At 31.2% G+C, this 57,671-nt stretch carries 57 protein-coding genes and 4 pseudogenes (1 of these 61 only partly in view); 37 read left to right on the top strand and 24 right to left on the bottom strand.

The genetic code is table 11. The features are described from left to right. Window positions 1-605 carry the 5' portion of a DNA polymerase III subunit gamma/tau gene (gene dnaX, locus NST14_RS28535; RefSeq protein ID WP_000074054.1) on the bottom strand. 1,006 nt of this gene lie to the left of the window's left edge, so the window shows 605 of its 1,611 coding nt (coding positions 1-605); the start codon lies at window positions 603-605; its stop codon lies beyond the left edge, outside the window. A gap of 293 nt (window positions 606-898) precedes the next feature. Between dnaX and NST14_RS28530 the strand changes: the two genes are divergently transcribed. From NST14_RS28530 to NST14_RS28480, 11 genes are all read left to right on the top strand, one after another. Then, complete coding sequence (locus NST14_RS28530) at window positions 899-2,182, top strand: DUF2325 domain-containing protein (protein ID WP_062821786.1); 1,284 nt, start codon at window positions 899-901, stop codon at window positions 2,180-2,182. A gap of 184 nt (window positions 2,183-2,366) precedes the next feature. Then, window positions 2,367-4,442, top strand: coding sequence for a UvrD-helicase domain-containing protein (locus tag NST14_RS28525; RefSeq protein ID WP_064774901.1), 2,076 nt, complete (start codon window positions 2,367-2,369; stop codon window positions 4,440-4,442). Between the two features lie 259 nt (window positions 4,443-4,701). Then, on the top strand, window positions 4,702-5,178 hold the full coding sequence (locus NST14_RS28520; RefSeq protein WP_065212511.1) for a hypothetical protein: 477 nt from the start codon (window positions 4,702-4,704) through the stop codon (window positions 5,176-5,178). A 96-nt stretch (window positions 5,179-5,274) separates the two neighbouring features. Next, window positions 5,275-5,628, top strand: a complete 354-nt coding sequence (locus NST14_RS28515; RefSeq protein WP_065212510.1) for a hypothetical protein — start codon at window positions 5,275-5,277, stop codon at window positions 5,626-5,628. A 414-nt stretch (window positions 5,629-6,042) separates the two neighbouring features. After that, a complete protein-coding gene (locus NST14_RS28510) occupies window positions 6,043-6,453 on the top strand; it encodes a hypothetical protein (RefSeq protein ID WP_341119491.1) in 411 nt (136 codons plus the stop codon). A gap of 37 nt (window positions 6,454-6,490) precedes the next feature. Then, window positions 6,491-6,937 carry a hypothetical protein gene (locus NST14_RS28505; RefSeq protein WP_065212508.1) on the top strand — a complete coding sequence of 149 codons (447 nt, stop codon included), beginning with the start codon at window positions 6,491-6,493 and terminating at the stop codon, window positions 6,935-6,937. Between the two features lie 55 nt (window positions 6,938-6,992). Continuing rightward, window positions 6,993-7,172: a hypothetical protein gene (locus tag NST14_RS28500; RefSeq protein WP_000347027.1), complete on the top strand. Its 180-nt coding sequence runs from the start codon at window positions 6,993-6,995 to the stop codon at window positions 7,170-7,172. A gap of 39 nt (window positions 7,173-7,211) precedes the next feature. Next, window positions 7,212-7,424 (top strand): hypothetical protein, encoded by a 213-nt coding sequence (locus NST14_RS28495; protein ID WP_065212507.1) that lies wholly within the window; start codon window positions 7,212-7,214, stop codon window positions 7,422-7,424. Between the two features lie 72 nt (window positions 7,425-7,496). Continuing rightward, on the top strand, window positions 7,497-8,201 hold the full coding sequence (locus NST14_RS28490) for a hypothetical protein (protein ID WP_000473613.1): 705 nt from the start codon (window positions 7,497-7,499) through the stop codon (window positions 8,199-8,201). Window positions 8,202-8,300: 99 nt separating this feature from the next. Then, complete coding sequence (locus tag NST14_RS28485) at window positions 8,301-9,278, top strand: DNA adenine methylase (protein WP_341119459.1); 978 nt, start codon at window positions 8,301-8,303, stop codon at window positions 9,276-9,278. Window positions 9,279-9,309: 31 nt separating this feature from the next. Then, window positions 9,310-9,678, top strand: a complete 369-nt coding sequence (locus NST14_RS28480; protein ID WP_341119458.1) for a hypothetical protein — start codon at window positions 9,310-9,312, stop codon at window positions 9,676-9,678. A gap of 142 nt (window positions 9,679-9,820) precedes the next feature. Here the strand turns inward: NST14_RS28480 and NST14_RS28475 are convergent, their stop codons facing one another. After that, a complete protein-coding gene (locus NST14_RS28475; RefSeq protein ID WP_341119457.1) occupies window positions 9,821-10,015 on the bottom strand; it encodes a hypothetical protein in 195 nt (64 codons plus the stop codon). Window positions 10,016-10,615: 600 nt separating this feature from the next. Here NST14_RS28475 and NST14_RS28470 point away from each other — a divergent pair. The 6 genes from NST14_RS28470 (at window position 10,616) to NST14_RS28445 (ending at window position 18,041) form a co-directional block, all read left to right on the top strand. Beyond that, window positions 10,616-11,626: a hypothetical protein gene (locus NST14_RS28470; RefSeq protein ID WP_000196818.1), complete on the top strand. Its 1,011-nt coding sequence runs from the start codon at window positions 10,616-10,618 to the stop codon at window positions 11,624-11,626. A 12-nt stretch (window positions 11,627-11,638) separates the two neighbouring features. Next, on the top strand, window positions 11,639-11,968 hold the full coding sequence (locus tag NST14_RS28465) for a hypothetical protein (RefSeq protein WP_000264764.1): 330 nt from the start codon (window positions 11,639-11,641) through the stop codon (window positions 11,966-11,968). A 128-nt stretch (window positions 11,969-12,096) separates the two neighbouring features. Continuing rightward, window positions 12,097-13,830, top strand: a complete 1,734-nt coding sequence (locus NST14_RS28460) for a phosphoadenosine phosphosulfate reductase domain-containing protein (RefSeq protein ID WP_341119455.1) — start codon at window positions 12,097-12,099, stop codon at window positions 13,828-13,830. 193 nt (window positions 13,831-14,023) lie between these two features. Next, window positions 14,024-16,306, top strand: a complete 2,283-nt coding sequence (locus NST14_RS28455; RefSeq protein WP_000280353.1) for a type IA DNA topoisomerase — start codon at window positions 14,024-14,026, stop codon at window positions 16,304-16,306. Between the two features lie 44 nt (window positions 16,307-16,350). After that, entirely contained in the window at window positions 16,351-17,709 is a 1,359-nt protein-coding gene (locus NST14_RS28450) for a VWA domain-containing protein (RefSeq protein WP_000520403.1), read from the top strand. Between the two features lie 53 nt (window positions 17,710-17,762). Beyond that, window positions 17,763-18,041: an AbrB/MazE/SpoVT family DNA-binding domain-containing protein gene (locus tag NST14_RS28445; RefSeq protein WP_000648287.1), complete on the top strand. Its 279-nt coding sequence runs from the start codon at window positions 17,763-17,765 to the stop codon at window positions 18,039-18,041. Window positions 18,042-18,248: 207 nt separating this feature from the next. Here the strand turns inward: NST14_RS28445 and NST14_RS28440 are convergent, their stop codons facing one another. Beyond that, window positions 18,249-18,779, bottom strand: a complete 531-nt coding sequence (locus tag NST14_RS28440) for an SMI1/KNR4 family protein (RefSeq protein WP_000609759.1) — start codon at window positions 18,777-18,779, stop codon at window positions 18,249-18,251. A gap of 813 nt (window positions 18,780-19,592) precedes the next feature. Between NST14_RS28440 and NST14_RS28435 the strand changes: the two genes are divergently transcribed. The 5 genes and pseudogenes from NST14_RS28435 to NST14_RS28415 all read left to right on the top strand — a co-directional run bounded on the left by NST14_RS28435 (window position 19,593) and on the right by NST14_RS28415 (window position 24,016). Next, the gene (locus tag NST14_RS28435; protein ID WP_001228679.1) at window positions 19,593-20,411 is read left to right on the top strand and encodes a hypothetical protein; all 819 of its coding nucleotides are present in this window, start codon (window positions 19,593-19,595) and stop codon (window positions 20,409-20,411) included. A 110-nt stretch (window positions 20,412-20,521) separates the two neighbouring features. After that, a pseudogene (locus NST14_RS28430) lies at window positions 20,522-21,310 on the top strand (IS1595-like element ISBsp8 family transposase); the annotation flags it as partial. 70 nt (window positions 21,311-21,380) lie between these two features. Next, window positions 21,381-21,857, top strand: a complete 477-nt coding sequence (locus NST14_RS28425; RefSeq protein ID WP_000062333.1) for a DUF5680 domain-containing protein — start codon at window positions 21,381-21,383, stop codon at window positions 21,855-21,857. 105 nt (window positions 21,858-21,962) lie between these two features. Then, window positions 21,963-23,323 (top strand): IS3-like element ISBce15 family transposase gene (locus NST14_RS28420; protein ID WP_085962607.1). Its coding sequence is split into 2 segments (ribosomal slippage): window positions 21,963-22,419 and window positions 22,419-23,323, totalling 1,362 coding nucleotides; the frame shifts between segments, so codons are not numbered across the junction. Window positions 23,324-23,437: 114 nt separating this feature from the next. Then, the gene (locus NST14_RS28415) at window positions 23,438-24,016 is read left to right on the top strand and encodes a hypothetical protein (protein WP_155005265.1); all 579 of its coding nucleotides are present in this window, start codon (window positions 23,438-23,440) and stop codon (window positions 24,014-24,016) included. A 104-nt stretch (window positions 24,017-24,120) separates the two neighbouring features. Here the strand turns inward: NST14_RS28415 and NST14_RS28410 are convergent, their stop codons facing one another. The 3 genes from NST14_RS28410 to NST14_RS28400 all read right to left on the bottom strand — a co-directional run bounded on the left by NST14_RS28410 (window position 24,121) and on the right by NST14_RS28400 (window position 26,240). Next, window positions 24,121-24,753 (bottom strand): hypothetical protein, encoded by a 633-nt coding sequence (locus NST14_RS28410; protein ID WP_000958314.1) that lies wholly within the window; start codon window positions 24,751-24,753, stop codon window positions 24,121-24,123. A gap of 219 nt (window positions 24,754-24,972) precedes the next feature. After that, a complete protein-coding gene (locus NST14_RS28405) occupies window positions 24,973-25,146 on the bottom strand; it encodes a hypothetical protein (RefSeq protein ID WP_000755959.1) in 174 nt (57 codons plus the stop codon). Beyond that, window positions 25,146-26,240, bottom strand: coding sequence for a Rap family tetratricopeptide repeat protein (locus NST14_RS28400; protein ID WP_033693717.1), 1,095 nt, complete (start codon window positions 26,238-26,240; stop codon window positions 25,146-25,148). Before NST14_RS28400 ends, NST14_RS28405 begins: the two co-directional genes overlap by 1 nt. Before the next feature lie 811 nt (window positions 26,241-27,051). Here NST14_RS28400 and NST14_RS28395 point away from each other — a divergent pair. The 4 genes from NST14_RS28395 (at window position 27,052) to NST14_RS28380 (ending at window position 32,771) form a co-directional block, all read left to right on the top strand. Next, window positions 27,052-27,441, top strand: a complete 390-nt coding sequence (locus NST14_RS28395; RefSeq protein WP_033693719.1) for a hypothetical protein — start codon at window positions 27,052-27,054, stop codon at window positions 27,439-27,441. Window positions 27,442-27,474: 33 nt separating this feature from the next. Continuing rightward, window positions 27,475-27,951 carry a metal-dependent hydrolase gene (locus NST14_RS28390; protein WP_033693721.1) on the top strand — a complete coding sequence of 159 codons (477 nt, stop codon included), beginning with the start codon at window positions 27,475-27,477 and terminating at the stop codon, window positions 27,949-27,951. A 181-nt stretch (window positions 27,952-28,132) separates the two neighbouring features. After that, window positions 28,133-29,068: a DUF7018 domain-containing (lipo)protein gene (locus tag NST14_RS28385; protein ID WP_065212498.1), complete on the top strand. Its 936-nt coding sequence runs from the start codon at window positions 28,133-28,135 to the stop codon at window positions 29,066-29,068. Between the two features lie 421 nt (window positions 29,069-29,489). Next, on the top strand, window positions 29,490-32,771 hold the full coding sequence (locus NST14_RS28380) for a VaFE repeat-containing surface-anchored protein (protein ID WP_341119453.1): 3,282 nt from the start codon (window positions 29,490-29,492) through the stop codon (window positions 32,769-32,771). Window positions 32,772-32,995: 224 nt separating this feature from the next. Here NST14_RS28380 and NST14_RS28375 read toward each other — a convergent pair whose 3' ends face one another. Next, a complete protein-coding gene (locus NST14_RS28375; RefSeq protein WP_341119451.1) occupies window positions 32,996-33,697 on the bottom strand; it encodes a hypothetical protein in 702 nt (233 codons plus the stop codon). A 332-nt stretch (window positions 33,698-34,029) separates the two neighbouring features. After that, entirely contained in the window at window positions 34,030-34,893 is an 864-nt protein-coding gene (locus NST14_RS28370) for a 3'-5' exonuclease (RefSeq protein WP_341119450.1), read from the bottom strand. Window positions 34,894-35,068: 175 nt separating this feature from the next. Here NST14_RS28370 and NST14_RS28365 point away from each other — a divergent pair, with 175 nt between their 5' ends. The 6 genes from NST14_RS28365 to NST14_RS28340 all read left to right on the top strand — a co-directional run bounded on the left by NST14_RS28365 (window position 35,069) and on the right by NST14_RS28340 (window position 39,552). After that, window positions 35,069-35,473 (top strand): PH domain-containing protein, encoded by a 405-nt coding sequence (locus NST14_RS28365; protein WP_341119448.1) that lies wholly within the window; start codon window positions 35,069-35,071, stop codon window positions 35,471-35,473. Between the two features lie 271 nt (window positions 35,474-35,744). Further along, window positions 35,745-36,395 carry a thermonuclease family protein gene (locus tag NST14_RS28360; RefSeq protein WP_341119447.1) on the top strand — a complete coding sequence of 217 codons (651 nt, stop codon included), beginning with the start codon at window positions 35,745-35,747 and terminating at the stop codon, window positions 36,393-36,395. Window positions 36,396-36,397: 2 nt separating this feature from the next. Then, a complete protein-coding gene (locus tag NST14_RS28355; protein WP_341119445.1) occupies window positions 36,398-36,559 on the top strand; it encodes a hypothetical protein in 162 nt (53 codons plus the stop codon). A gap of 598 nt (window positions 36,560-37,157) precedes the next feature. Beyond that, window positions 37,158-38,084 carry a hypothetical protein gene (locus NST14_RS28350; RefSeq protein WP_341119444.1) on the top strand — a complete coding sequence of 309 codons (927 nt, stop codon included), beginning with the start codon at window positions 37,158-37,160 and terminating at the stop codon, window positions 38,082-38,084. Continuing rightward, the gene (locus NST14_RS28345) at window positions 38,084-39,169 is read left to right on the top strand and encodes a hypothetical protein (RefSeq protein ID WP_341119443.1); all 1,086 of its coding nucleotides are present in this window, start codon (window positions 38,084-38,086) and stop codon (window positions 39,167-39,169) included. The genes NST14_RS28350 and NST14_RS28345 overlap by 1 nt, the downstream gene beginning before the upstream one ends. Then, window positions 39,169-39,552, top strand: coding sequence for a hypothetical protein (locus NST14_RS28340; RefSeq protein ID WP_341119442.1), 384 nt, complete (start codon window positions 39,169-39,171; stop codon window positions 39,550-39,552). Before NST14_RS28345 ends, NST14_RS28340 begins: the two co-directional genes overlap by 1 nt. Window positions 39,553-39,986: 434 nt before the next feature. Here the strand turns inward: NST14_RS28340 and NST14_RS28335 are convergent, their stop codons facing one another. Both NST14_RS28335 and NST14_RS28330 read right to left on the bottom strand, forming a co-directional pair. Continuing rightward, window positions 39,987-40,151 carry a hypothetical protein gene (locus NST14_RS28335; protein ID WP_000368107.1) on the bottom strand — a complete coding sequence of 55 codons (165 nt, stop codon included), beginning with the start codon at window positions 40,149-40,151 and terminating at the stop codon, window positions 39,987-39,989. A gap of 520 nt (window positions 40,152-40,671) precedes the next feature. Further along, window positions 40,672-40,857: a hypothetical protein gene (locus NST14_RS28330; protein WP_002198374.1), complete on the bottom strand. Its 186-nt coding sequence runs from the start codon at window positions 40,855-40,857 to the stop codon at window positions 40,672-40,674. 2,465 nt (window positions 40,858-43,322) lie between these two features. Here NST14_RS28330 and NST14_RS28325 point away from each other — a divergent pair. Beyond that, window positions 43,323-43,531: pseudogene (locus NST14_RS28325) on the top strand (hypothetical protein); the annotation flags it as partial. Between the two features lie 68 nt (window positions 43,532-43,599). Here NST14_RS28325 and NST14_RS28320 read toward each other — a convergent pair. Next, window positions 43,600-44,766, bottom strand: a complete 1,167-nt coding sequence (locus NST14_RS28320; RefSeq protein WP_000866095.1) for an FAD-dependent monooxygenase — start codon at window positions 44,764-44,766, stop codon at window positions 43,600-43,602. Between the two features lie 232 nt (window positions 44,767-44,998). Here NST14_RS28320 and NST14_RS28315 point away from each other — a divergent pair, with 232 nt between their 5' ends. Then, window positions 44,999-45,157, top strand: a complete 159-nt coding sequence (locus tag NST14_RS28315) for a DUF1540 domain-containing protein (protein ID WP_000090307.1) — start codon at window positions 44,999-45,001, stop codon at window positions 45,155-45,157. Between the two features lie 312 nt (window positions 45,158-45,469). Here NST14_RS28315 and NST14_RS28310 read toward each other — a convergent pair whose 3' ends face one another. The 9 genes and pseudogenes from NST14_RS28310 to NST14_RS28270 form a co-directional block, all read right to left on the bottom strand. After that, a complete protein-coding gene (locus tag NST14_RS28310) occupies window positions 45,470-46,345 on the bottom strand; it encodes an S-layer homology domain-containing protein (protein ID WP_000937291.1) in 876 nt (291 codons plus the stop codon). Between the two features lie 2 nt (window positions 46,346-46,347). Further along, entirely contained in the window at window positions 46,348-46,827 is a 480-nt protein-coding gene (locus NST14_RS28305) for a leucine-rich repeat domain-containing protein (protein WP_002198378.1), read from the bottom strand. Window positions 46,828-46,924: 97 nt separating this feature from the next. Continuing rightward, window positions 46,925-47,590, bottom strand: coding sequence for a response regulator (locus NST14_RS28300; RefSeq protein ID WP_000136653.1), 666 nt, complete (start codon window positions 47,588-47,590; stop codon window positions 46,925-46,927). Then, window positions 47,587-48,744, bottom strand: a complete 1,158-nt coding sequence (locus NST14_RS28295; RefSeq protein WP_000409395.1) for a sensor histidine kinase — start codon at window positions 48,742-48,744, stop codon at window positions 47,587-47,589. The genes NST14_RS28300 and NST14_RS28295 overlap by 4 nt, the downstream gene beginning before the upstream one ends. A 249-nt stretch (window positions 48,745-48,993) precedes the next feature. Continuing rightward, window positions 48,994-49,500 carry a hypothetical protein gene (locus NST14_RS28290; protein WP_001097209.1) on the bottom strand — a complete coding sequence of 169 codons (507 nt, stop codon included), beginning with the start codon at window positions 49,498-49,500 and terminating at the stop codon, window positions 48,994-48,996. A 350-nt stretch (window positions 49,501-49,850) separates the two neighbouring features. Next, complete coding sequence (locus NST14_RS28285; protein WP_000163293.1) at window positions 49,851-50,207, bottom strand: hypothetical protein; 357 nt, start codon at window positions 50,205-50,207, stop codon at window positions 49,851-49,853. A 321-nt stretch (window positions 50,208-50,528) separates the two neighbouring features. After that, entirely contained in the window at window positions 50,529-50,753 is a 225-nt protein-coding gene (locus NST14_RS28280; protein ID WP_000349979.1) for a DUF2187 family protein, read from the bottom strand. A gap of 551 nt (window positions 50,754-51,304) precedes the next feature. Then, window positions 51,305-51,433 (bottom strand): annotated as a pseudogene (locus NST14_RS28275) (RNA chaperone Hfq); the annotation flags it as partial. A 1,141-nt stretch (window positions 51,434-52,574) separates the two neighbouring features. Continuing rightward, window positions 52,575-52,715, bottom strand: a pseudogene (locus NST14_RS28270) (leukocidin family pore-forming toxin); the annotation flags it as partial. Window positions 52,716-53,245: 530 nt separating this feature from the next. Between NST14_RS28270 and NST14_RS28265 the strand changes: the two are divergent. Then, a complete protein-coding gene (locus NST14_RS28265; protein WP_000097540.1) occupies window positions 53,246-53,542 on the top strand; it encodes an ArsR/SmtB family transcription factor in 297 nt (98 codons plus the stop codon). Between the two features lie 214 nt (window positions 53,543-53,756). On the opposite strand, the gene NST14_RS28260 is transcribed toward NST14_RS28265, so the two are convergent. From NST14_RS28260 to NST14_RS28250, 3 genes are all read right to left on the bottom strand, one after another. Continuing rightward, window positions 53,757-53,945 (bottom strand): hypothetical protein, encoded by a 189-nt coding sequence (locus tag NST14_RS28260; RefSeq protein WP_000626885.1) that lies wholly within the window; start codon window positions 53,943-53,945, stop codon window positions 53,757-53,759. 287 nt (window positions 53,946-54,232) lie between these two features. Continuing rightward, window positions 54,233-54,646: a hypothetical protein gene (locus NST14_RS28255; protein ID WP_001206767.1), complete on the bottom strand. Its 414-nt coding sequence runs from the start codon at window positions 54,644-54,646 to the stop codon at window positions 54,233-54,235. A gap of 399 nt (window positions 54,647-55,045) precedes the next feature. Continuing rightward, window positions 55,046-55,450 carry a DUF3221 domain-containing protein gene (locus tag NST14_RS28250; protein WP_000494395.1) on the bottom strand — a complete coding sequence of 135 codons (405 nt, stop codon included), beginning with the start codon at window positions 55,448-55,450 and terminating at the stop codon, window positions 55,046-55,048. Between the two features lie 327 nt (window positions 55,451-55,777). On the opposite strand from NST14_RS28250, the gene NST14_RS28245 reads away from it, so the two are divergent. Together NST14_RS28245 and NST14_RS28240 are read left to right on the top strand one after the other, a co-directional pair. Next, window positions 55,778-56,305: a hypothetical protein gene (locus NST14_RS28245; RefSeq protein ID WP_001209763.1), complete on the top strand. Its 528-nt coding sequence runs from the start codon at window positions 55,778-55,780 to the stop codon at window positions 56,303-56,305. Window positions 56,306-56,423: 118 nt separating this feature from the next. Next, on the top strand, window positions 56,424-56,582 hold the full coding sequence (locus tag NST14_RS28240; RefSeq protein WP_000394434.1) for a hypothetical protein: 159 nt from the start codon (window positions 56,424-56,426) through the stop codon (window positions 56,580-56,582). A gap of 227 nt (window positions 56,583-56,809) precedes the next feature. Here NST14_RS28240 and NST14_RS28235 read toward each other — a convergent pair whose 3' ends face one another. After that, the gene (locus tag NST14_RS28235) at window positions 56,810-57,376 is read right to left on the bottom strand and encodes a hypothetical protein (RefSeq protein ID WP_161484854.1); all 567 of its coding nucleotides are present in this window, start codon (window positions 57,374-57,376) and stop codon (window positions 56,810-56,812) included. Window positions 57,377-57,671 lie beyond the last annotated feature (295 nt).

The raw sequence follows: 57,671 nt of genomic DNA, 5'->3' as shown, positions 1-57,671 counted from the left end.
TCTGTAATACGAATCCCTTGATCATGGGAGATGAATTTTAACCTGTCAATCATCGCTTGAAGAGGTATATTTCGAAATTCGAATTGTTGGCATCTAGAAATGATAGTTTTAGGAACTTTTTGTGGATCTGTTGTAGCCAGTATGAAAATAACGTGTGCTGGTGGCTCTTCTAATGTCTTTAATAGAGCATTAAATGCCGAATTTGAAAGCATATGCACTTCATCGATAATATACACTTTATATTTCCCTGTAACCGGTGCTAAATGTACCTGATCTCGTATCTGCCGTATTTCTTCTACTCCATTATTGCTTGCAGCATCAAATTCTAGAATGTCCGCGAATTTATTATTATTGATATCACTACAGTTGGCGCACTTTTGACAAGGCTCACCATTACTTAATGGAGCTAAGCAGTTAACACCTTTTCCTATTATTTTGGCAACAGTTGTTTTACCAGTACCTCGTGGTCCAGAGAGTAGGTAGGCATGGGCTACTTTTTCTAGTTTAATCGCATTCATGATGGTCGTTTTAATATGATCTTGCCCCACTAAATCATTAAAGCTATTTGGTCTATACGCACGGTATAGTGCAACATAATTACTCATTAATATTCCTCCCATAAATATCAAATTTTATTAAATGGCAATCCTTTTAAATGCAAAAAAGCAGCCAAATGAGTAGAGTTACTGTTCACATTTTCATGTGTTAACTCAACCCAAAGGGCTGCTTTTAATTTAAAGAAGAAAAAACAAAAAGTAAAAAATTATAAGAATATTATAACTCTTGAACTAACAAAAAGGAAGATTAAAAACTTTATTAATCGATTTGACACTCATAATTCCACATATTACTATTTAGAGGAGTTATCAGAAAATTCTATTGTGAGAGGGGATTAAAAATGGGTGAATTAGTTTCGATTACAAAAAAGGACGGAAAAGAATCAATAGATTTATTTAAACATTATAGTGAGTGTTTTGAGGAAGGAGATTCTATAGGTCAAGATAAGATATCTGATGAATTATTTACAAAAGTGAAAGATGCTGTTACTCAGTATTGGTTAGAATCTATGGACTCATTACCTGATGTTGTTGATTTGTACATTATTATTTCTTTAATAGAAAGTGATTCACCGAAACACAAGAAAATAGTTACTCGTTTTTTCAATGACTGTAAAATTTTCTTAACAGCGAAGGAAAAGAAACAGGGTAAACGAGGGAAAATCGATCGCTTGTTAAAAGAATATAGTAAACCACAGATGAAAGAAAGGCTTCAAAAGAATTTAAAAGTCGCTGGTGAAATTGAGATAGCTCAATTACAAGCAGCGTATGATCAAACAGTTAATCAACAGAAGAAAATTAAAGATGTACAAGAAGTAATTGAGAAGTACGGAATGCATTTCACAATTTTTATCACTGCTTATATAAAAACTCAAGGAACAGATGATATGCATGATTTGTACTTAGAAGCTGCTCCATTCAGATACATTAACATTCTTGCAGAATTAGCAATATTTCATCAGGAGAGATATCCTAGTCAAGAAAAGGCTGAAGAGATTTCATTTAAAGAGGAGTGGAATAAACTTCAAAGTAAGTTAAACGAGTATGAAAAAAAGCTTAATAAACAAGAAAAAATGTTAAATAAATACAAAATGGAAAATGAATATTTGAAAAAACAAAAAATCTCATCAGATGCTAAGGCATCAAGAGTTGTTAAGCAAACAGAGAGGTCAGTAAATGAATTGATGACTGAGTTGGCAACTGAGGAGGAAATCAAGTCCGAACAACATAAAAAAGAAATAGAGTATTTAAATAAAACGATTGAACAAATGGCTCAAGAAATCATTCAATTGCAGAAAGAAGAAGAGCCGGAAGGAGATGTGCATAAGAATGATTTGTCAGGAAAGAAAGTGGCTGTAATTGGTGGGAATAAAGAAAGATACTATAGAGAGTGCGTTGAAAAGTACAATGCAGAAATTATATTTGTAGCAGAAGATCAGCATCGTAAGATAGATAGTGCAGTTAAAAAAGCTGATGTAGTCTTTTATCTAACAGAATTATTGAGTCATATATATCATGAATTAATTATTCCAGCCGCAGCTCGTTATAACACTCCTATTCGCTTTGTAAATAGTAAGGGAATTTCAGCATTTGAAAGTGCGTTAAAAAGATATGCAAATGAGTAAAATGTAAAGTGAACCGTATATTTAAGTATGATATAATACTTGTAATATATTTTTGAATTTTCTTTCGTTTATTAGGAATTATGCCCTTCGGGTAAAAGAACGCTGTACATCGTACATGCAATTCTTTTCCGGAGGGCTATTTTTATTTGTACAAAAGTATGAAAGAGAGGGAAAACTTTTGAAGATGTCAGAAAAACAAAGTGTATTTCTACCAGAAGGCTACTTTGAAATGAAGACAATACCTCAAGCGGAATTAGCTGATATTTGCACTTCAAAGGAATTAATAACAGATAATGAACTTGATTCATTTTATTTTAGAGCGTTAGAAGAAAAGGGCATTTATCTAAACGAGAAACAAATTGAAGCTGTTCGAACAATTGATAGACCTGTATTAGCAATTGCTGCTGCAGGGAGTGGAAAGACAAGAGTTCTAGCAAGTAGAGTAGGCTACTTAATGTGTGTAGCAAATGTAGATGCATCAAGAATATTAGTTTTAACATTCACACGTAAAGCGGCCAATGAAATGAAGGAAAGAATTGCTGGTTTACCGGGCATAAGTAAATCGGTATTAAATACTATTGTTGCTGGTACATTTCATTCTGTATTTTTGAGGATATTAAGAAGCAGAGGTTACGATCAACGTATTTTAAGTAATGAAAAGTTCAAACACATCATTATTAAAAACATATTAAAGAAATATAAATACCAGGAAGCATATGACCCTGAAACTATATTGTCACTTATCTCTTATTACAAAAACACTTTTGTAACTCCAAAGAATCTTCCTGCTAAAACGCCAATTGAAAAGGAAATCAAGACAATATATCAATCTTATGAAGAATGGAAAGCAGATAATAATCAAATGGATTTTGATGATATCTTACTATATACCTATAAACTTCTTTTAGATGACTATCATCTTCTTGAATTACTCCAAAATAAGTTTCTTCATATCCTAGTGGACGAATATCAGGATATTAGCTTGCTGCAACAAATGATAGTTAAGATGTTAGCATACCCGCAAAAATTAATATTCGGTGTGGGGGACGATGGCCAAACAGTCTATTCGTTTAGGGGTTCCGATCCAAAATTGATATTAGATTTTCCGAATGAATTTCCAGGTGCGAAAGTGATAAAGCTTGAGGTCAATTATAGATCAAATCCATACATTGTTGGACTTGGGAATGAAGTAATAAAAAACAATAAGATACAATTTAAAAAAGAACTTAGAGCCTATAAAGTGGACGGACCTAAACCGATTTATAGTTCACCTGAAGATAGTGATGAAGAGGCAATAAATATAGTGCAAAGTATAAAGAGTGTAGTTAAAGGTGAAAAAAGACAATTTAAAGATATCGCAGTTCTATACAGGACTCATGCTGTCAGTAGAGCGATTGTAGAGCAGCTAGTATTAAATGATATCCCTTATGTTCAATATGGTAATAAGGATACTTTCTATGAAAATATGTATGTACGGCCAATTATAGGTTTTTTAAGGCTAGCATTAAATCCAAATGATGAAGAGGCAATAAATGAAATATGTAATGTACTGTATATAAGTAAGGAGAAAGCGATGTCTCATATTAATCGAGCTTCTACATTAGATTATATAGAGGGAAAGGTAAAACCTTTCTTATACTACTTAACATCAATTCCAGAATTAAAAAAGTATCAACTTCAATTTATTATAGGAGTGATTAAAAACTTAAAGGGCTTGGGGAGATTAAACCCAGCACTAGCTATTGAAGAAATTAGAAATGGGTACATTGGATATGAAAAGTATTTACAGAACAATAAACGTGGATCTTTAACTATTCATCAAGAATTAGTGAATGAAGTGCTTGATGAACTAACAGCATCATCCAAGAAATTTAAAGATATAGCTTCATATTTAAAATTTATAGACAAAGTTATCCTTCGAAATAAGCAAATGGAAGAATTGCAGAAGCAGCAAAACCCTGATGCGGTTGCATTGCATACTATACATTCCTCTAAGGGATTAGAATTTCCAACCGTGTTCTTTATTGGTGTGTCTGAAGGTATACTACCTCATAAGTCAGCACTTGAGGTGATGGAAGATAGAATTACAAATAAAAAAGAAAAAATAATGAAGCTACAAGAAAGCTTAGAAGAGGAAAGAAGATTAGCTTATGTAGGAATTACCCGTGCTGAAAGTGAATTGTATATCTCTAGTCCAAAGGTAGTTAGAAATCAACCATGTGAAATATCAAGATTTATTACAGAAGTATATAAAAGGTAAAGCTGCGGCATCAAAATAGAATTTCATATCGTTTATTCATTTTATGGCTAGTAGATAACAGAGGAACTTAAATTCCGAACCTCTGTTATTTTTTATGGAATGATTTTAAATTAGAGAGAATTAGTAATATAATTACAATAAATAGAAAGTTTTTATTATTGTGTTAATAATTAGGTTACTAGCAACTATTTAAATTCTTCATATATCAATGATTATTGTGAAGCAACCAATTTAGAGAATTTTAAGGAGGAAATATTAAATGGAATTCGTTAGAGGTTATAACAATGCATATTTCAACTTCGTAACAAATCAATGTAAAGAACTTGGAGTTCCTGAAGAACTATATCTCAATTGGAGAGAGCAGCAAAAGAATGATTGGGATAACTTTTATATACGTGAAATCCAAGGGAAGGTAATTTTTGAAGAACATGGAGTACATCTTCCCTTTTATCTTCAAAAATATGAATCTGGTTCTTTGGAGACGGGTGTTATAGCCTTTAAGTTATTTCCTGATAAAAAATCACACTTGATACTTTGGGAATACCGTAGGTTTGATTATCCAGAGGGGAATTTACATGCAATAGAAGGGAAACGAAAATTTCTAGAAGTCAATGAGTTACAACGTTATATTGATGAGGGTTACCACTGGACAGAAAGACTTTCACCACCCATTGGAATCAATTTTAGTCTTGCAGAAGAAGGTAAATTTACTTCATCCTATGAGGAATTAAAATAAACAAAGATAACACATATAGGGGAATTATGTAAATTAAGAATTTGTTAAAACTAGTTGGATTAGTGAGAAGTTTTCTGTAGAAAAGAGGTGGTAAAAGTGAATGGAAGATTAAAGTTTGAATTCAAACCCTCGCGGGGGGAAAAAGGATTGAAGTTCTGGTTATTGAGTTATGTAGTGATTTTGTCTACATTAATAATTTTTTTAAATCTTATATACACTCAGGATTCAATATTATCATCAAACTCAATTTCATTTTTAGCCATAGAAAATTATGGTGTGCACATGCCGGTAATTCCGGCTTATTTTAAAATGATTATTGCACCTATATTCTTTATATTAGGCATTGTATTGTTTATTAAAACAATAGGCTTTCTTTTTTATATTGTACTTTCAACAGTTTTATTGTTGTTTCGTATATTTGATTATTCAATAGTGAGACTAAAAAAGTAAGTTATGATAAAAAATTACCACTATAATTTTATTAAACAGGAAGATTGAATTTTAAGAAAGCCGAGGGTTCAGGTGTAAAATGAAAAGTGAATTAATATGTCCGAAATGTAATAGAGAATTATGTATTGAAACGAAAGATCAATTAATATTTCTAAAATGCTCGGATAAAAAGTGTACTTATAAAAGCGTAATAGATATGGATTGTGAATAAGGTGTTATTAGTAAGTTGGATGAGAAGTAATTTAATATTTGGAATCAAAATAACAGGGATTTCCATTTTGGGGTTCTGTTATTTTTTTATGGAATGATTTTTCATTGGTATCAAATAGTAATATAATTATAACGCGTAGAAAATTTTTACTATTGCGTAAATTGGAATCGATTTTGAATGTTGTTAGAAAAGCGGGTGAGAAGATGCATGTTTTTTATAAGATAGACATTGATATGAAAACAAATAGAACATTGGAAAAACCATATGAGATTCACCTTGAAATTCATTATTTTAATAAAGAATTTCAAATGAGAATTCAAAATTTAGTTGAAAAATATAGACCAGCCTTTGAAATTAAATCCAAAAACTTAATTGTAAAAAAATTTACAAAAAATAAGATTAAATTAAAACTTGTTAGTTATAGAAATAAACAATATAAGGCTGTTATGTCAGGAAATGACTCTTGTTTATATAATTTAAACTACTTTAATTTTCAAAGCGGTCATTTTTCATTTTCAGAACGTAATGAGGCTGAAGAGGCAATGTATAAAATAAAAGAGACTATCAAAGAAACTTTAAATAAAGAGGCATTGCTTTTTCAACAGATATTTTAATACAATTTGAATTTTGTACAAAAGTGGGTGCAGACAATTGAAGAAATGCAATTTAATATATTGGAATGTTGAAGAAATAGATAGAAATATAGTTTTAATTACTTTGAAGAAAAATATTACTGTAAATAATAAAATTGTGTTACACCTCTATCAACGATGCTTAACAATAGGTGAGAGCGATATACAAATACCTATCACACCACTAAAAGCAAATTTTTATCTGGATTTTTATTCTTTTTACAAAGAATACACTCGTAAGAGCAGGGTAATTAACTATACGTATTATGAAGAAACAAAGTTTAATTTTAACGATTTTATTATTTTTTTACCTTTCTACGGTGTTATAGATTGTGATTTCACCAAGGGGGTAATGTTTAGTTACCGAAATGAAAAGGATTTAACGAAATTGCTTAATTTGTTAGATAAATCCTATGCAGCTTTTCTTAATGGGAAATTACATGCAAGTCGTATTAATACAATTTGAATTTTGCATAGTATTGTAATGATTTTTGAATTTTGTAAATCAGGAGGGATATATAATGGATTTTATGGTAGGCACTTTTAAATTTAAAGCCAATAGTGTTGATGAGGCTGTATTAATAGCTAAAAAGAAAATGCTAGAAATGGGTTGGCGTAACCTACGTTTGATGAAAAAGTACTCTGATGGATGGGGAGTTTGTTGTTCTATCCCTAGTTTTGAAAATGAATGGATGCGTTAAGGTATTAGCTATCGAATTTTGTAGAAAGGAGTGGTTTTCTTGAAAGGAATATATTCATTTGTAGCAAAGAAAAATAATGAACCCAAAGGTTGCGATAGTTGTTTATTAAGTAGCGAATATGAAGCGAATGAAAAGGCAAATAGTCTTTTAGAGATTTTTATAGATGTTAATATCATTGAAATTTTTAAATATGAAAATGATAAATTTACGCTTTTGGGATCTGTAAAGAAATATGAGTATACTCATCTATAACATTAAGTGTAAACCCATCTATATAGAAACCCCATAACTTATAAGTTTTTTATATGAGGAAGTGTATATAGTATGTTTAAAAAGAAACCGGTAGACCCTTTAGAGGTTTTAATTAATAAAAAAGGCGATTTCAGAAATGCAATTCCAACTGAAATTGGAATTTACGCTTTAGAGAGAATTAAAACAAATCAAAGTGATGTAAAGACACGGGTTAACATCGCTGGCTTAGGGAGAAACCTTTTTATAGACACGAAGGAAATAGAGATTAATAAAGGTGAGAAAGATGAATGGCTAATTAAGTTTGGAGAATACGACCTTAATATATACAAGAAAGGTTTTAATAATACTCCAATATACCTTGAATGGGCAAATGAAACAACTTTTAGATTACAATTTCGTTCTCGCATCAGTGATACTTCAAATGTTCATGTAACATTTTATGGAGATATTGGTCAACTAACCAAACAACAGTATTTTGCTGATATGAAGATACGAATTAAGTTTATAAAGTATACGAGTGAATCTGAGTATCAAACGCCCACAGTAACACCAGAATTGTTAATTGATAGGCTTAAGTTTGCAATTTCAAAGGAACGTCATTACGAGGTTTTTGAGCCAGAGGTAATTTCGGTTGGAACAGTTAGTAACCATGAAATTATTGCTACTTTAAGTATTACTGGTAAAGAAAGAGATGATAGTCAGCTGAGGGAATTTTTAGTATGGCGAATTGAAGAAACGTGGAATATGAATTCTGAAATTATTGTTGAGATAATTTGATGATAGTATGTATCTGAAATCTTATAGAAGGGAAAAACGATAGGGAGTTATACAGATAAGAGATGGTAAAGTGCGCGAATAATCGAGGGGGTGATATAATTGCTAACTTGTAGCTTTTGCTTCCTTACAGGTACTTTAGAAGAATGTGATTTTCAAATGGATCAATACAATCAAGGATTTTGGTGTGAACTGTGTGATGGCTATACGTATATAGATGAAGATGCTAAAAAGCATGGCTTTACACTTGTATTAGAAAATAAGCATGCACAACCTATTAATACTAAACATTTAAATTATAAATTTTCAAAACGACTATCTCCATATAGATACCCAGGAGGAAAAACAAGAATTATAGATTACCTATATACGCTTCTCAAAAAAAATAAAACTAATATATTAGTTTCCCCATTTACTGGTGGAGGGAGTTTTGAATTAGCAATGTTAAGCGCAAATGTCGTTGGGAAATTACACCTTAATGATTTAGATACGGGAGTTTACTCATTTTGGTGGATTGTTAAACATATGCCTTATGTATTAATTGATTGCTTAGAATCCATTATTCCTACGCATAAGGACTATTTTGAAGCGCAAGCAATAATAAAAAATGATTATAAAGGTTTTGATGTTGTAGATGCAGCTTGGGCTTCATTGCTGGTTAACAGATTGGCGTATAGTGGTATTTCAAAAGCTAATCCTTTAGGCGGAAAAAATGGCCCAGTAGAAAAATTATTATCACGTTGGAACCCTAAAGAATTAATCAAAAGGATAGAATATATCCATTCTTTAAGTGAAAATATAGTTGTAACCCAATGCAATGCCTTAGAGTTGATTGAAGAAGCCTATTGGGATGATTCAGCGACTATATTTATCGATCCACCATATGTAGAGAAAGGGAAAGACTTATATCATTGTTATTATACCGAAGATGATCATATTTCTCTCTCAGTCATGTTAAATGCTTTACATATGGGGTGTCCAGGTGCCGATATAATTGTTACTTATGATTATAGTAAATGGTTAGATACTCTATATGAACATCCTGAAAGAGAGATTATTGGTAGGGCCTATTCTGCATAAAAGTATAATTTATATAAAGGGAAGTGATACTATGTATAAGATTTACTGTGTTGAAAAAGGGTCAAATGTAGAAGCAATAGTAAAAAGGTTAATAAATGAAGGGTTCCGATATATTCCTTCATTCGAAGAGAAAATGGGAATTGTAGATTTTTATATAGATTTAGAAGTAATCTCAGATGGCATAATTAATCCTAACCTGTTCTTAATAATGAAGTTTGTTTCTGATCAAAAATGTTATCAGAACAGAAACCTAAAAGAGATTACGGCAGAACAACTCAAAAACTCAGTGCCAAAAGGATATTCTGTATCTTGTGCAGGAACTAAACACATGCTTCAAAGCATAGGATACAATGTTAATAATTTTAATGAATACTTGAATGAAATTGAGTTAGTATCATAGGTTAGTTATAAAAATTTAGCTGCAATAATGTATGAAAATAGAAATATAATATTGGTAAAAAGAAAAGACAACAGTAGAACGTTTCTATTGTCTTTTATATGTTTTTTATATGAAAAAGTTAAAATAAGTAAGTTCTACATTTCTATATAATATTTGATTTGGCACCTAATGTAGCAATAAAGGCAGCGATAGACATAAAAATTAAAATTGCTACAAGAAGACTAACTTGAAGACGTGTTTTGTCTTTAAAATAACACTGTACTATAAACGTGGAAATCCATAGTCCAATTGAAATGAGTAAACATACAAATAAGCCGAAAATAATTGGATAAAGCATCAGTTTAAACACTCCCTTTTTAATTTTATGAAATTAAATTTATAAGTAAAATCCCCACCTTTCTCGAAATATTAATAGACATTATAGTTATGAACATAGATTTTTTTAAGTGTGTTTTGAAATAAAGTCGTACCGTTTTGAAAAAAGATGAATTGTTTATAAAAAAGTCGCGACGTTTTGAAAAAAGTTCAACCGCTTTAAAGCATAAAGTTTATAAGGAATGTTGTTGTAGTAGGGTTTATAATGAATTTTAATCAAACTTTTTTATAAAAATTGTACATTCGTTCACAAAGATAATTCTATTTTTAATCAAACTATTTTCAAAATAAAAGGGCTTTTTCTATTACAAAATCAACGTTCGTGACACTTTATTTTTTTTTATGGACAATAATTTATAAAACTGGTGAAGTAATATAACAATGGCGTGTATACTTGTTTTTTATCTGAATTTTCGGTATTATTTACGTATTAATATTTTTATTTTGCTTAAACTAATACACAAGACCTTTCGGGTTATAAGAATTATTGTAAGCCTCTTACAATAGCACTTATTTCTTCGAAAGGTCTTTTTGTGTTAATAAAAATTAAGGAGTGGTAATGATGACAAGAATTATATCTTGGAATGAAGTAATGCAAAAGCAACATATCGTAGGGACAATACTGAAAAATGGATTAGTAAATAATAAGGTTAATCATGCGTATCTATTTAACGGGGAAGCAGGTACCTTAAAAAAAGAGACAGCTTTATTATTTATTAAAAGCCTATTTTGCCTAGAAAATACAGAGAGAATACCATGTAATGATTGCCGAAATTGTAATCGCATAAATAACAACATTCATCCTGACGTAGTTATTATTTCACCAGAAGAGGGTGGGAGTATTAAGAAGGAGCAAATTCAGCAATTACACAAGGAGATCTCATACACATCTACTGAACTCTCAAGAAAGATTTATCTTATTGATCGAGTTGAAATGCTAACAACTAGTGCTGCAAATAGTTTATTAAAATTTTTAGAAGAACCAGATGGAAATACAACGGCCATTCTTGTTACAGAAAATATACAAAAGGTTCTTGGTACGATTCAATCTAGATGCCAAATTTTAAACTTTCTAGATACACCTTTGGGAGAATACGAAGAAGAATTATCTGCAGCAAATCTTTCTCAGGATATAGTAAAGCTTTTAACTCGTATGACAAATAATATAGATAAGGCTATGTCACTAGCAAGAGATCAGTGGTTTATAGATCTACATTCGCAAGTAGCCTGCTTGATGAAGAATTTGATGGAACCTGCAGTCTATATAGAAATAATAAAGTTATTAAAATTAATAGATTCAAAAGAAAAAGAGCCAATTCTATTTAAATTTATAAACATATGGTTTAAGGATGTACTTTATGCTTTAACGAAAAAGAAGGGTTTTATATCTTTTCAAAGTCAAATCAATATTTTAGAGCTACATGCTGAAAAACTAGGTGTAAAAGGAATTGCTGATGCAATAGAACTTTTAGAAAAAGGTTATATAAGAAGACAAGCGAATGTTTCGTTAAATCTTGTTCTGCAAGAAATGTTCATTAAGTTGCAAAAAAATGTATATATGGTTGCTTTGTAAGGGGGGAATTCTATGTGGATAGAACAGTTAAAAAGGATAATGGAAAGAAACCCACATATGAAATCAGACGCTTCATACACGGCTCTAGGCTATTCTAAGAAAGGATTTGGGGCATGTGGACACTGGGAAACTTGTTCTTTAGGCAAAGGAGATTGCTATTTAGAACAGGTGGATCCTGAAGTACCATTGTATTGCGCTTGTTACCAGCGGAATCATGCAGATTGTAATACACAAAATGTCTTATCTAAATCATGTACCGAAGAATTATTAGAACCGGAAGAAAAAATTAGCAAAGAGATGAATTTGAATAATGACGAATCAGGACAGTTAACTTTATTTTAATCAGCTGCTTCATTAAAGACTATTCAGGCAATAAATAACATAAATTGAAAGGGGGCTAACCCTTTGTTGCAATATGCACAAGGGGGAGATCCCTTTGTGTTTTTTATTGTAATTTTGGGTAAGAAAAAATGAACAGAAACTCTTTAGATGAAATTAAAATAATAAAGCAAAGAATGAAAGAAGTTTATTTAAACTATAAGACTCACATGGTTGCAATGAGTGGAGGAAAAGATTCATCGCTTGTAATGCAATTGTTATGCGAAACATTAGAAGATATGGAACCAGAGGAACGTATTCACATCGTTCATATAATTTGTGCTGATACAGGTGTTGAGACACCAGAAATGACTGCATATCAATATAGATGTTTAGAACAAATTAAGAGATATGCGGCAGGTGAATTTCATAATAAGGGGAAAATGCCATTTGTGGTTCATATGGTGAAACCACAAATGAAAAGTAGATTTTTTTATAAATTACTAGGTCGCGGCACTTCTATTCCGTTAGGAAATGTAAGAAATAGATGGTGCACGAGCCATTTGAAACTTCTGCCCATGCAGAATAAATTGAAAGAAATTTTAAATGAAATTCCTATGGATATAGAAAACGACGAATTTGATGTTTTGCTTTATACCGGTGTAAGGAATGAAGAGAGTGCGCGTCGCAGAAGGAGTATTGCTGCAATTGAAGATGATGCAACATCATACTTTGCTGAACATCCGGATATGCCTAGAATAAAGTATTTCCATCCAATAAAGTTTTTAACATCTGATGAAGTATTTTTTGAGTTAATGGATAGAGGAACATTAAGTTATGGTATTGATGTAGAAGAAATGACAATTCAATATGGTGAAGAAATGCTTGAGTGTGGTATTAAAACGAGTGCAAATGATATTGGTTCTGCCTGTTCAATGAACGGTGCGAGAAGTGGTTGTTGGTTATGCGGAGTTGTATCTGAAGATAAGATGCTAAAACGATTGATTGCGGAAGGAAAAAACAGTTATCAATTCTTGTTAGACTGGAAAACACTTGTTGTTAAAATGCGTAATGATTGTAGATATCGTAGCATAAAACCAAGACCTGTGTACAATAAAATTTTAAAAAGTGATAACCTTAATAATAGTGAATTAGACATTTTTCAACTTTGTGATGAAGAATATCAAGATATGCATTACTACGAGATTTTTAATCGTGCTAGTGATGAAGGATATATACCTGGTGGAATATCTTTTGAAGGGCGTTATATATTACTTGAATATTTACTTTATGCACAAGAGAAATCACAATATACATTGATTGAGGAAGAAGAGATAGAAGCCATTCTAGATGCCTGGTACGAAACAGAAGGTATTCGCGTATCAAGAAATGAAATTGTCCCCAAAGACTTTAATTATGATGGGGAGTTAGTGCTCTTACCTGATATGAAAGTGAATAAGCAAAAAACAAGAAATACAAACCCTATTTTTTATGTGGATGTAGATTATCCTTTTGAAGAAGGAAAATTATTCTCCTTTTTAAAAGAAAGACAGCGTATAACAAGAAAAAGTTACTTTTGTTTCCCGTCTTGCTATGACAATAGTGATTTTAAAATCGTTTGGAATAAATTGAAATTTATAATATGTTCTTCGGATATAAGAACAATGGAAGAGGCACAGAAAGTTATATTTAATTGGTTAGGCTGGACTGAAGAACCTGGTACTATGAATAAAAAGTATTATAATCTAGGCATAAATCAGTTGTTGCTTAGTGCAATTCGTGAAGGAATTAGTACAAATCAAAGAAATAAACAAATCTTTAGTTGTCCCGTTGCAGATGTAAAGATACAAGAAGAGGAATGCGGTCAAATATCTCTGTTCATTTAGAAAACAACAATACTTTTTTATCATCGATAAACCAAATGTGTTTATCGATTTTTTTATTTTCTTAGATTTCTGGATAGAAAATCTCATAATCCATATGAGGGAGACTATTTCTATAAGCTGATATCAGTTGGGGTATTTATAGAAATAGTAACTGGATAGTAAAAGTCTATTATGCTTATAAGGAGGGTTAAGAGTGTATTTATGTTTGGCAGAAAAACCGGATGTAGCAAAGAAAATTGTAGCTGCTTTTCCAAAATATAAAAAACATGATTTATATTACGAGATAATGCCCTGCAATGAATTTCCTAATGGTGCATATGTAGCCTATTGTATGGGTCACCTTTTGACTTTTGATGAAGAAAAAATGGGGACTAACACTCCATGGAGTTTGTCAGGATTACCTATAATGCCTAAAAATTATATTTATAAACCAATTAAAGGAAGAGAAAAACATGTTAGAACAATAAAAAAACTGGCTAATGATCCTAAAGTTACAATGTTTATTAATTGTTGTGATTCAGCTAGAGAAGGTATGAAAATATTTACTGAAATAATAAAATACGTAACAAATAGAAACCTTCCAACAAAATGCTTGTGGATTTCTTCATTAACGCCAGCATCAATTAAAAAAGGAATGCAAGAATTAGTCCCTTATAAAACCAAAGAGAATTTATATCATAGTGCTTATGCGCGAGCAATAGCTGATTTCTTAGTAGGTATAAATTTATCAAGGTCTGTATCTTTAAGAATGCAATCAGAATTTGCAAGTAGGAATTCTGAAAATGGGGATTTAAGTGGTTTGAAAAGGGAAGTATTTTCGATTGGAAGGTGTCAATCTCCAACGCTACGTCTTGTTTACGATCGTATTAAACAAATAGAAGCACATGTACCAGAACCTTTTTGGACTTTATCTGGGACTTTTGAAGTGGACGGTAAAGAATATACAGGAAGATGGTTTAAAGAAGACAAGAATCGCTTTGATAGTGAAGAAGAAATAGAGGAACTTTCAATTCGATTAGTTGAAGAACCAGCTGTTATAAAGGAAGTAAAAAAGGAACGTAAGGCATTTAAGCCACCACAGTTTTTTGATTTAACCAGACTTCAATCTACTGCTAATAAATTATTTAAAATGGATCCTAAGGAAACTCTTCATCATGCAGAAAACTTGTATCTAGCTGGTTTGTTGTCCTATCCCCGCGCAGATAACCCGTATATTACGGCAGCTGAAGCGCCAATCCTTTCAGCGGTTTTAGAAAAGTTAAAGTATACCGAGTCATATTCTAAATATTTACCTGCTCCAATACGTAGTTCTGATTTGTCCTCGCGGTATATAAACGAGAAAAAGGTCTCAGATCATCACGGAATTATAGTATTAGACGTTCCTAAAGATTTTTCTAAATTAAATCCTGGTGAAAAAGCAATATATGACTTGGTAGTGAAACGAGTAATTGCCGCGCATCACGAAGATGCATTGTATGATTTTACTTCAATTATCACAGTTGTAGATGAAACAGAAACGTTTTTAACTAAAGGGAAACAAGAAGTGAGTTTGGGCTGGAAGATGTTATACCAGAAAGAACAAGTATCTGATGAGAAAGATGAGCAAGAAGAGGAAAATGAAGAAGTAGCCCATTTACCGGATGTAAAAGAAGGAGATAAAGGGACGATTGTTGATACAGAAATCAACAAGGGAATGACAAAGGCCCCTCCTTATTTAACACCTGGTACATTAGTTGAATTAATGGAAAATTGCGGTTCTCTTATGGAAGAAAAAGAAATGCAAAAAATCCTTAAAAAAACAAGTGGAATAGGTACAGTCGCTACGCGTGATGGTATTATCCATACACTATATGATCGTGGATATTTAGTTAATAAGAATAATAAAGTACTTTTATTAGAGAAGGGCCGGATGTTAATGGATGCACTTGGTGACAAGATGATTATGTGTTCACCAGAATTAACAGCAAAATGGGAAAATGTTTTAGAGGCAATCTCAGATGGCCGAATTGATTATAAGCAATTTATAGGTAAGGCTGAAAAATTAGTTATGAAGCTATTAAATGATATTGAACAAATCTCTAAATCTTGGAATTTAGATTCCTCAATAAAAAAAATTGAAGAGGCTAAAAGGAAAGAGGAGGAGAAGAAGTTACTAGGTTCATGTTTAAAGTGCGGTAGTCAAGTGGTTCTAAAAAAAGGATTTTATGGCTGCACAGCATATAGTACGACAGGCTGTGATTTTCAAATTAAGGAGAAGATATTAGGAAAGAAAATATCTAGTGCACAAGTGAAAAAACTATTAAAAGATGGGAAAACAAACACGATTAAAGGATTCAAGAAAGGGGAGGATCTTTTCGATGCTGTGTTGTCATATAACGTAGCAGCTAATAAGTTAGAGTTTAAAAAGCCTGAAATTAAAGAAAAGGTGGAAAAGAAGGAAAGAACCATTCAAATTTCAATTTTTAATCAACAGTAAAACATTGAATCTGTTTTCATTGCAGGAAGAAATGAGGTTTTAAAGTGGGGAAATCATTATTTAATGTGATTGGAATAACACTGGGGGTCTGTGTATTTATTACTGCGTGTTCAAAATTAGATACTACGTCTTCTAAATCTAATGAGCCAAAAAGTGAAGTAGTTGAAAAGGAAAGCAGCAAAAAAGAACTTGAAAAAGAAGATATCAAGACATATGAATCGTTATTTGCTACAAATGCCCCGTTAATGACACAAGAAGGTCCAGGTAAATATGCAAAGGAAAGGGCACTCTCATCAGACGAAATGAATGAACTTAATCAAGAATTGATAAAATTACCAAAGGATTTAAGTGCAGAACAAATATATGTACAATTACTAAATTTACAAGCGCAAAGTTATAAAGAAGCTGTAAGTAAACTGGAGAGAATTATCCCTGAATTAGCGATTAAAGAACAAAATAATGACAATGTACATTCTATAAAACCAAAAGAAAAATCCCTGAATGTGGAGATTTTACTTGATGCAAGCGGGAGTATGGCTGGTAAAGTTAATGGTCAAGTTAAAATGGAAGCAGCTAAGAAAGCCATTTACAACTATCTTGATAAGATTCCGGATAATGCAAATGTAATGTTAAGAGTTTATGGACATAAAGGAAGTAATAATGAAAATGATAAAAGTTTATCCTGTGGATCTTCGGAGGTAATGTATCCATTACAGCCTTATAAAAAGGAGCAATTTAATGCTGCGTTATCTAATTTTGGTCCGAAGGGGTGGACGCCGTTAGCATCCGCTATTGAGTCTGTAAATGATGATTTTAAAGAGTATACCGGTGAGGAAAACCTAAATGTAGTATATATTGTGAGTGATGGAGAAGAGACTTGTGGGGGAGATCCAGTCAATGCTGCCAAAAATCTCAACCAATCTAGTACTCATGCAGTTGTAAATATTATTGGATTTGATGTGAAAAATAGTGAACAACAGCAATTAAAGAATACAGCAGAAGCAGGAAAAGGGAATTATGCGACAGTAAGTAATGCTGACGAATTATATCAAACTCTTAATAAAGAGTATGAAAAACTATATAAAGAATGGGAAAATTGGAAGATTGATCAATACTTTAGTCTGAATACGCAGTGGGCAGATTTATTTATGAATATTAAAAAGGCTCATATGGAGATTAATGATGTAATTAATAAAGAGCATTATAACTTAAAGAATAATATTTCTTACTTAAGTGAGAAAGAAATTATTGATAATAATAAAAAGCTCAGTCTTGAAAAACTTATTAAACTTCGTTTTGATACATTAACTAGTTATTATAATGATAGAGAAAAAGAGTTAATAAATCTTATAACTGAAAATGAAAAGAAAATGAAACAACACTTGGAGCAATCTAAACCATAATGAAAAGGTGTTAGTATATAAATGATTTATAATTTATTAGGGGGAATATTATTATGAAAGCAACTGGAATTGTTCGAAAGGTTGATGAATTAGGAAGAGTTGTAATACCTAAAGAATTGAGAGATACACTAGGTATAGGGATTAAATCACCGTTAGAAATTTTTGTTGATAATGAAAATATAATTTTAAAAAGATACTCGCCATATAATGCTTGCCAAATCACTGGAGAGGTATCTGAAAAAAATATAACTTTAGCAGATGGCAAAATTACTTTAAGTCCTAATGGAGCTAAACATTTAGCTGAAGAACTAGAAAAATTTTTGGTGAAATAGGCTTAATATCCAAAACATTTCATTTGCAGCAAGTACAATCTGTAAAAATGGATGTTTACTAGGATAGAATGGTATTTAAAAAGATTGTGTGAATTTCTAATAATCAAGACCAAAAATGAATAGGCTTAGATAAATTAAAGGACATTACATATTTAATAAGTAATGTCCTTTCTTATGTATCTAAAGCACACACTACTTTAGGTACATTTATTCATAGTTCTCTTCTTTTAAACAAAGTTCGATGAATGCAAAAATATTCTTTGCCTCGATAGCACGCTTTCCCCAGTCATGGTAATAGTATAAAACCTGTCCTTTAAACCCAGCTTCAGAGGGATCTGTATCAATGCAAAGGTAATCTCCGCCACCATTTTCTGCAATTGGAATCCACTTAGAATTCCAAAGAGCTGGTTTAAGCTCTTTTTCAATATCTGGCTCTAAATCATCATCAGGGTCGAATTCTTCCTGTAAAAATTCCCAATTAGCTATAATTTCAGAAATGGGCGACAGAGTCAAATTTCTTACAAATGGATTCACCCTAGGTTCCCAAATTTGTCCGTTATACACTCTGTAAAAGCTCTTCATTTCTTCAGGGAGTGTAAGCCCCAGTGTATCCTCAATAAGTTGAAAATTTTCATCACTTGCACCTGGCTGAAGATTTAACGATTCTTTAAAGTTACTTTCAGAATTTGATCCTCTTTCGATAATACGTTGCCACAACCATTCAGCTTGATTTATCATGCTATTTATATGCCCCTTTTTGATGTTTGAATAATTAGTATTTTTATAATGTTCAAGGGTATTTTAACATATTTTATCCAATATATGTATAATTTGATTGAGTTATATCTGGATATTATTATTTTTATATAGGGATAATAAAGTTGTGTAATTTTTATGGTGATTACGCGGCAAATAAAATATAAAATAGAACTTTTAGGTTGAATTACTTAATTGGAATTGACTAAAAATACATGTAGTTTATTGAAAAAGTACTTACATTTCTTTAAACACTACAGAAACGACTTTAGTGTTATATTTTTGAGTGCAGTTATGTAACTTATATCGAAAATTAAACAACTATATTTTTAACCCCGTCCTAAATTTAGAACGGGGTTATGCTTATTTTAAGTTTTAAAATTTAATAGTTTTATAATACATTAAATAGAAAACAAATCTAATATATTATCTTTTTCTTCTGTATTCTTTCGCTTTGTTACAGAAAATCTCCACCCTTTTCGCGTTGCTACATCCTTGCGGAACTTTTTTCGGCTCGAGTTTTGGCGGCACCAAGCCGATACATCCAAAAGCAACTATTTAGGTTCATTGGCTTGAATTTGCTATTATACGAGCCAAACCGCTAGTGCATTTGAATCATAATTTCACTTACCACATGGATAGATACGTAATACGTGGGGTTTCGCCCCCCACACGACGAACCATCCTCTACTCCCAAAGTCAACGGAAGAGCGAAGTACAATGGAACGACTTCTCACAAGAGAGTCCCTTTTTCATCTTTAAAAATGGTAAAATGTAGTTTTAGGAGGGGGAAGAATGAGGAAACTAAAAATAACTGTTTTTATCTTATTACTGAGCATACCACTATTCCTATTAAATGGTTGCTTTACAGACACAAAACTATTTGAAAAACCAATAGGAGATTATTTGTCCGAAAACTACGGGATAAAGAATGGGGACTTTAAAATTCTTTCTGCTGATAGTGCGCTTGGAGTTTCTGATCATAACACTTACGTGGAAATAAAAAAACCATACTACACTGTTGCTTATTTTATTGTAAACAGTGACTCCCATTATGAAGTAGTTGAAAATGAAAGCGATGATGTTTTTCTAGAAATATTTAAAGGGGCTTATGTTGAACAGCATCCTGATGTTTTGAAACAATCCGATAAGATGATAAAAAAGTATAACTTATTAAGTGAATCTCCTACCGAATATGGCAAAGGAAAACAAAATTTCTATTACTATTTACATATAAATATAGATAAACAACAAGAAAAGGAATTAGTTGAAAATTTCAAACGTGATCAAAAAATAAACACTGACAACATAATGAAAACGTTAAAAGATAGTACATCTAGAGATCATGCCAATTATAAAGGAGTTATCAATTTTAGTTACTATTACAATACCTACAAAAACAGTGAAACTATTCCAAATGCTCAAGATATTATGGATGATTTCGAAAAGAGCCACGTGTTAACAGAGGGTATTTATAACATAGCAGTTAAGACCATCTATTCCAGCCCTAATAAAATAGGGGAAACAATGGATGATCGTCGTAATAATAATGTCATGTTTACCGTGGATGGACAAGGGAAATTCGAAATATTAAACACAACTGTAGATTCTTGATAAAATATGCCAATTGTTGTGTTTTAAAAAAGGGTCGACTTCCCACAAGGAAGAGGAGGCACTGAAAAAGTCCTCATGGTTTAAAAAGTGAAACCGACTTATGAACAGCTTGCTGTAAAACATTCAATGATTTAACTAACACTCCTATGCACGGCACACGTTACCCAAAATTCTGGGCAGAGTTCATTAAATTGATGTTTGAAGGGTTCTCTCTTCGTAAATGCGAACAAATATTAGGAATCAAATGGGTTACACTCTTTTATTGGCGACACAAAATATTAAATGCACTAAAAGAAATCGAGATTGAAGGGTTTGAAGGTATCGTTGAAGTGGACGAGACCTATTTCCTGTACTCTGAAAAGGGAAAGAAAGGTATCGTTGGTCGTAAAGCTCGTAAACGTGGTGGAGTATCAAAATATCGTGGCATTAGTCGTGAACAAGTTTGTATATTGGTAGCTCGTGACCGCAACAAACAAACGGTATCAAAAGTAACTTGTATGGGACGAATTGTGAAATTAAAAGTAGAAGAAACCATTGGACATTTATTAGATGTGGATACTATTCTTTGTACAGATGCTTGGAGAGCGTACATGACGTATGCAAAAGAAAAAGGCTTGGAACATTATCGTATTAATACATCAAAAACAGGTCATGTCATTAAAGGTATTTATCACATTCAAAATGTGAACGGTTATCACGCTCGTTTAAGTCATTGGATTGACCGATTTAAAGGTGTGGCGACAAAATACCTTGATAACTATTTGATATGGTTTCAATTTCTTGAAATGAAGGGGTTTGACGCAACAACAGCGAATATAAAAGAAGTGTTTGTGAGTATGAGTTTGTGTGAACAACACATGACGAATGAACAAATTCGTCTCTCACCTTTAACCATATAAATGGTTTTATAACTTGTAAAAAAAACCTTTTTTACAAGTTATCAGAATTGCATCGTAATGGAGGATTATTATGTCAATGAATCATGAATTGCTCGCCAAATTTCTAGTAGAAGCCAAAAGAAAGACATATGCATCCCAGGGAGATGATGCATCGGTTCAGCCTTTATTAAACGGTTCAAAACAACTTGAATACTCTAGTGGTAATTATTCTTATCGAGATATTTATTATGGTTCAGCTTTTTTTACCGGACAAGAAACAGTAGAGTTTGAGAATCGTCCAATTTGGTCAATGGTCTATTCAGGTGGTGTCACCATTCCAAACGCAGATTGGGATATCATGGGTCCAATTTATAGCTTCCTTCGCCAAGCATTAAGGTTAGTTGATACAAATTCTATCTATCGTGGTCCAAATTACTACGAGTCAGGTACATATATTTTCAAGAATGAGTATGAAGGAACTCTTGATTGTTTTCACGGTAAAGAAATCATTCTCATAGGTGATGAAAAGGTGTATGAATTGAGATACAACGGAGGAATAGTACGATAATTATTCTGATGAAACAACAAAAAGAGCCAAAGAAAAACCACCTAATAGCTGAACCGCACCCAATTTGTTAGACAAATAACTAACAATTGGAGGTGCGGTTTTATTATGTCTAGAAAATATAAATTCGAATTAAAAAGAAATGCCGTTGAACATTATTTAAATACAAATGATTCTTTTAAAGTGACTGCCCAAAAATATCAAGTCAGTACATCGTTATTAAAAGAGTGGGTGGCACGTACTAGAGAACAAGGAATAGAGTCCTTAAACTCTAAATGTACAAGGTATGACATTCAGTTTAAAATGGAAGTATTGAATTTTATGAACAATACAGGAGCTTCGCCCCTACAAGCGGCCGCTATGTTCAACGTTCCATCTCCTCGTACCGTTAGGAAGTGGCGATCAATGCTAGAATCGCAGGGGATAGATGCTCTTCGTAAAACAAGTAAGGGGTACTCCACTGTGAAGAAGAAACAGGCTATTGCACCTAAGAAAAAACAAAATATTAACTCTCAAAATGATTTACAAAAAGAAATTGAATACTTACGCATGGAAAATGCTTATTTAAAAAAGTTACATGCCTTAATTCAACAAAAACAACAATCTCTGAAAAAGACAAAGCACACATAATATATGAGTTAAGGCATGAATATAAAATTATCGACTTGATTAAAGCGGCTGAAATGGCTCGTAGTACATATTATTACTGGGTGAAACAAATGAGTCGTGAAGATAAATATAACGAGGTTAAAGAAAGTATTAAGCAGATTTTTCAGGAACACCAAGGGCGATATGGCTATAGGCGTATCACACTTGAATTACGTAATCAGGGCTATACCATTAACCACAAAACCGTCCTTCGCTTAATGAATCAATTAGGGTTAAAATCGTTGGTAAGAATCACTAAATACCGCTCTTATCGTGGGAAGGTTGGGAAGGTAGCGCCAAATGTCTTGAAGCGTGATTTCAAGGCCTCTAAGCCTAATGAAAAGTGGGTTACAGATGTTACTGAAGTTCATTTGTTTGGTGAAAAACTCTACCTATCTCCTATTCTAGACTTGTTTAATGGTGAGATTATTTCCTATAATATTGAGAAACGCCCTACATTCCTTCTAGTCGAAAGGATGTTAGATAAGGCTTTAAAATGCTTGGATAAAGAAGATACTCCTATCCTTCATTCAGATCAAGGTTGGCACTATCAAATGGATAGATATCAATATATTTTAAGAGAAAATAATATAACTCAAAGTATGTCCCGTAAGGGAAATTGCTTAGATAATGCAGTCATTGAAAATTTCTTTGGCTTATTAAAATCTGAATTACTTTATCTTAAAGATTTTGAAAGTATGGAACACTTTAGGGAAGAACTAGAGAATTATATTTATTATTACAATAATAAAAGGATTAAGGCAAAATTAAAAGGATTGCCTCCTGTAAAATACAGAATTCAATCCTTATTAGCTGCTTAAATATATGTCTAACTTTTCGGGTCCAGTTCATAGCTTGGGTGGTTTTTAGATATCGTTTATCAATAATTTACTTTAACAGAGCCTATAAATAAAGAAACGAAAGGGGATTATAATTTGCAAACATATACATGGAATCTTGGTGATGCATCACTTACATTTCAAAACGGTACTATAGTTCCATTTCAAAAGGGGGAGCTTGCTGCTACGACTCGTGACATGATGTATTTTTATTACGACGTTCTTTTACAAGTGCGTCAGGAAACACGTCGTATCTTGGTTCGTAAGCATCCAACAGCGCATTATATTGCGGACGCGATTCATGCAATGATCCATCACCCCACAAAGGCAGAGGGGTACTTGTTAGAAAACACAAGAAGTATTCCGGATTATATTCGTAAAGTCTGGTATCATCAAGTGGAAATTGCTGATTTATTCTGGCGAGATATGTTTATTCGACTTGAAAAATATCAGCATGAGGTAAAGAAATCATATGAAGAAACAGTAACAGAAACTACAGAATATAAAATAACCATTGGTACCATTCCAACTGATTCAGAATCCAATAGTAATTTTGTTTGGTATATTAATGGGGTAACGCAGGAGAAATTACAAGAACTTGCAACAGTCGTTCAGAATTTTACTGCGGATACCATCCATCTATACAATCATGGTGTAGAAAAAGAAGTAAGATAACATAAGAATAGAGGGGAAGTTTTGATTATACTTTTTCAAAACTTCTCCTCTATTCTTTTTTTTGAAGGTTACTTGTAATAATTCTATCAAACTCTATTTTAAAACTACATGAGGGTATTTTCGTTATAGGACTGTTTACGTCTAAAATAACGTTGTTTAATAAATGTAATTAATGACATTGAATTATATTTATTTTCAATATCGGACAGGATACCTAGATAAGTATCTATTTCATTGTTATAGCTTTCATTTTGTTTACTTAGAAATGTGAAATACATTTCAGATATTTTATTTTCAGTGTTTGTACAGAACTCATGAAATTCATTACTTTCTACTTTTAGATTAAAGAAACCATTTTTTACGTTAAACCCAACTTTTGTGTAAAAACCTATTAAATATTCTTCATCAAAGGCCATGCTAATCATTCCATTGAAGAGGAGTCCATAACCAGGATAGCTAAAATATGCCCATCTGTATATGGAATATACCATAGCAGTTCCAACCCCATTTCCAATATGATTTGCATCTAAACTGGTAATAGTAATTTCAATTTTGTTTGCTGATTGATCTTTTTGAATACGACATGAAGCAGTTCCGACCCTTGAGTTATTAACAAGGTCGTGAAATTGCATGTCGAAGGAAATATACTGAAACTCACATCGTTCACTAATACTAGTAAATGAACATTTTAATTTTTGACCATTAGTAGTCATTATGATTGGAAGTGTAGTCAACATAGAATAAATTACACCCTTTCTACATAATAGTTAATCCTGCGATTTTTGATTAATGAAACTCCCAGTATAAAATTGGGCGAGGCAAAGAAGGTAGGCGGGAGATCAACTGCTAGCAAAAGTCTGACGGATTCAGCTGAATATATAAACTTAAGGACACATGAGTCCAACTTAATGTAATAAAAAAAGAGCCATATATGATGGTATGGCTCCTTTTAAGTATTAAAATGTTTCTCCATGTTCCCTCATTACGTAATGGATAGAGCTATCCTGTACTTTTGGTGCAAATGTTTCTCCATGCTCAGCATTTTGAGTAATGTTGTTTGAAGTGAAGCTAAATCCGAAAACGGCTACTAATCCTAGAGTGATACCTAAAACTTGAATTACTTTCTTCATTATTTTAGTGCCTCCTTTTTACGTAGTTTTTCTTCGGCTTCGTGTGACTTAAAGAAATATTGGTTTGCTTTATCTTGCTGGTTAGCTGAGTAAAATTTTAAAGCCAATTGTTTCGAGTAGTCATGAACGAACCCTAATAAACCTTCTTGTTCAAAGTACTCAATTCCTTCTGCAATTGTATTTTCGGACTTTTCTGTAGATTCTTTCGAGTTTAGTGCGCTTAATATTGAGAAGTGGTGTTTATATTCCGTGTTATTGATACGATTGCATGCTTCTAACCCAGTTTCAATAAATTTTAATGACTCTTCTGTATTTCCGAGTTTGTAGTTTTCTCTTGCAATAAGGAAAATTGCTTTATAACTCTTTTCTGGAGTATCGATAGCTGTTGTTAGGTTTCGTATAGCTGCTTCTGAAAGATCTTGCTCAGCATATAGAAAACCTAAGTTATGTCTAATTTTAAGCCCTAACATGGTGTTGTGTTTTTTTGTAACGATATCTAAAGCCTTAATAAAATATTCTTCCGCATATTCATATTGTTTAAGTGATGTGCATGTTAATCCAAGGATATTATTACAAGCTGCTATATTAAGTTCATATCCTGTTTCAGGTTCGAAGAATTTTAAAGCACGGTTTGCATATTTCACTGCTTCCAATGGTTGTCTTACCTGATAGTAAAAAGCAGCTACTTTATAATAGAATTCAGCTTTCTCAATCTCATCAGGGATATTTGCGATTAATTGTTTTGCCTTATCGAAATACTCACCAGCTTTTTTATATTCTCCAATTTCTGTGTTATGAATTGCCTTAAAGAAGTTGTAATAATAATTTAAAAGTTCTTCACTAGGTTTATTAAAATCTTCAATTTTTTCAAGCGATTTTTTAGAGCCTTCATAATCTTTGTTTAACATATTATGTCTAAACTCTAATAAAGAGTAATATAAAAGTATGTTTTGATTTTCTTCAATTTTATCAATCTTATTTTTTATTTCTCCAAATAAATTAGTTGATTTTTCATGATCTAGTTCACGAATAGAGTCATGCCAGTTACTTAAAAGCTCTGTAATTTCACTTAATGTTACTGTTGCAGCTCCCATATAAACCCCTCCTATTATATATTGTGCGATTTCTCATTATTGTATCAAATTTGTTAATATTTAGGTATCTAGAAAAATATTTCTCAACAATATTCTATTGACTTCTACAGAAAAAATTAATATTTTCGAGTTTCCCAGATTGCAATATCCATAAATGAACTTGGAAATTTTTTTATAAAGATAATTGGGCTACTAAGCAGAATAAAGAGCGAGATAATTAAATGTAATCTAACTTTGAAACTTATGCGTGGTTCTTTTTAAGAATTGAGAGTAGGTTAATATTGTTTTACGGTTACTTAGTTTCGTAGAATTATTTGTATATATTTAAAGTGAAGGACAAGTTACCGATAGTAACCTGTTAGATAAAGAGTTGTTTTTATATTTATAATTAAAGGGGGGATCTGTAGAAAAGTGAATTTAGTTTTGTATGCGATTCTTATGATAGTTATAGCAATAATTTTTAATCTAGGAATTCTGTTTTGTGAAAGAGTAAGGAGAAATTACAAAAAGCAACATTTGCATAATACTAATCTTAAGAAAAGGGAGAAATGACATTTGTCTATTTTTGATAGATTATTATTTTTTTATGTTTTAAGCATGGTTGCTTTATTATTCTGTGATGTTTTAGGAATTAATGTGTTTTTTAGTTTTTCTACAATGATAATAAATATGGTTTGTTCATGTTATCTATATATTCATTATGTGAAAAGAAGGAATAGTGAAGTCCATTATGTTATTTAAAAGTAACTGGTAGAAATTTGTGAACATACTTAGTAGTCAATTCTGAGAATAATAATTGTGGGGGAAAAAGATGAAATGGGGAATAGAAGCAATAAAAAGTTATGAATTAAATTGTAATGGTTTAGATCGTTTTACTTTTTTAGGGGAAGAATACCAAAGTACCAATTGGAGTTACTTATCCCTCTCTCATCTTCAAAATTTCCTGGAAACATCAGGTTTGGATAGAGATATGGTTTTAGAACTGCTGCCAATTAATTTTAAAGGCATTGTATGGAATTCTCTCGAAAGCGAGGACTTGGAATTTCTAAATACTTTAACGAACCCTAATAGATGTTTGGAAATTTTAGATAGGTATAACTTAATGGATTCTGCAGCAGCTTATACACCAAGCATGGAATATAAACTGAGATGGTTAAAAGAGCGCTGGGTGAAAGGATATTATGTTTTCGCCAACTGTTAAGATAAGACTTGAATACTAGAAAGGAGGATACAATTGAGAGGCCCAACTCATGTAGCAGCAGGAGCAGCTTTCGCTTTAATTGCACATAATTATGCGGGAATTGGGGATGACCCATATTTATTAACGGCCACATCAATAATTGGAGCATTAATACCAGATATTTGTCATCAAGGATCTACTTTAGGAAGAAAAATACCTTTATTATCTTGGGGGGTCAATAAAACTTTTGGTCATCGTACAATAACACACAGTCTAATCTTTTTGTTTGGTATAACGGCACTTCTTAAGTACCTAGTTCCCCAGTACCCCATAATATATATAGGAATGTTTATTGGGGTATTAAGTCATCTAGTGTTAGATGCCCTTACACCAAGTGGGATTCAATTGCTTTACCCTTTGAAAATGAAAATAAGATTTCCGATATATACAAGAACAGGAAGTATGATTGAATATATATTTTTCTTTTCACTTATTGTAATTGATATAACTTTAATTGGAGGCTCTTTTTAAATTCACATGAAAAATAGAGTAGAAATAAGGCACTCGAACAGCTATTTAATGTTCAAGTGCTTTTTTATGTAGAGTCTACATTTTAATTAATTATGGGTAAACTTTCTATCTTATTTATACAAATTATGATATGGTACAATATGTTAATTAAATGCAATTTTTTCTAAGGGGATGGGGCATAGTGAAAGCAAAGAAACTAGTAACGTTTGCGATACCGTTCATGCTATTGGCAGGTTGTGGTACCGATAAAACAGACGCAAAGCCAAAAGAAAAAGTAGAATCTAAATCAGAAACGAAAGAAAAGCTGTCAAAAGAGAAGTATCCAACTCGAATGACTGGTTTATCCTCTGAGTTAGTGCAGAAAATTACAGTAATAACTGAGATAGCTATGGATAAAACTAAAAAGGAAACTGACTTAAAGAAAGAAATTCTAAAAGAAGAGTCTGAGTTGCAAAAGATTATCGCTAAGTTTAAGAAGATAGACCCACCAAAAGAGTTTGAAGACGCTCATAAAGAGATTTTAAAAGCAGTAGACTGTTATAGTGAAGCCTATGCACTTCAAGTAGAAATTTTGAAGGGGAAAGGAAAAGTAACAGACGAAGATAGAGAAAAGTCTAAAAAGTCAATGGACTTGATTAATGAGGGTAACAAGTACTGGCATAAAGGATTCGAACCTATTGAATCCCATAATGAAAAGGAAGCAAAAGCCTTAGGTTTCGATGTAGATACGAAGACCGACTCTAAGTCGTCAACTACTTCTGATAATGGTAACGTACAAATATCCGCAGACGGTAACGAGTTAATCGGTTCTTGGGGTAGTTACAAAGGTTCTGAGTTTCGTAAGGGTTTAGACTTTAGACAAGATAAGTCATTCACGGCTTATGATGACACTGGTAACTCTTCTTATGAAGACAACCATATGACAGGAACATGGTTATACAATAAAGACAGTAATAAAGTAACGTTGATTCCTACTGAATTTGTTAAAGACGGTAAGAAGATAGATGCTAGACAAATGAATGCGGTAGTAGATTATACTGTCGAGTTCTTGAGAGCAGGTTCTTTAAGAATGGTAGATAGTAAAGGTAACAAATTAGAAGTAGAGAGACAGAAGTAAAATTGGAATAAAGTCGAACTGTTTATAAAAAAGCTGAACCACTAGATTCCTTTGTATAAAAGGAATCTTTTTTGTGCTTATTTTTCATTTCGATATTCTTATAAATTAATACTTTTGTTACAGGTAATGAGGAAAAAGATGAAAGAGGTGTTGATTTAAAATAAAGTTTATTTCCAATCAACAATATAACTAATATGTATCGGAGAGAAATTCAATAGATTTAAAAATTTAGTGGTTAAATTACAAAATCAAAATGTGTGAATATGAAAATGATTTGTAATAATTGTAAAAAATAAAAAAATTTGGAAAAATGATTTAATGTTTGTAATTTTTTGTCTTATAATAGTTCTTAGGTTTATTGTGATTATTTTTAATATTTAAATAATCATGCAAAACAAATATTGTTTGGGAGGTTTTTAGATTGGGGAAAAGAGTTGTTGTAAGAGTTCTAGCAGTACTTTCTGTACTTGCGCTATTCCTAAATGTTTTTTTACCAAGGGTTAGTGCAGAGGTAATGACGCACGAGAAATATTCAATGAACTGGAGTTATAGTAATAGTTTAGGCAAGTACATTCGAACTGAAATGATTAAAAATTCAAGCGGTCAAATTGCTTATTGCTTAACTCTTGGACTAAAATCACCAAATGGTGAAGATCTTCCTGAAATGGGGAAAACAGATAATGTAGTATATAGGGTCCTATTAAACGGTTTCCCGCAAAAAAGTGTTCAGCAGTTAGGAGTAGCTAATCAGAATGAAGCGCATTACGCAACTCAGCTTGCAGTTTGGAATGCATTAGGTCAACTTGATGTAAATGAACTGAAACATGAAAATAAAAATGTTGAAAAAGCAGCTAAGGCAATTATCAATGCTGCTAACAATAGCGGCGACACACAAGATATCTATATGAATGTTATCCCAGCTGAAAAGCAAAAAGCAGAATTAAAAGGTGAGTTCTTCGAAACGAATCTATATACAGTACAAACAAATGCTAAGAGTGGTTCTTATAAAGTAGTAGCGAAAAATGCACCTAATGGAGTAAAAATTGTTAGTGAAAATGGTGAAGTGAAAGATCAACTTTCAGTTGGAGAGAAATTCCGTATCCAAATTCCTAAAAATACAAAAACAGGTGAATTTAATTTAAGTGTTGCTGCAAACTTAACAAAAGTTCAAGCAATTGCTTACCGCGGTACGGATACGGTTCAGAATGCTACAGTATTACTAGAAAGAAATGAAGAAAAGCTTAGTAGTGACCTTGCAGTAAATTGGGAAGCAGCTGGTTCCTTAAAAATTAAAAAAGTTGGAGAAAGTGGAGAAGTATTAGCTGGTGCGGTATTCGAGGTTTTTAATGCGAATAATGAATCAGTTGGAAAAATTACGACTGGTGCTGATGGTACTGCAGAATTAAATAACCTACCAATTGGTACGTATACTGTAAAAGAAATAAAAGCGCCAACAGGCTATGTTTTAGGTGATAAACCACAAACCATTGAGGTTAAGACAGGAGAAACTGGGGCTGTTCAAATAGTAAACAACAAGGCAAAGGGAAACATTGAAATAAAAAAACTTAGTGATTCAGGTAAAGTGCTACCTAATGTTGAATTCACTGTTTTTACTGAAGATGGAAAAGAAGTGAAAAAGGCAGTAACAAATGAAAATGGAATTGCAAAGGTTGAAGGCCTTACATTTGGGAAGTATTATTTCTTAGAGACAAAAACACCAAATGGATATATCGGAAATAAAACTAAGTATCCTTTTGAAATCAAAGAGCACAATAAAACACTTACTTTTACAGTAGAAAACACCGAAGTAAAAGGTAGTGTAAAACTGCTAAAAGTAGATAACGAGGATATTAGTAAAAAATTAGAAGGTGCAGTATTCGAGTTAAAAGATGCAAGTGGAAAAGTAATTGGCGAATATAAGACAGATAAAAATGGTGAGATTAACGTTAAAGATTTAGCGTATGGTAAGTATTCATTTGTAGAAAAGACTTCTCCAAACGGTTACGTTCTTGTTACAGAACCAATTGTGTTCGAAATAAAGGAACATGGAAAAATTATTGAGCTATTAGCAGTTAATCATCTAATCAAAGGTGATCTGGAAATTACAAAGGTAGATGTTGCGGATGGAAACAATAAGCTTCCAAATGCAGAATTTACGATTTATAACGAAGCAGGAAAAGAAGTAGTAAAAGGTAAAACAGATGATAAAGGTATCGCTAAATTTGAAAAGCTACCATTTGGAAAATACACATATAAAGAAACTATTGCACCAAACGGTTATATCTTAAATGAAGAGACGTTTTCTTTTGAAATCAAAGAGAATGGTCAAATTATTAAACATATCGTCAAAGATGAGAAGATTCCTTCAATTAAAACAACAGCAACTGATAAAAAAGATGGTACAAAAGAAATGCACACTTCTAAGTCTGTAATAATCCAAGATAAAGTGGAATACAAAGACCTACAAGTGGGTAAAGAGTACACTTTAAAAGGTAAATTAATGGATAAAAAGACTAATAAACCATTCGTTGTAAATGGTAAAGAAGTAACTGCTGAAACTAAGTTTACACCAAAAGAAGCAAACGGATCTATCACACTAGATTTCACTTTTGATGCAACTGGTTTAGAAGAAAAAGAAGTAGTAGTATTCGAAGAGTTACTGAAAGACGGAAAAGTTGTTACTACACATGCTGATATCAATGATAAAGGTCAAACAGTTAAGTTCGTTAAGCCATCAGTAAAAACAACTGCTACAAACAAAGCTGATGGTGGAAAAGAGATTCATTCAAAGGATTCTATCACAATCCAGGATAAAGTGGAGTACACTAACTTAGTTGTTGGTAAAGAGTACACTGTAAAAGGAAAATTAATGAACAAAGCTATTAACGAACCATTATTAATTGATGGTAAAGAAGTAACAGCTGAGACTAAGTTTATTGCAAAAGAAAAGAACGGTTTTGTAACATTAGACTTTACTTTTGTTGGTGCTGAACAGCAAGGAAGAGAAGTAGTCGTGTTTGAAGACTTATTACATGAAGGTCAAGTAATTGCAACTCATGCTGACATTAACGATGTAGGTCAAACAGTTCGATTTGTAGAACCTTCTATTAAAACGACAGCTACAAACAAAGCTGATGGTTCTAAAGAGTTAGATGCTTCTAAATCTGTAACAATCCAAGATAAAGTGGAATACAAAGACTTAATCGTGGGTAAAGAGTACGTTGTAAAAGGTAAACTAATGGATAAAGCAACAAAAAAACCATTATTAGTTGATGGTAAAGAAGTAACAGTAGAATCTAAGTTTACTCCAAAAGAGAAAAATGGTTCTATCACACTCGATTTCACATTTAATGCTTCTGCATTACAAGGTAAAGAAGTGGTAGTGTTTGAAGAATTGTATCAAGATAATGTCTTGGTAGCTATTCACGTTGACATCGAAGATAAGGGGCAAACGGTGAAATTTAAAGAAGTGAAACCGGAGCAACCAAAACCAGAACAGCCGCATCAAGATAAAAATACTCCAACTACAGAACAACCAAAAGAGCAAGTAAAAGAACAACCACAACCTAAGAAAGAAGTTCAATCTAAAATTGGATGGTTACCACAAACAGGTGCTGATCTTACAAGTTGGATCTCTATGGCTGCAGGCGCATTACTGTTAATTGTTGGTGGAGTTATTTTCTTAAAACGTAAAAACGCATAAAGATTAAAAATAAGCACATATGTTTTACAGGATGTGCTTATTTTTATGTTAGTAAATGTTGCTTTTTTATGATTTAAATGTATTTTAACTTTATTATAAAAGAGCCTAAATCATAGCCTGTTTTTATTATAGCTATAGCTGAAATTAGGGCTAATGGATATTTAATAATTGGTTTTTTTAGGAACTCCTGTATATTTTTCATATTATAAACCACCATTCTCGATTTATTCAACAGCATTTATTGTAGTCTCATTTTGAGAAATCATAACTTTTAAATGCTCTGTTATGACCATCATGTTTTCAATAGCATATCTAATTAGACTTAATATGTCTTCTTCTATATTAAGTCCTTTTTTAAACGTTTCGCCCAAGTTATCAATATTCTCAATATCACTACTTTTAAAATCATGATTAATTTTTGTAAACGTCATAACATAATCAGCCGTTTCAATATTTTCTATCATTTCTTTCATTAAAGTTTTATGAAGTTCATTTGTCTTTTGAATATCCTCAAATACTACATTTTTATTAAATCCAAATCTTTCATATTCTTGATATGTTGTATTTAGAGGATGAGCAATTATATATGATCTAATCGCTTTAAAATAATCATATTTATCTCTATTTTCACTTTTAACACCATAAAACTCGTCTTTGTCATTCTTTTTGTCATAGACTGTTAATGATTTTAACAAGTATTCTATTGATGTTAATATTTTGTCTGAAACTGATATTAATTCATACACATTAATATCATCATTTTTATTGTTTATATCTTGCAGAGCATAATTTATAACTGCTCTAGCCGACATAATTTTAGTGTTTATATCAAAATGTTTATTTGCGTCTTTTTCAAAGTAATCATTACACACTTGATTAAATTCATCAAATGCTTCTCTATTAATTTTCATTAATATAACAATCAAACCCTCTCATTAAATTATTTCAATAATATATATTTATAATCTATCATATTCACTTTTATATCAAGAATATTTTTGTTAATGTATTGCGCTTACCAAACTTTTACTAAAATTTCGAGCTACGCTGTTTTCACCTTTTAATTAAGGAATTCTAAGTGAATTTTAATCAAACATTTTTATAAAGAAGAATGTTTATTTGAATAGAAAAGACTCCATTTTAATTAAGCTTTTTTCAAAATGGAGTCTTCTTATTTAGCATATAATATAGGTTTGTGGAGCTTTTTTGATTAAACTTTATTTCAAATCAACACTAATTTAGTACTATTTACAGTATTTTAATCTATTTGATTATTTTTGAGTTGTTGTAATAATTCCAGGACAGTAAAACAGTCAGCTGCAGCTCGATGTTTAACCGTTAATTTCGTTGCATCATTTAATGAAATCCATCTTTTTGAATCTATAAAAATTGCGTACATTTTCATAATACATGTGGATTTAAAGCTCTTAAATTCTACATTGTTAGTAATACAAGTACTTTCTATCATACCTAAATCAAATTCAGCGTTATAAATAAGTAGAGTTTTTCCTGCAGTAACTTCACATAATTCTTTATATATTTCTATCCACGATGGTGCATCGTGTACCATTTCATTTGTAATACCATGAATGGATGTTGCTTCAGCTGGAATTATTATAGTTGGCTTAACTAAAGAGTTTAATAGGATTTTTCCTGCTAAATCAATTACACTTATTTCGATAATTTGATCTATTAGAGTAAGTCCAGTTGTTTCGGTATCTAAAATAACAAACTGATCTTTGTTTATAAACATTTTGTTGATAAATGTTTTGATTTCTAATTTTGTTTCCTTTAATTGATTCATAACTACTTGGTGTTCGTAACAGCTAGGGCAGAGACTTAGACGTAGTTTAGCTTTACTTTGAACGATATGACCACACTGTTTACAAGTTCGTTGCTCTAAACTTAGTTTTCTACCATTTGATAATGCAAGTTTTTGCTTATCAGATAATTGCCGTTTTTTTTCTGATTTTGAGCGTTCATATAGCTCTATATACCTATTGTTTACTCTCTGGAATACCCTAGCTACAGGAGCTTCTATGGGTTTTAAACCTTCTTTGTTGAGTTTAGTTTTGCTTGCAAGTTCTAAGGGGACCTCACTCCAATTTTTATAACTTATCATTTATCTTCACCCCAATGGTTATATTAGTTATTGAAATAAAAATGTGGGAATCTTTTAGATTTATTGTTAAACCTATCTAAATTCTAACTTAATTCTAATTTATGGTAAAATTAAATGAGGAATAGGAAGAAAAAGGATAAAGGTAAGCGATTATTAGTATATCGGGGGAATAAAAATGTTAAACAATAATGTATTAGATGAACTATTTAATGAGGTAGCATATGAAGATGAATCGTATTTTTATTATTTTTACACTATGAAAATGGCAGCAACATCAGAATATATTAAATTTGGTCCTGGTACATTTTTAGAAAATCAACATCAAGTGATTTGTTTTACTAATAAGAGGATTATGATGCTTGAATTGAATCCGCTAACTGGTAAGTTAAATGGCAATAAGATAATAATTGATATTGAAGATGTAGAGGGAATTAAAGTGAAAAGAGGGCTAATAAAGTCTAAAGTTATTGTTACATTAAAAGGTAACAAAGGGGATATCGTTATGAATCCAAATAGTTTTACTATTGGATTATCAAATCATAAAAAAAACTTAGTGAAACTGGAAGAGATGTATAGTTAAAAACCAGTCTCTATAAAGTTAAAAATCCATTTTGATTAAGATCTTGATAAAAGACTTATTAGAATGGATTTTTTTCTTTTATAGGGGATAAGTATTGATATTCAAAATTAAAATTCGAATAGTTTGTATGGATTTATTTATTATCAGTAAAATATTCAATTCAATAAGTGATTTAATGTTATACAAAATACATAGTAAAATTAATAATGAAAGTATCTTTTTATAAAGCAATTTGGTAATAAATATTTCAATATTATTAGGGAGGGATAAAGTGTTTACTAGAGTTAAATATATCATTTCCTTCTTCATTCTCTTAATAGGAATAATTGCAGGTTGTGAAGTTAAAGACGCTCCTGCTAGCAAAAACGAAAATAGCCACCAAGGAATCCGGAATGATGAAATAGAATATAATGAGAAGTTAAATGGATTCAAACAAGTAAAAGGTAAATTTATTCAAGAGTTTGATGGAGATACGATACTGGTATCTACAAAACAAAATGGAGAAGTTATAAAGAATAAGGTAAGGGCTTTATTAATTGATACCCCAGAGGTACAAAAAGTTAAAAATGGAAAAGTTATATCTCCATCAATGCCTTTAGCAGATAAAGCGAGGGAGTTTCTTAAAATTAAGTTGAAGGGAAAAGAAATTATCCTTGTATATGACAAAGGTGATCCAAAAGATAAATTTAATAGGGAATTAGCATATATATTCGTAGATGGAAAGTGTATACAGACTGAATTGTTAAGAGAAGGCTTAGCCATAATTAGATATGTAAAAGAGCCAAATACTGCATTATATGATGAATTTAAAAAGGCAGAGAGCGAGGCACGTAGTCAGGGAAAAGGGGTATGGGCAATCGTTGATTATGTAAAACAGAAGGAAAGTGAATCATATTACAATTTAGAAAAGAGGGATATTTAAAATTGAAAAATCAAGAAGTAGGGGATATGAAAAAGTTTTGGGATAGGTTGATTCAAGTTGCTCCGCGAATGGTAATTTCAGCACTTTTGGCAGCTATATTAGTTATCTTCGCATATAATGCTAATGATTTATTTGAGTTGTTTTATCAAAAAATTTTCAAATAAATACTACTTCTATTAAGGGGAATTTAGTATAATATATAGGTATTGAAATGTAATGTTGTAGGGGTATAACATGCCATATTCAATTCATAAAATCGGATTCACTTATATGAAAAATAAGAGCATTCCCTAATGGGAGTGCTCTTATTTTATTATATAGTTACTATATACATGAATGATAGACCTTTAGTAATCTTTTGACTTTCTTATTTTTAGACCATTGTCACTTTATAAATAGTCTCGTACCTTAAAAAGGAGTTTCCTCATTTGTCAAACACCCTCTATACAAACGATAATCGCGTACGGTATCCTGATTGACTTTTAATAATTAAAAATTAAAATACTTTAAAACAAATTCATTCGGGATATTTATACTATTTTTGTGTTCATAAAAAATCAATTATAAAAGGATTAAAGAAGTTTCCATAAAATTCCGCAGTACAATTATCGTATGATTTAGATTCAATTCATAAAAATTTCTAACGTTAAAACAGTCTAATCTATCTATGGAAATAAAACATGTTATAATAAATGTGAATATATTTCCAAATTTTTAATGAATCAAAAACTTAATTTTGAATTGAACCCTTAGGAGAAAACTATGAAAACTATACTTATTATTACAAATACTTTAGATCTTACAGCGGACTACATCATAAATAAATATAATCATACAGCCCAATTTTTCAGATTAAATACAGATAGATTTTTTGACTATGATATAAATATTACAAATAGCGGCACCTCGATTAGAAATAGAAAAAGCAACCTAATTATAAATATTAAAGAAGTTCATTCATTGTATTACAGAAAAATAACTTTACCTAATTTAGATAGCTACGAAAGCAAGTATTGGACTCTAATGCAGCGTGAAATGATGAGTATTGTAGATGGAATCGCAGAAACAGCTGGTAATTTCGCTTTGACTAGACCTTCAGTATTACGTAAAGCAGATAATAAAATAGTTCAAATGAAATTAGCAGAAGAAATTGGATTTACACTACCTCAATCCTTAATTACAAATTCAAATCAAGCAGCAACCACCTTTTGTAAGGAAAATAATACATCTATTGTTAAACCCATATCCGCTGGAAGGATAATTGAAAAAAATAAAATCGGCATCATTCAAACAAACTTAGTAGAAGCAAATGAAAATATTCAAGGTTTGGAATTGTCACCAGCATATTTTCAAGATTATATACCAAAAGATACAGAAATAAGATTAACTATAGTTGGAAATAAATTATTTGGGGCAAATATTAAATCAACTAATCAAGTTGACTGGCGAAAAAATGATGCCTTATTAGAATACAAACCGATCGATATACCAGATAAAATCGCAAAAATGTGTTTAGAAATGATGGGAAAGTTAGAAATAAACTTTGCAGCTTTCGATTTTATTATACGAAATGGAGACTATATCTTTCTTGAATTAAATGCCAATGGTCAATGGCTTTGGCTAGAGGATATATTGGAATTCGATATATCGAATACAATTATAAATTATCTGTTAGGGGAACCTATCTAATGAATCACTTAATTTCAAAGCTTAAATATTTTTCAATTAAATTATTATCCTATAGCCCCTTATTGAGATTCACAGATGATACTACATTTGGAGAAATTACTGAAACTATTACAAAGCTAAGGTTTTCTCTTATTAGTTTCAATACTGGTCAATGGATTTTTCACTTTTTAACCACGATAAAAGATAATAATACTCGAACATTCAATTATTTTAAAATTTTAAAGTTAAAGGAGGTTCAAAATTTACCTGATTTAAATGCCATAGACACAAAATATAATAATTATGAAATTTATGTAAACACTCTTTCAGATGAAGATTGTGTTATTCATAAAGATGCTCTTCAGTATAAACTATCACAAATAGAGGCTCGCAAAAACAAAGCTTTTAATAAATACCTGGCATATATTGCTATAGTTGCACTTATCTTGCCCTTATATGCATCTTTTTTTAATAAACTATATGATTTAAAAGATTATTACACAGTTATTTTTACAATTATTTTACTCTATTCCTCTTTTAACCTTTTACTTTTTATAAGTAGTTTTATTAAAATTAAAAATGCACCAAGAGTAACATTTAGATCTATTCGAAATTCATCGGCACCTGCTAAGGCATTAACCCTAGCATTGTACTATGATTGGTTAGTTTCAGATGAAGAAAGTACAGTTCAGGTTACTATTATTAAAAACATCGAAAAGTATATGCTTACTATAATTAGTATCAGTTTATTATTTTTAGTGACTTTTAATATAGTTGAATACACTAAAAAATCTACAGTGAAAAATAGTGTTGTAGAAAAAAGTAAAGATAATCATTCCGAAATGTTAACTCTTGATACATCTAGTGATCCAAAACAATTTTTATATATTAACAAAGACGTATTTGCAAAAATAGAAAATACATTGTTAAAAAATAATGTTACTAAAGTTATTATTGTCTATAATAAATCTAAAATGAATGATAATTATCAACGTATCTTAAATCTAATTAATACTTATAGTTCTAAAGATACTGATATTATAAAATTAGAAAGTAACAAAAATAATGAAGTACAAATTATTCTTTTGAAAGGGGATAATAAATAATGTATAGACCTTATATCGCTAAATATGTTGAAGAGCAAACATTACAACCTATTACTAACTTAGTTTATGATGACATTACTCAAATTTCGTTTATAAACAAAGAAAAAAACGTCAAAAAAATTAATTTAGGACCTGACAAAACTAGTCTTACCGAAACCATCGAGAACGGAGATCCAGACGAAATATACTTGGTCCCTGATACAACTATGACAACAGAAACTGTGGAAAACCTAGATGCAGATGAATATCTCTTAGGGCCTGATACAACTATTCGTACATTTACAGTAGAGAATAATGATACTGATGAACACTACTGTGAACCTGAAACTACTAGAATCACTAAAACGATTGAAAACATTGATCCCGATGAATATTACTCCTAATAATAAAACACACACCTTTAAAAGTGTGTGTTTTATTATTTTACTATTTATTGCTTCGATCTCCCTTAATGTTAAATTGAATTTTAGAAATCTATCTTAAACTAACCGCTTAATATATGAGAGAAAATCACCAATCTATATAACAAAAAACATATTAAATTTAATTTAAAGGATAGTGCTGAATCTTTAAATATTATTAAACATATCGCGTATTATACCCACAAGAATAAAAAAGTCCCCAAGTTTGTGTCGCCAGACAAAAAACGAGGATGTAAGAGCAATAAAGTTAACCTACTTTTAGTTAGTTTACATAACCTTTATTATAGGTAGTTCTATTTTTTTAAAAAATATCATCTCAAAAAGTTAAGTTATGACGTTTTATTGAGATGGTCTTGGAATTTTGTATTGTATCATTTATTAAATTAGTTAGTTAATTATTTGTTTTCTGTTGCAAATGGCATATTTGTTGCTATTTGTAATTTATCAGACGCTGCTGTATTAACATCTACATAAAAAATAATTGGATATTTCAAAATGAAGAGTATTCTTTTATTTTGAGACGAAACAAAGAAAAACAGACTTTTGATATCGTTATCCAACTGTAAACTTGCCCCTATTTGACAAGTTTCTTCTATTACTATTTCTCCTTAATCATTTGTTATTAATTGAAGAATAGCTCCATTATCTGTTCTTGTAGCTATATCTCCCTTTTCCTTTACTATATTCTATGAGAATCATCTAAGAGTTCGTTAAATCGGAATTTAACGAACAGTTGAGAGTGTGTGAGTTAATCTCCCCTCCTATCTTAATGTACAAAGACATGAAACTCTAAACTAATTAGAAAAGAAAGTCTAAAATAAGATCATTATTAATTATTTAATTGTATATTAAATAATTAATAATGAAATCAACCTATCTGTAGAGCAACCTTCTCGGTTGCTCTTTATAATTTTTTCTGAATAAATCTTCAAACTATGTACATACTATAAATACACTTGAGTTCTGAACTTCCTTCTTAATGCTTTGCCGGAGAGCAGTTAGCTTTTGCTAGCTGTTCTTTTACATTAATGAAACGCCAATTATAATCGGAGCATCTTTATACTCATTAAATTCTTCTTCTCATTTATGTTTTTTCGCAGTTGAACATATCGCATTTAGTGTGTTTATAAATATCTCAAGAGCTTGTTCTCTAGTTATTTCTGAAGGGAGTCCTTCTTCTTTAACCGGTTCTACACCATCACCTGCAACATATTCTACATATACTTCAATCGCTTTATCCGCATCTCTATGCACTGCAATTAACACATAATATCCATGCTTATTAACTCAAAGTATTTCATATCCGATCCTCCTTGAATAAAATGTAGTGTTTCGTTAATAATAAGACATAGGCTCCATTTGTCACGAATCAACCTTACACTTAGCATCATTTTCTAATATAGGGGCCGAGCAGTTAGCTTTTGCTAGCTGCTTTTTTTACACATTATATAAAAATTTAAATATTAATCTTTATTATGGTGGTGTGTATATGAAGAAGATATTTAAATCCACCTTCATCTTCCTATGTACTTTATTCTATGCTACGGTTATGGGCATATTAATTTATCAATTTATAACCGATGAATATTATGTGCCTCCAGCGAAAGACCCTAAAACAAAGTCTAAAAATCAGTAACATTTATAGACTTAAAAGAAACTATTTGAAAAATTATTCATACATTGTAGTCAGTCCTTTCTTATAAAGTGAGTTCGTCATTTTCGTTATAAAAATGGACTTATATCCTATAACTTTTTCAGAAATCATTCATATTTTATTTTTGAAAAAGTTGCTCTGCCTTTTTATTTATAAAAAAATGAAGTTTCTATTTTGTTTTCTTTTTTTGCATAATATTTTCGATTCTACTCATACTATAGTTGTAACATTACGTTACAGTGTATTGTGGGTATCGTCACTGTTGGACGATAAAGCAGTTAGTTCATTGAGCTAGCTGCTTTATCATTTACTAAGTACAAAATAGCATTTTTATATAAATCTTTTCACCTTTTAATTAGCCAAGCATATATTATTGTGTATGGCACTCCACAGTTCATACGTTCAAACCTTTTAGTCTAGGAGCACACTTATATGTGTGCTCATTTTTTATTTACTTTCAAATAACAATTTTGTTTTCACTGTCCCATTCCTTTAATAAATTACATATACTAAAAGGAATAGTCGTTACAGTACATTCAATTTCGAGCGTCTTTCTCCCAAGGCGCTTTTTATTTTTCTAATGACAGCTCCATGAATCTTAGCAAAACATACAATATTAAAAATTTACTCATGAAAATCTGATTACAACTTTTGGATTTTTCTGTTTTATGAGACCTTTACCTACCTTATTGAGAGCACGTTTTTATATGTGCTCTTTTACTTATTAGTAAATATAGATTCTTCCTTAACTTACTACTGTACATAAACTTTGAATAATACTATAATAAAAGCTGTTCGACTGTGTGCGAATACCTTTTAGGCTAGGAGAAATCCTAGCTTTTTATTTTCCTCCTGAAAAAACTGAATATTTTGTTAACAATATAGGTGGAGGAATTTTTATATACCTATTAATTCCTCCCTTTCTTTAAGGGTTGGACAGTTAACTTTCGTTAGCTGTCCTTTTAAATTTGTAACCTTTTATGTGAAGATGAATAACTTATAAAGAGTATTTTTGATGCACCTTCCTTTATTAGTTTATTCGACTATTCACTCCGGGAAAGAGCGCTGTTCGAAGGCACTTTTTCTTATGCATTCTTTTCTATAATTTTTTATAATCATTACTAATTAAAATTCACATATATTTTAATGAAAACGGGTATTCATTAGTGATTGGAGGCACCAGAATAAAGCGCTCCTTTTTTCACAGGTACAAAATAAAGATTTTATTAAAACTTTACACCTTTTAACTGGACAAGCATATATTATTATATGGAGGCATCCACTCATAGAAATCTACCTTTCTTGTCAAAGAGCATACTTATATGTGTGCTCTTTTTCGTTTGTTGCGAATAAATGCTTTTGTTTGAAATTCATTCACCTTATTGATTCCTTTGCATACATTACAATCACAAGGAATTCTACAGGTTTCCCTAGGCCAGTTACCTTGTATTCCTTGCACACCTTAAGGGAAGAATCCGTTTATAACAAACGGGTTCTTTTATTTTTACTCGTATAATAAGAATTTTGTTTAGTTTTCATTTGATTAATCATATTTAGATTTTATTAACATACCTTAATATTAATCAGGAATTACACTACCCCCCAGTAGATTTGTAGTTCCTGTAATTGAGTCTATGGCTCTGATCAGAACCTGTTTGTTATAAACAACAGGTTCTTTTTGATTCCACTTTACGAATATTCTTTTCCACATTACACATACTATCTACGAGTCAGCTATACTCTTTCAAAACGGAGTTTTACTTCTCGGGCAAAATGGCAGGTGATTTGGCTAATCACCTGCCATTTCCGATTAAAATATCGCTTTTCTTTATTTATCAATAACTGAAGTTACTTAATGTGGTAAAACAATAATCGGATTGGCATCCAGTACCATATTGTTAATGGTTCAAATCGCAGAAAGCACCTTAGGGTGTCTTTTCTTTTGTTTGAAACACAAACTGCCAAAATATTTGTATTTTTATTGATTTACGACTCGTATAAACCAACAAACTTCTTATATACAATTTGTTATCCTAAATGGGTTGACAATATGAACAGTTATAGAAGGATTTTGTTAATGGTAAAAACAGCTTGTGCAAGTATTATTACTGGAATTCTTTTAATATGTTCAACAGGATGTACCTATCAAACTGATTTCATCGCAGCTAAAGCTCAATTGGTAGATGGAACATATACAACAAAAGATATCACAGAAACATTTCCTATAGGAACACCCATAACTACTTACATTCAAACAGCAGAAAAATGAACGTAAAATATCTCACTATTAAAAATAGTATTGATTAAGTGCTCTAAACGTTACTAAACTATAATTCGGTAATTTGTTTGATCTGTCATAAATTATAGTAATTTTGTGGTTTTACAATAAATAATTTTTTTAATATGCTATTCATAAGTACGGTTGGAAAATACTTTAACATTGCAACTTTGAAATATCTCATTATATGACTGTCAGATGAAGAAAAATTCGCCGCTTTGATAGATTTTTTTTGTATTTTTTCAATTTCATATTTTAAGTAAGATTCATAGTTATAGAAGGCTTCTTTGTGAGAAGGGCAATGTATTAACTCTTGAGTCAATTTGTAAGCCCCCAGCATAGATTTCCCACCACCAGTTCCTGACATAAAGGTCATAGCATGAGCCGCATCGCCTAATAATACTATACGTCCATCACTCCATTGTGGTAACTGGACAAGTGTCATTTGATCTTGAAAAATAAGATTTTCGTTATTTATACTTTCAATAACGTCACGTATCCCCCACTCAATGTCTTTGCATAACTCTAATAAGAATTCTTTATTATTTTTATTATGGAACTGTTCTCGATGTTTATTCTTATATATAAACATTCCCCAGATATAAGTATCATCCATCCCGCAATGAATATAACATCCTGGTAACAGTGTCTCTAAAGTTTGATTTTGCTTCAATTTCTCAGGGATAAGAGTAGGCCTTGGTATAGTAAACACAGAAAAACCTATATCCAGCTGTTTCATATATTGTTCTTTCATTAATAAATTACGTGTAACTGAATGAATACCGTCTGCCCCAATGACTAAATCAAAGGACTCCTTCCTTCCATCATGGAAGGTGACCTCAACCTGATCGCTATTTTGATGGAAGGAATGAATTGTTGTATTAAAATTCACATCAATAGAATTTCTTATGGATTCATAAAGAATCTCATGCAATATAAAACGGTGAATACTTATTGAACCACCCTGTTGGATATGAAATTTTCTAAAATCGATTTTGCGCAGTTCTTGTCCCCCTTTATCAACAAATTGTCTCATTTCTACTATGACTCCGTTTTTTTTAACCTGTTCTAATAATCCTAATTTATCAAGAACAAATATCGCATCTCCTCTTAAACTAATTACGGACCCAATCGACCGAAACGAGTGAGCCTTTTCAATAATAGTTGGAGAAAAACCATTAGATAAAAGACAATTTGCTAAAGTTAGTCCCGCAATACCACCACCAGAAATTAATACTTTCATAAAACCCCTCCTGATATTGATAATCATTATCATTCATAAATATAGTATTACAAAAAATGGATTATAACAAGAAGGAACTATATAATTACGGTATTTCTTCCATAGACATTTTCAATGCTGTCAAACAAAAAACGTCATTTAGTTTCAAATCATGTACAAGTGGTTATCATACACAAAAAGTATTAATTGGGTTAACGCTGTAAATAATAATTAATAAAGGAGGTGTAGTGTAATGGCTAGAGATGTTCTTTGTGAGGTAAATAACTGTAAATATTGGAATTCCGGAAACAAGTGCAATGCAGATGCTATTTATGTAATTAGTCATACAGGTAAACAAGCATCAGATAGTAAAGAAACAGATTGTAAAACATTTGTACCAGAAGAATTGTAATTTTTTGATGGATGAAGAAATAGAACATCTAATCCTAGGGTTGAAAATAACAGTACAATCTTGTATAGATAATAATTTATATAATGCTTACGAACTTAAAAAATATCTTGAAAATTAAGACTAGAATAAATAACCCACTTAATTGGAATTGAGTGGGTTATTTATTCTAGTTAATTAAAGAATCATGAAGACATTTTGAAGTTTTTGGATTTAATGTTTGTCACCGTATAAGTACTCTTCCCCCACATTTCTGAACGATATGTACCTGGTGGTAAAACAATGTGCCAGTATTTTTAATTTATACATATATTACTATTTCATTTTATCTGTTTTTGCAACAAATTGAGCTGCTTCTGCACGCGTTACGAATCTATCAGGTTCCCATCCAGATCCTGTACCAATAGAAATCCCTTTATTAATGAGAATATTTACATAGTCCTCACCCCAATGGCCTTTTAAGTCTGAAAATATAAGTTTGCTATTATTGGAATTCACCTTGGTATTAAGATTATATGTTCTTACTAAAATAGTCGCCATTTCGGCTCTCGTAATAGCTGCTTCTGGATTGTATTTTCCTGTTCCATCTCCTATAATAATCCCTTTTTTCTCAACTGCAGCGATGTAAGGTGCAGCCCAGTGATCTTGTGAATCATAAAATGTTGGTTTAGCAGATGAATCTACAGGTAAATCTACAGTTTTTGCAATAATTTTGGCAGCCTGTGCACGTGTTAATTGATCATATGGTGCAAATCTTCCATCTGGATAACCATTTATAATATGCTTATTAACTAAATAATCCACGGATTCTTTGGCCCAATTAGGTACATCTGAAAAAGAGGTTGCTGGAGTTTCTTTCTTAACTACAACATTTTGCATCACTGTTCCATTAAATAATATTGGATAATAGCCACCTGCATCAAAGCTGGTTTCAAATGTAAATTCTTTTTCCCCTGCGGTCTTCCATTTTATGACCCCGTTTGTAACTGTTCCATCTTCTTCTTTCAATTTAATGCTCTTAGGTAGATTCCCCGCTGGATCAAATATTTGTACTTTTTGAGCCTCATTTATATTTCCTTCATTCAAAAAGATTTTTTGCCTTTGGATATTTGCTCGCTTTATATTTTTTAATGGTCGAATATCTGAAATAGCATTTGCATCTAAATTTACATTACTTAAATTCGGTAACATACTTAATATTGAAGAGTGTTTAATTGTTCCAATTTAGATAAAGGACTAATATCATTTATCTCATTATATTTTAAATCTAACTCTTTTAAATTCTTTAATTCGCTAATTGGTTGAATACTGTGGATTGTATTATATCCTAGCGACAATTCTTCTAAATTAGTTAATTGGTTAATACCAGTTATATTACTAATATTATTACTTGATAAAAATAACGATTTTAAAGAAGTTAATGTACATATTGGCCGAATATCCTCTATATTATTTCCTATTAAATCCAACCGTGTTATACTTTTCATCTCGTTTAATGGCGAATAGTCCGAAAGCTTAGTTTCTCTCAAATATAATTCTTCAACTTTTTTTAATTCAGTAAGGTATGCGATTAATACGGGTGCAATCCACATTCGTTGAACTTTCAATTCTCTTTCTTTTAGTTGAAGAAGAATTATAAGAATTAAAATAATAAGACCAGTTGTATTATCCATGTTATACTCTCTTTCTTTTTTAGTATGATTTATTCAATTTCAATTAGAAGTACACTGTGTTAGTTTAAAATTTTATTTTCATCACATACAGTAGATATCATTTTACAATTTTTTTTCGAATTGCCATTACAGCTGCTTGTGTTCGATCTGTTACATCTAATTTTTGAAGAATATTGTGGATATGAGTTTTCACTGTTCCATCAGATACAAAAAGGATTTTAGCTATTTCATGGTTTTGTTTTCCGTAAGCTAATAATTGTAAAACATCAATCTCGCGCTTAGTTAAAGCTTCCTTATATTCAAGTTCTTCATCAGCTAAATTATAATCATTCTCTTGCTTTATAAAATGTGTAAAAGCCTGATTTGCTGTTGTACTGTTATAAATCATTGCCCCTCGATTCATAGCACGTATACTATCTAGCATTTCCTCCGTTTCAGTATCTTTTAATATATACCCCACCGCTCCAGCTCGAATACCATCTAGGACATATTGTTGTACATCAAAAGTGGTCAATAAGACTACTTTTGTGTTCGGTAATATACTCATTATGTTTTTAGTAGCCATAATGCCTGATATGTCAGGCATTTGAATGTCCATAATTACCATATCCGGTACAGTTTCTAAAGCTATTTTAATTGCTTCCTTACCGTCTTTACATTCCCCAACTATCTCCATATCGTCTTGCATTTCAATAATATAACAGAGGCCTTTTCGAACAAATGGCTCATCATCTGCTAGCACAATACGAATCTTTTCCGTCATACTTCTCCTCCATTTTTCTGAATTGGAATAATAGCTTCAACCCGGAGGCCTTTTGGTTCATTTAAAGAAAAGGAACAATTGCCTCCAACAGATTGACAGCGTTTTATCATACCATTGAGCCCAAAGCCATATTTTAATGGCTTATCCCCTGTATATATACCATTATCATCAATTGTGAGTTTTACTACTCCATTTATTTCTGTTACGTTTACAATAACAGAATCTGCATAAGAATGTCGCAGGACATTTGTTAAAGACTCTTGTAGAATACGATACAGAATGGTACTTTCCTCCATCGACCATTCTGTTATACTTCCAGCTTGAATGAACTCAATTTGTAATAAAGAATTCGCTTGAACCTGTGAAATCAAACCTTTTAATGAAGTAAGCCCGAGATCTTTTTCATCACTTGTCCATTCCTTAACAGCTACGCGGATTTCTTCCATTCCTTTTCGTGCCACCTTTAAAAGTTCTTCAACATGATCCTGAGCAGCAGCAGGATTTTTCCTTAACATAATCTTAAGAGCCTGTAATTGAATAATAAGTGAGGTCATTTGGTGTCCAAGCCCATCATGAATCTCTCTTGCTAATTTTGTTCTTTCTGCAAAAGCTGCATATTGCATAGAAAGTACCGTTGTTTCCTGCAGTTCAGCATGTGCTTCATCTAATTCTTTTAGTTGTTTTTGATTTTTTTGATATGCTTCTTTTAGCTTAGATGTACTTCGGATTGAGACATAGAGGCCGATAATAATTAATGTTTCTTGATAAGGAAACGTATTCGCATGTAAAAGTAGAATAATAACTATACCTGTTATAGCAGCTAAAATTTTCGTTACTCGTGTCCACTTTGGTTCTGCTGCAGCAAGAAAACCTATGAGAGGCCATAACGCATAATTTGGAAAACTCGGATGAGAAAAATATAATACACATGAGAGGCTTATTAATATGCTCGCAAATAAAGCGTACCTCCCTGCATTCCACCAAGATTTTGGAGAATACAACATCCATAGATAAATTGAAACAAAAACACTACAGACCCATATTGCAAACGTACCATAAGGTGCAAAACCTTTATAAAAAAACACGCATATTAAGATGCTTCCAATCGCATTTCCTGCATGACTATCAATAATTTTTAAAAATGCTTTTTCCATGTACTTATTCCCTCGCAACCTTATTTTTAGTTTCAATATTCCCTGGTTATAGATGGATATCCGTTTTTTGATATATAGACTGTAAATTTACAACTTCTAATTATAATAGTTCATATTTGAGTAAGATTTCTTTAATGCAGATCATTTAAAATATGAAACAAAAGAATAATGAAGTAGTTATTATATTGTGTTTATTTTTCCTACTTCATTATACAAAGGAAGTTTTAGTTGTATCCCTTAACTCACTTTTTAATTTGCTTTTAGATTTGTTCTATATCTTTGTATTTTTATCACTATTCCAAGAGTACGAATAACTACCATAGCAATCGTAAACAATACGAAAGCAGGAGCTATAACATTAAAATCTAAGTGATTTGATACCATGAAATCTATAAATTGTTGTGGATACCAGTCTTCCGCTATATAAGCTAATACGACACGCCATCCAAGTCCAACAACCCACAAGCATAAATAAGGAATTCCCGCAGTTACGTATGCTTTATTGTCAGAACCATATTCTACTTTTACTGTAAAAAGCATTAATCCCCCCATAATCATGCCGACCACTGTCATTATTATAAGTGCAGTTATATTTGAACCAGAAGTAGGTATCTCCTCAACGAATAAATAAACAGTAATACCACAAAGAATAAATGGTAGTGTAGCTCTCCTAATTGTGAATTCCTTCCTTCCGATTTGTGTTAATAATACAATTGCTAAAAATGCACCAATCATCATCCAAGTTTGAGTATTCAATTTAAAAACCTCCATAAATTCATTGTTTATTTACTTACTGGAGGATTGTATCATCTCTATTATTTTAAAACCTCTATCTGAAAGATGATTTTTTTAATGCCCTATATCTGTAGGTAGAGTTATTAATAATTTTTTTAATAAAAAGTATTAACTTTGTTTTTTTTAGAAATACCCATATTCTTGCCCACATAGTGAGACAGAAATGTGGGTACTAAATGAATAGCGACATTAAAATTCACACCATTCGTACAAGAAACTATAAAATAAATCATGAATAGAAAATTTTATCATAATTAAAACAGGTCAAAAAGTTTATATTCCAATGCTCACTTTTTGACCTGTTTTAATTTTTATGCTTCCTGCATTTTATGTTCTATTTTGTATGTTAAGATACCAGAAATAATTTGTAGTGCTATCGGAACTAATAAAATAGATATTAATACAAAACCTGCTGCTACAATAATAAGTGATGTTATTAAAAGCGAAATTGTCCCAAGAAAAACTATAGATGTTCCAAATACCTTATTATTTATTTTAGATTTATTTAATATCAGAGCCATCGTTCCTATTTGAGCTAGAAGTATTATACCTGTAAATAATGCAGGTCCATATCCAGAAAAAAGGCCCATGATAGCAAATATTCCTCCCAAAACCATCCCCATTATTCCACCTGTTAACTCTAGTGCATGTCCAACTTTCTTTGTCATTTCAAAATACCTACTTTCTAAGATTCTTCAAACTAAATAGTTAATCTAGTTCCAATTTAATTAGTGTAACAGAATCCGTAATAAGTAAGTAGGTTTTTATTTATCTGCAGTAGATACTAACAATTTTCCGGTGTGTAGAATCACTTTCTTAAAATGTGAAAAATCAAAATGTTTACGATTATTATATTTATCAATTGTAAAATTTAACCCAAAGAGAGAAGTTGTAGTTTATACTTTCATGTCTTGTTACCGAGACATGAAAGTATAGTGAAAATTAGTTCTATCATAAAAAGTTCTCCTAAATAACTTTAGGAGAACTTTTTATGAAGCATTATTTTTAATCTGCGTAGGAACCACTTTATTATAATAACCATGCTTTACAACTTGCCTAACATCATCTACTTCAATATCCACCATTTCTGTAATATCTACAACAATTGTGTTTTGCAGAATATTGACTACAAATCCTGTTAATTGTAAATTAGAATTTTTACGATATAAGAATTGAACGTAATCTCCAAGTTTTACTTTTGTGTTATGATCCATTTTGTGTCCCCCTAAATTATCGTTTCGTATTCCATAGTGTCCCCCTATTTTAATTCTTCATACTGGTTGGCAAGTATATAAAATAAAGAACACTTAATCTTATTTTTCCTAGCTCCTGTTACAGCATTGGATTTTCAAATAATTTATAACATATTTTATAATTTATTTGTTTCTCAATATAGAAACAGATGGTAAATATGGGTTTTATATAGAAGTTAAGGAAGAAATATAATATTATAAATCTTAAGAAAGTCTTTGACTTTTTCTCCTTATGAAAAAGATAAGAGCCTCTACGGTCTTATCTTTTTTATTTTGGATTTGTTATACAAAAAAGAGCATCCCTATAACAAGGATGCTGCAACAGGAAAGAACAAACATATAATAATAAAAAGAATTACTTATATTATAATTTGGTAATGAGACAATTCATATTGAGAAAATTCAAAACAAATTGAATATCTTTGTATACTTCATTATAATTGATTACGAGCTGAGTAGTATTCTGTCATCTATTCCTTTTTTAAAGAAGATTGATCTCAATCTTCTTTTTTTTATTTTGTCTCTCGTCCTCGAAAAAAGAAAAAGGTTTCCCAACTAATTGTGGGAATCGCTGTTTTGTAAATCCGTTGTTGCTTACCCTGAACCATCATAAGAACCGTAAATTTATCTGTTGTAAGGATTTAAACAGATGGTACAGTCCCCCATTTTTCCTTTCCATTAGCTTGTCACCAAATAGAAGTATAAACATATAATAAGTATGTGAAAGCTTTTCCACTCATATAACCCTCCCTAAAAAGGGCACTTGTGTATGGTGCTCTTTTAGTACTTATATTTTTTTCAACGTCTAACATATAGAACTAATGAATTGCATTTAGTATTATATAAGTAACCTCAACGTAAACTTTACTATTAATTTTTTCCTAAAAGGGCCTACCCTCGCAACAGGCCCTTTTTAAAATGAGTTTTTAGAACATGTTTCGTATCTCAAGTAGCTTACATATAATGTAATGTACTCTTTACCAGCAAGAGTAATCTCGTTTTTCAGGAGTACTTAAAAAGAAGTGCTCCTTTTATTCACTTTATCTGCTAAGATACATACAATAGTTATAGTCACCTCAGTATTAGCCAAAGGGCACCCTTCGGGGGGCTCTTTATTTTTTTACGGGTACTACCCTTTTTCATGAAACTAGCCATTGTATGTAAGTTGTTCCTAATTCGTCATAATTTACATATATTAAAGTGAGTAGTCGTTACTGTAGATTCACCTGTAGAGCGTCTTCCTCTCAAGGCGCTCTACATATTTATCGTTAAATACTATGCACATTTTATAGAAAATAAGCATATATTTACATAGACAAGACATAGCTTTTTATTATGCATGCACAAAAATTGTGTATGCTTTTTTCGCATATATAATAAAAATTCATATTGGAATTGCACACGCACTACAAATATACATACGATATATTGCTACCAGATACTCACTTTTTACTATGCGTTTTGGTCAAAGATCGCTTTCCCAGGCTATCTTTACTATTTGAATACGGATATTATTTTTAAAACATATTTACCCAAAGGTCTAATATACTTTTAAAGGTATTCTTATTAGAGATATGAAGTGCTCTGGTTAAGCACTCCAATTTTTATGCTTACAAAATAACTTCTCTGAAAATGCTTTTGCCCTGCTGTGATGGAAAACGTCAAGAACCTTTTTAATATCGCACTGTTATTGGCGTTCCTTTTGACTCATAGTTTTGCAATGTTTCCTAAATTGTATCGACTCTCTATCATATAGTGCACGGGCATTTTGATTGTAGATACCCATCTTGGATAGATAAAGGATTGGAATCCTACTTTCCAATTTAATTTTTTGTCCGTAAGTATCTCTAAGACGGTATTATACCTTGCTTAATCATAAGACACACTTCCTTTTCAAGCAAAGATACCTGTGATACTTGCATCATTTGATTTAAGGTATTCTCTTTTCCTTATGTTTTTAAGAATTAATTGAGATGGTTCTTTTAAAAATAATAAACGCCCTAGAATAAAAAATATCCCTTTGGAGGAACAAATCTAAAGGGATAAAATCATAACTTTTTTAGAAATATCTCGATTTTATTTTAAACAGCTCATCTTTTTTATATGTATCGTAACTTTATGTCAAATCCACACTAGCAAATATATATTATGAATTATTTCTCTCCATGCTTCTTATATAAAGAAAAGGCACTCTAGGGTGCCTTTCTCCGACTTGAACCACCATACTTTTAATAATATCGCTTTTAAACATCACAAATATATCTTTAATCTTTTATATATCATTTTAACATATTTATACATAAGTGATATTGATAAAAAGTAAATATACATTAAGTTTGTTCTTATATTTTTAATTTATTGTATTTTTGTAGGGATTTTTAGGAATGTACCACTTGTATTTACGTTAAGGTGTTTTAACCCATATTTATAAGAGTCTTAAGAGGTTACGTGTTATGTCTAGTAATTTCAATATGAACTATAATTATTACGAAAGGAGTGTTGAAATCTTAGAATTATTGAGTAGTTCCATTCGTTTATTAATTGTGGGTGAATTGATTATAAGTGGCACTTTGACAATTTCTCATTTAAGTGCTGCAATACATATTTCAGAAAATGAAATTTTACAACACGTGCAAAAACTTACTAAGGGTAAGGTTATCACTAGTGAACGTAAAGGTACACGGATTTATTGTAGAATAGGGGATCAAAAAGTTATTGATATCATCAACTTATTACTAATATCCCGTTAGTTTTTACTAGAGAGCTTTAAAAAAGTTTGCAGTGGAACACTGAGAAGCTCTTTTGGCAAGGGTAATCTTGTACGCAGGGACCGAATGGCTTAGTTTTCACACTCTATTTTCTTACTGCAACCTTCATACGGTTGAGCAAGAAGAATTATTTCGGTAAATCCGTTCTATTCATATTATTGATTAGATATTATGAATTATTTTCTTATTTATTAGTTTAAATACTTATTCCAATTAATTTACCGTGTACATCTAAACGAACATATACTTCCATTTTTAAAAGATGAACATTGTATAAACGTTCTTTATATGTCGATATGTCAAAGTGTTCCCCATTTAATTCACACTCTAGAATGATCATATCTCTATGTTCTCTCCAATTTACTAATTTAGCAGCTGTAATCATGTATAATCCTCCTCTAAATTATCCTATGAAAAACAATAGAGACAAGTGTGAGAAATGAGTTTATAAAAAGAAAAGACAGTCTTGCTTCAACCTGAACAATCTTAATTAAAACACTGTGTATCATATGGCTAATCCAACATTAAACCGTTAAAATATGTTCAGGAAGTGTTTTATATATGTTCCAAAAATCCTCATCTTCTATAACAAAAAAGCTTTCATTGTTCCCTTTATAATCTGACCTTGTTAATACTAAAAAATCAGATATAGAATTCTAGCTATGGATTCTCCTATTTGTACATATAAAATTCTTTATATCGTTCGAAATTCGATTTTTTGGTTTGTGTTGATATTGCGGATGATTTTAATGATTTAGATGCTGCTACTTGCTTTGGCATTTGCAATACGTCACGTTTCTTGAGCTCTCTATACAAACTACTCACATTGCACCTCAGTTTTTTTGCAATAGTTGGATATTCTTCTCCTTGATTAAATAATTGCACTGCCTTTTTACATTTTATATCCCATGTTGTTTCTGTCGTTTGAAACTGTTGAGTTTGTTTTTTAGCTATATTTTTTTCTGATTTGATATACTGTCTTTCTATTTTACACCGTTCGGCACTATACTGTTCTACTTCTACTTGAAGCTCACAACGCTCCTCCTGTAAACGTACCATTTGTACTTTTTTCGCAATTTCTCTCATGCTGATCTCACCTCATTTCGTTTAATGAATTCTACCAGTATTTGAATTCCTCTGTGTTATTTGTACAGAATTTTCTGTTTTCAATTCTGTACAAATGTTAATGATATGATAAAATAATAAATGAAAAAGAGTATAGATTTAAAAGAAGCCAATTAGATTAAATATTGGCTTTCTTCTTGTTAACAGCTACAACAAAACGCTCTTTAAATTTTTATTAGCTGTGAGTTTTAAAGAAAAACTAAATCGGTTCTTTCTTCACATAATTGTAAACTATAGTAAATTTCTGGTTTAAACACAGAATATTCCGCACTCAATATACATCGACCAACTTTCAATGTAATACAAACCTTGGATCAATAAAAGATTCAAGGTAAATACGCCTTTGTTTTCTATAATTATCTAATCAGCTAATTTTTCAATTGTAGGCATAACAGCAATTGGTGGTAATGATGCAGTCCAACCAACTGCATATACATTTAATTTTTCACCTAATTTGTATTGTTCGGCATTGGAAATAGGAACTCTTAAGATCTTATTGTGAGAAACTAACTCCCACCAATCATTTTGGTAAGCGAGTGCTTCATCTTTTGTAGAAGTGGCAGCAACTACCAAATAATTGTTGTCTAGCGAGATAACATATCCAGTAAAAAGCTCTTGTTCTTGTTTTTGAATAGAATGAACAGGTTTGCTACTTACATAATTCTGATTAGAATCTGCAAAAACTGGTGATAATCCGAAAGTAAATCCACATCCTAAAGTTAAAGCTGTTACACTCGTTACTAATCTTTGTTTTTTGGTAAACATAATATAAATCCCCCTTTTATTTTATCCCTACACTCCCCACATTCTATTTACATATAAATAAAGTCTTTTAATATTGAGATATTTAACAAAGTTGTAACAATATTGCTATTAATGGTAATATTACCTATTAACAGAAGTTATTTTATGCTATAATTCACTAGGTGAACTATTATTGTTCCATTCATCACTTGATGAATGTATGCCCTTCCTTAATTGTAAATATGTTTGATTTTATTGGTAAAGAGGGAAGATATCCCTCTTCTTTTTTTGATATGGTGACCCCAATTAGGCTATTTTTACTTTACACATAAATCTAAAGATATTGTTATGAGATTTGCTAGTTTCTTTGGTGTGCAAACGAGATCAAGATATCGTAAGGAAAAAGGGTATACAGAATGGTACTGTATTTTTAGAAGTGATCATGATTTTGTATTGAAAATTAAGGAACTTGGTTGGAATCCGATTAAAGAAAAATCCAGACCTTTCCCTAACGGCGAATTTAATAAAGAAATATTTGTGAAGACTTATATTTTAATGAGGCATGATCTTGGAACAATGAAAGAGAAACGAAAAAACAACAAGATTTATGTTAGACCTCGTTTACGTATTCATGGATCTACAGATATCTTGGAACATTTAAATGAGTTTTTGTTTGAGGAACTAGGGATAAAAAAGAAGAAGTTACAGACTGACAAGAAAATATCAAAAGCGAAAACATTATATTTTCAATCATACAAAGATATTGAGAGTATTTTGAAATATATAGGAGCTCCAGAAACATTAGAAATGTTGTATTCGTTTGATTTAGGTTTTCATGATGTTGAAGAATTTGAGAAGATTCATCTAAGGAAATAAGCATCTTAATTTATATTGGTGAGTTTGTACTAGTATGGTAGAATATAGTTAACTGTATATTGTGAGGGTGGTTGGTTATTAGCTTCTTTCCATTTTTGAATGGGAGGAGGTGATAGCCATGGAATTCATTGTAGAACTTTTGAAGGAAATTGCAAAAGCAATTGTGCGTGAAATATCGGCACATTTGTTTAAGAAACAATTTTTGAATGAAGACAATGAAAAATCCACCCTCGACCGTGGGAAGTTGATTGGGTGGATTTTTAAAAAGAAAAATTAATCTAACTAACTAACCATCTTCGCGGTAGCAGTTACTTGAAGAGATGTTAGCGCATCTCTTCTTTTATTATATACATACTGTATTACTTTAATACTAATACAGTAATTATATCAAATGCACATAAAAAATCAATGCGTACGTAATGGATATAATGGACAAAAGAAAAGACATCTAAAGTAATTTGGCCCCGACTTAAATTATTTGTTTTAAATCTATTTTTTAGTTGGTTAATTTGAGTTTGGTGGACAATTTTTTTTAGAAAATTCATTTTTAATTTGTAGAGTCCCTATAATTGTATAAATATCACAATCTCTTTGAGGTTCACATGTTTTTCCGTTGTTTATATTGTTTGCCATAACAGTTTTTTTAGTAGCTCCCATGCTACTTAATGTAATGATACCGCATTTTTTAAGATTAGGGATGTCTTTGGATTCAAAAGGTTGTGTGCTGCATCCTATTGTATGATCTACACAAAGATTCCCTTGGCAGCATACCGCTACTATTTTATCTTCAATTTCTATGCATGCATCACATGTATTATCTTTTAAGTCTACTTTACCACCACATAAAGAATTGTCTTTATGTGGTGTGATTTCTGCTGATAGGTAATAGGGAATACACCCAACAATTTTTATTGAGTTTAATGTTATATCAACCGGTCCGCAGTCAGAGTTACAACAGATAGTTTGTGTACTAGCGACAACATGTAGGCAAGAAGTGTCATATACGAACTTTAAAGTAGATGGGTTAATTGTTGAATTTTTAGGTAGTTTCAAATCGCAGCAAAACTGTATAGGGTCATTTGTAGTTTGTGTAGATAGGTTTTTGGGAAGGGTTATTTGGCATCCATTAAGGTTGCTTACTGGAGCATTATTCTCTTTATATGGTGAATTTGCATTATTTCCATACTGAGGATAAAATGTGGGATTTATATTACAGCACCCTCTAGCATCATTAGTTGAAATTACATCATTTTCTTGACTGTATTGTTCTTGAATATTTTATATTTCTAAATTATTAGACATGTAAACACTCCCTTTTTTTACTATACGTCAAGAGCATATTAATCAAAAAATATCGAAATGTAGT

The sequence above is a fragment of the Bacillus sp. FSL W8-0519 genome (assembly GCF_038005585.1).
Lineage (GTDB): Bacteria > Bacillota > Bacilli > Bacillales > Bacillaceae_G > Bacillus_A > Bacillus_A paranthracis.
Note: the sequence above shows the minus strand (reverse complement) of the source record. Positions and strands in the feature narration are given on the sequence as shown.

Coding starts and splice junctions, on each gene's coding strand:
- NST14_RS28530 (WP_062821786.1), top strand. CDS start 899: ATGGGTGAATTAGTTTCGATTACAAAAAAGGACGGAAAAGAATCAATA.
- NST14_RS28525 (WP_064774901.1), top strand. CDS start 2,367: ATGTCAGAAAAACAAAGTGTATTTCTACCAGAAGGCTACTTTGAAATG.
- NST14_RS28520 (WP_065212511.1), top strand. CDS start 4,702: ATGGAATTCGTTAGAGGTTATAACAATGCATATTTCAACTTCGTAACA.
- NST14_RS28510 (WP_341119491.1), top strand. CDS start 6,043: ATGCATGTTTTTTATAAGATAGACATTGATATGAAAACAAATAGAACA.
- NST14_RS28500 (WP_000347027.1), top strand. CDS start 6,993: ATGGATTTTATGGTAGGCACTTTTAAATTTAAAGCCAATAGTGTTGAT.
- NST14_RS28490 (WP_000473613.1), top strand. CDS start 7,497: ATGTTTAAAAAGAAACCGGTAGACCCTTTAGAGGTTTTAATTAATAAA.
- NST14_RS28480 (WP_341119458.1), top strand. CDS start 9,310: ATGTATAAGATTTACTGTGTTGAAAAAGGGTCAAATGTAGAAGCAATA.
- NST14_RS28475 (WP_341119457.1), bottom strand. CDS start 10,015: ATGCTTTATCCAATTATTTTCGGCTTATTTGTATGTTTACTCATTTCA.
- NST14_RS28470 (WP_000196818.1), top strand. CDS start 10,616: ATGACAAGAATTATATCTTGGAATGAAGTAATGCAAAAGCAACATATC.
- NST14_RS28465 (WP_000264764.1), top strand. CDS start 11,639: ATGTGGATAGAACAGTTAAAAAGGATAATGGAAAGAAACCCACATATG.
- NST14_RS28460 (WP_341119455.1), top strand. CDS start 12,097: ATGAACAGAAACTCTTTAGATGAAATTAAAATAATAAAGCAAAGAATG.
- NST14_RS28445 (WP_000648287.1), top strand. CDS start 17,763: ATGAAAGCAACTGGAATTGTTCGAAAGGTTGATGAATTAGGAAGAGTT.
- NST14_RS28440 (WP_000609759.1), bottom strand. CDS start 18,779: ATGATAAATCAAGCTGAATGGTTGTGGCAACGTATTATCGAAAGAGGA.
- NST14_RS28435 (WP_001228679.1), top strand. CDS start 19,593: ATGAGGAAACTAAAAATAACTGTTTTTATCTTATTACTGAGCATACCA.
- NST14_RS28425 (WP_000062333.1), top strand. CDS start 21,381: ATGTCAATGAATCATGAATTGCTCGCCAAATTTCTAGTAGAAGCCAAA.
- NST14_RS28410 (WP_000958314.1), bottom strand. CDS start 24,753: ATGTTGACTACACTTCCAATCATAATGACTACTAATGGTCAAAAATTA.
- NST14_RS28405 (WP_000755959.1), bottom strand. CDS start 25,146: ATGAAGAAAGTAATTCAAGTTTTAGGTATCACTCTAGGATTAGTAGCC.
- NST14_RS28400 (WP_033693717.1), bottom strand. CDS start 26,240: ATGGGAGCTGCAACAGTAACATTAAGTGAAATTACAGAGCTTTTAAGT.
- NST14_RS28395 (WP_033693719.1), top strand. CDS start 27,052: ATGAAATGGGGAATAGAAGCAATAAAAAGTTATGAATTAAATTGTAAT.
- NST14_RS28370 (WP_341119450.1), bottom strand. CDS start 34,893: ATGATAAGTTATAAAAATTGGAGTGAGGTCCCCTTAGAACTTGCAAGC.
- NST14_RS28365 (WP_341119448.1), top strand. CDS start 35,069: ATGTTAAACAATAATGTATTAGATGAACTATTTAATGAGGTAGCATAT.
- NST14_RS28350 (WP_341119444.1), top strand. CDS start 37,158: ATGAAAACTATACTTATTATTACAAATACTTTAGATCTTACAGCGGAC.
- NST14_RS28345 (WP_341119443.1), top strand. CDS start 38,084: ATGAATCACTTAATTTCAAAGCTTAAATATTTTTCAATTAAATTATTA.
- NST14_RS28340 (WP_341119442.1), top strand. CDS start 39,169: ATGTATAGACCTTATATCGCTAAATATGTTGAAGAGCAAACATTACAA.
- NST14_RS28320 (WP_000866095.1), bottom strand. CDS start 44,766: ATGAAAGTATTAATTTCTGGTGGTGGTATTGCGGGACTAACTTTAGCA.
- NST14_RS28315 (WP_000090307.1), top strand. CDS start 44,999: ATGGCTAGAGATGTTCTTTGTGAGGTAAATAACTGTAAATATTGGAAT.
- NST14_RS28310 (WP_000937291.1), bottom strand. CDS start 46,345: ATGTTACCGAATTTAAGTAATGTAAATTTAGATGCAAATGCTATTTCA.
- NST14_RS28305 (WP_002198378.1), bottom strand. CDS start 46,827: ATGGATAATACAACTGGTCTTATTATTTTAATTCTTATAATTCTTCTT.
- NST14_RS28300 (WP_000136653.1), bottom strand. CDS start 47,590: ATGACGGAAAAGATTCGTATTGTGCTAGCAGATGATGAGCCATTTGTT.
- NST14_RS28295 (WP_000409395.1), bottom strand. CDS start 48,744: ATGGAAAAAGCATTTTTAAAAATTATTGATAGTCATGCAGGAAATGCG.
- NST14_RS28285 (WP_000163293.1), bottom strand. CDS start 50,207: ATGACAAAGAAAGTTGGACATGCACTAGAGTTAACAGGTGGAATAATG.
- NST14_RS28280 (WP_000349979.1), bottom strand. CDS start 50,753: ATGGATCATAACACAAAAGTAAAACTTGGAGATTACGTTCAATTCTTA.
- NST14_RS28265 (WP_000097540.1), top strand. CDS start 53,246: ATGTCTAGTAATTTCAATATGAACTATAATTATTACGAAAGGAGTGTT.
- NST14_RS28260 (WP_000626885.1), bottom strand. CDS start 53,945: ATGATTACAGCTGCTAAATTAGTAAATTGGAGAGAACATAGAGATATG.
- NST14_RS28255 (WP_001206767.1), bottom strand. CDS start 54,646: ATGAGAGAAATTGCGAAAAAAGTACAAATGGTACGTTTACAGGAGGAG.
- NST14_RS28250 (WP_000494395.1), bottom strand. CDS start 55,450: ATGTTTACCAAAAAACAAAGATTAGTAACGAGTGTAACAGCTTTAACT.
- NST14_RS28245 (WP_001209763.1), top strand. CDS start 55,778: ATGAGATTTGCTAGTTTCTTTGGTGTGCAAACGAGATCAAGATATCGT.
- NST14_RS28240 (WP_000394434.1), top strand. CDS start 56,424: ATGGAATTCATTGTAGAACTTTTGAAGGAAATTGCAAAAGCAATTGTG.